The sequence below is a fragment of the Burkholderia stagnalis genome (assembly GCF_902830275.1).
Taxonomy (GTDB): domain Bacteria; phylum Pseudomonadota; class Gammaproteobacteria; order Burkholderiales; family Burkholderiaceae; genus Burkholderia; species Burkholderia stagnalis.
The window spans coordinates 1-56,167 of record NZ_CADESW010000002.1; the positions used below are offsets into that span (position 1 = coordinate 1).

At 65.8% G+C, this 56,167-nt stretch carries 59 protein-coding genes and 1 tRNA gene (1 of these 60 cut by a window edge); 23 read left to right on the forward strand and 37 right to left on the reverse strand.

The annotated features are described in order from the left end of the window. From HWY45_RS36580 to HWY45_RS03770, 5 genes are all read left to right on the forward strand, one after another. A partial coding sequence (locus HWY45_RS36580; RefSeq protein ID WP_208450109.1) for a hypothetical protein occupies positions 1–206 on the forward strand: 206 nt, incomplete at its 5' end. A 275-nt stretch (positions 207–481) separates the two neighbouring features. Further along, positions 482–1,699 carry a DUF2863 family protein gene (locus tag HWY45_RS03755; protein ID WP_059883887.1) on the forward strand — a complete coding sequence of 406 codons (1,218 nt, stop codon included), beginning with the start codon at positions 482–484 and terminating at the stop codon, positions 1,697–1,699. Positions 1,700–1,894: 195 nt separating this feature from the next. Continuing rightward, the gene (locus HWY45_RS03760; RefSeq protein ID WP_059883888.1) at positions 1,895–2,731 is read left to right on the forward strand and encodes a response regulator transcription factor; all 837 of its coding nucleotides are present in this window, start codon (positions 1,895–1,897) and stop codon (positions 2,729–2,731) included. Positions 2,732–2,806: 75 nt separating this feature from the next. After that, entirely contained in the window at positions 2,807–3,481 is a 675-nt protein-coding gene (locus tag HWY45_RS03765; protein WP_059802015.1) for an energy-coupling factor ABC transporter permease, read from the forward strand. 137 nt (positions 3,482–3,618) lie between these two features. Beyond that, on the forward strand, positions 3,619–4,278 hold the full coding sequence (locus tag HWY45_RS03770; protein ID WP_059883889.1) for a BspC domain-containing protein: 660 nt from the start codon (positions 3,619–3,621) through the stop codon (positions 4,276–4,278). Positions 4,279–4,360: 82 nt separating this feature from the next. Here the strand turns inward: HWY45_RS03770 and HWY45_RS03775 are convergent, their stop codons facing one another. Beyond that, on the reverse strand, positions 4,361–5,515 hold the full coding sequence (locus HWY45_RS03775; RefSeq protein WP_059883890.1) for a M14 family metallopeptidase: 1,155 nt from the start codon (positions 5,513–5,515) through the stop codon (positions 4,361–4,363). A 55-nt stretch (positions 5,516–5,570) separates the two neighbouring features. Next, positions 5,571–6,353, reverse strand: a complete 783-nt coding sequence (gene yaaA / locus HWY45_RS03780) for a peroxide stress protein YaaA (RefSeq protein ID WP_059566237.1) — start codon at positions 6,351–6,353, stop codon at positions 5,571–5,573. A 57-nt stretch (positions 6,354–6,410) separates the two neighbouring features. Here yaaA and HWY45_RS03785 point away from each other — a divergent pair, with 57 nt between their 5' ends. Both HWY45_RS03785 and HWY45_RS03790 read left to right on the forward strand, forming a co-directional pair. After that, a complete protein-coding gene (locus HWY45_RS03785) occupies positions 6,411–6,890 on the forward strand; it encodes a putative toxin-antitoxin system toxin component, PIN family (protein ID WP_059883891.1) in 480 nt (159 codons plus the stop codon). 36 nt (positions 6,891–6,926) lie between these two features. Next, a complete protein-coding gene (locus tag HWY45_RS03790) occupies positions 6,927–8,099 on the forward strand; it encodes a pyridoxal phosphate-dependent aminotransferase (RefSeq protein ID WP_059883892.1) in 1,173 nt (390 codons plus the stop codon). Between the two features lie 89 nt (positions 8,100–8,188). On the opposite strand, the gene HWY45_RS03795 is transcribed toward HWY45_RS03790, so the two are convergent. Continuing rightward, the gene (locus HWY45_RS03795; protein ID WP_059566240.1) at positions 8,189–8,845 is read right to left on the reverse strand and encodes a glutathione S-transferase family protein; all 657 of its coding nucleotides are present in this window, start codon (positions 8,843–8,845) and stop codon (positions 8,189–8,191) included. Between the two features lie 201 nt (positions 8,846–9,046). Between HWY45_RS03795 and HWY45_RS03800 the strand changes: the two genes are divergently transcribed. From HWY45_RS03800 to HWY45_RS03815, 4 genes are all read left to right on the forward strand, one after another. Next, positions 9,047–9,838, forward strand: coding sequence for an oxepin-CoA hydrolase, alternative type (locus HWY45_RS03800; protein ID WP_059566241.1), 792 nt, complete (start codon positions 9,047–9,049; stop codon positions 9,836–9,838). A gap of 7 nt (positions 9,839–9,845) precedes the next feature. Then, entirely contained in the window at positions 9,846–10,562 is a 717-nt protein-coding gene (locus HWY45_RS03805) for a histidine phosphatase family protein (RefSeq protein WP_059883893.1), read from the forward strand. 27 nt (positions 10,563–10,589) lie between these two features. Next, positions 10,590–11,699 (forward strand): phosphotransferase, encoded by a 1,110-nt coding sequence (locus HWY45_RS03810; RefSeq protein ID WP_059883894.1) that lies wholly within the window; start codon positions 10,590–10,592, stop codon positions 11,697–11,699. Positions 11,700–11,818: 119 nt separating this feature from the next. Further along, positions 11,819–12,511, forward strand: a complete 693-nt coding sequence (locus tag HWY45_RS03815; RefSeq protein ID WP_059884019.1) for a glutathione binding-like protein — start codon at positions 11,819–11,821, stop codon at positions 12,509–12,511. A 60-nt stretch (positions 12,512–12,571) separates the two neighbouring features. Here HWY45_RS03815 and HWY45_RS03820 read toward each other — a convergent pair whose 3' ends face one another. The 28 genes from HWY45_RS03820 to HWY45_RS03955 all read right to left on the reverse strand — a co-directional run bounded on the left by HWY45_RS03820 (position 12,572) and on the right by HWY45_RS03955 (position 39,363). Then, positions 12,572–13,048, reverse strand: a complete 477-nt coding sequence (locus HWY45_RS03820) for a MaoC family dehydratase (RefSeq protein WP_059883895.1) — start codon at positions 13,046–13,048, stop codon at positions 12,572–12,574. Continuing rightward, positions 13,045–13,506 (reverse strand): MaoC family dehydratase, encoded by a 462-nt coding sequence (locus HWY45_RS03825; RefSeq protein WP_059566245.1) that lies wholly within the window; start codon positions 13,504–13,506, stop codon positions 13,045–13,047. Before HWY45_RS03825 ends, HWY45_RS03820 begins: the two co-directional genes overlap by 4 nt. A gap of 41 nt (positions 13,507–13,547) precedes the next feature. Next, positions 13,548–14,681, reverse strand: a complete 1,134-nt coding sequence (locus HWY45_RS03830) for an acyl-CoA dehydrogenase family protein (RefSeq protein ID WP_059883896.1) — start codon at positions 14,679–14,681, stop codon at positions 13,548–13,550. Positions 14,682–14,726: 45 nt separating this feature from the next. Then, entirely contained in the window at positions 14,727–15,923 is a 1,197-nt protein-coding gene (locus HWY45_RS03835) for an acyl-CoA dehydrogenase family protein (protein WP_059883897.1), read from the reverse strand. Positions 15,924–16,029: 106 nt separating this feature from the next. After that, positions 16,030–16,452: a DUF1178 family protein gene (locus HWY45_RS03840; protein ID WP_059566248.1), complete on the reverse strand. Its 423-nt coding sequence runs from the start codon at positions 16,450–16,452 to the stop codon at positions 16,030–16,032. 136 nt (positions 16,453–16,588) lie between these two features. Further along, a complete protein-coding gene (locus HWY45_RS03845; protein ID WP_026044554.1) occupies positions 16,589–17,179 on the reverse strand; it encodes an NUDIX domain-containing protein in 591 nt (196 codons plus the stop codon). Positions 17,180–17,228: 49 nt separating this feature from the next. Then, positions 17,229–17,525: a DUF2818 family protein gene (locus tag HWY45_RS03850; RefSeq protein ID WP_017331612.1), complete on the reverse strand. Its 297-nt coding sequence runs from the start codon at positions 17,523–17,525 to the stop codon at positions 17,229–17,231. Then, entirely contained in the window at positions 17,525–18,979 is a 1,455-nt protein-coding gene (nuoN, locus tag HWY45_RS03855) for an NADH-quinone oxidoreductase subunit NuoN (RefSeq protein ID WP_059566249.1), read from the reverse strand. The genes HWY45_RS03850 and nuoN overlap by 1 nt, the downstream gene beginning before the upstream one ends. A 39-nt stretch (positions 18,980–19,018) precedes the next feature. Continuing rightward, a complete protein-coding gene (locus HWY45_RS03860) occupies positions 19,019–20,509 on the reverse strand; it encodes an NADH-quinone oxidoreductase subunit M (protein WP_059883898.1) in 1,491 nt (496 codons plus the stop codon). An 18-nt stretch (positions 20,510–20,527) separates the two neighbouring features. Next, positions 20,528–22,582 carry an NADH-quinone oxidoreductase subunit L gene (gene nuoL, locus HWY45_RS03865; RefSeq protein ID WP_059566251.1) on the reverse strand — a complete coding sequence of 685 codons (2,055 nt, stop codon included), beginning with the start codon at positions 22,580–22,582 and terminating at the stop codon, positions 20,528–20,530. A gap of 17 nt (positions 22,583–22,599) precedes the next feature. Then, positions 22,600–22,905 (reverse strand): NADH-quinone oxidoreductase subunit NuoK, encoded by a 306-nt coding sequence (gene nuoK / locus HWY45_RS03870; protein WP_026044555.1) that lies wholly within the window; start codon positions 22,903–22,905, stop codon positions 22,600–22,602. Positions 22,906–22,922: 17 nt separating this feature from the next. After that, a complete protein-coding gene (locus HWY45_RS03875) occupies positions 22,923–23,576 on the reverse strand; it encodes an NADH-quinone oxidoreductase subunit J (RefSeq protein WP_059566252.1) in 654 nt (217 codons plus the stop codon). Positions 23,577–23,690: 114 nt separating this feature from the next. Further along, positions 23,691–24,179, reverse strand: a complete 489-nt coding sequence (gene nuoI / locus HWY45_RS03880) for an NADH-quinone oxidoreductase subunit NuoI (RefSeq protein WP_010091199.1) — start codon at positions 24,177–24,179, stop codon at positions 23,691–23,693. Between the two features lie 15 nt (positions 24,180–24,194). Next, complete coding sequence (nuoH, locus tag HWY45_RS03885) at positions 24,195–25,259, reverse strand: NADH-quinone oxidoreductase subunit NuoH (RefSeq protein ID WP_059883899.1); 1,065 nt, start codon at positions 25,257–25,259, stop codon at positions 24,195–24,197. Next, complete coding sequence (nuoG, locus tag HWY45_RS03890; protein WP_059566254.1) at positions 25,260–27,590, reverse strand: NADH-quinone oxidoreductase subunit NuoG; 2,331 nt, start codon at positions 27,588–27,590, stop codon at positions 25,260–25,262. It lies immediately after the preceding gene. An 85-nt stretch (positions 27,591–27,675) separates the two neighbouring features. Further along, positions 27,676–28,986, reverse strand: a complete 1,311-nt coding sequence (gene nuoF / locus HWY45_RS03895) for an NADH-quinone oxidoreductase subunit NuoF (RefSeq protein ID WP_006478267.1) — start codon at positions 28,984–28,986, stop codon at positions 27,676–27,678. Then, on the reverse strand, positions 28,983–29,468 hold the full coding sequence (gene nuoE / locus HWY45_RS03900; RefSeq protein WP_006478266.1) for an NADH-quinone oxidoreductase subunit NuoE: 486 nt from the start codon (positions 29,466–29,468) through the stop codon (positions 28,983–28,985). The genes nuoF and nuoE overlap by 4 nt, the downstream gene beginning before the upstream one ends. Positions 29,469–29,636: 168 nt before the next feature. Further along, complete coding sequence (locus tag HWY45_RS03905) at positions 29,637–30,890, reverse strand: NADH-quinone oxidoreductase subunit D (RefSeq protein ID WP_059566256.1); 1,254 nt, start codon at positions 30,888–30,890, stop codon at positions 29,637–29,639. Positions 30,891–30,899: 9 nt separating this feature from the next. Next, positions 30,900–31,502: an NADH-quinone oxidoreductase subunit C gene (locus HWY45_RS03910; RefSeq protein WP_059883900.1), complete on the reverse strand. Its 603-nt coding sequence runs from the start codon at positions 31,500–31,502 to the stop codon at positions 30,900–30,902. Positions 31,503–31,523: 21 nt separating this feature from the next. Further along, a complete protein-coding gene (locus tag HWY45_RS03915; RefSeq protein WP_006398799.1) occupies positions 31,524–32,003 on the reverse strand; it encodes a NuoB/complex I 20 kDa subunit family protein in 480 nt (159 codons plus the stop codon). Positions 32,004–32,065: 62 nt separating this feature from the next. After that, entirely contained in the window at positions 32,066–32,425 is a 360-nt protein-coding gene (locus tag HWY45_RS03920) for an NADH-quinone oxidoreductase subunit A (protein ID WP_006398798.1), read from the reverse strand. A gap of 154 nt (positions 32,426–32,579) precedes the next feature. Further along, a tRNA-Leu gene (locus HWY45_RS03925) sits at positions 32,580–32,664 on the reverse strand. Between the two features lie 112 nt (positions 32,665–32,776). Beyond that, positions 32,777–33,154, reverse strand: a complete 378-nt coding sequence (secG, locus tag HWY45_RS03930; protein WP_059883901.1) for a preprotein translocase subunit SecG — start codon at positions 33,152–33,154, stop codon at positions 32,777–32,779. 75 nt (positions 33,155–33,229) lie between these two features. Beyond that, on the reverse strand, positions 33,230–33,985 hold the full coding sequence (gene tpiA / locus HWY45_RS03935; protein WP_059566259.1) for a triose-phosphate isomerase: 756 nt from the start codon (positions 33,983–33,985) through the stop codon (positions 33,230–33,232). Between the two features lie 130 nt (positions 33,986–34,115). Next, positions 34,116–35,135 carry an NAD(P)H-quinone oxidoreductase gene (locus HWY45_RS03940; RefSeq protein WP_059883902.1) on the reverse strand — a complete coding sequence of 340 codons (1,020 nt, stop codon included), beginning with the start codon at positions 35,133–35,135 and terminating at the stop codon, positions 34,116–34,118. 153 nt (positions 35,136–35,288) lie between these two features. Continuing rightward, positions 35,289–37,436 (reverse strand): polyribonucleotide nucleotidyltransferase, encoded by a 2,148-nt coding sequence (gene pnp / locus HWY45_RS03945; RefSeq protein ID WP_059566260.1) that lies wholly within the window; start codon positions 37,434–37,436, stop codon positions 35,289–35,291. Between the two features lie 291 nt (positions 37,437–37,727). Next, a complete protein-coding gene (gene rpsO, locus HWY45_RS03950; protein ID WP_006398792.1) occupies positions 37,728–37,997 on the reverse strand; it encodes a 30S ribosomal protein S15 in 270 nt (89 codons plus the stop codon). A 106-nt stretch (positions 37,998–38,103) separates the two neighbouring features. Next, positions 38,104–39,363 (reverse strand): branched-chain amino acid ABC transporter substrate-binding protein, encoded by a 1,260-nt coding sequence (locus HWY45_RS03955; protein ID WP_059883903.1) that lies wholly within the window; start codon positions 39,361–39,363, stop codon positions 38,104–38,106. A gap of 171 nt (positions 39,364–39,534) precedes the next feature. Here HWY45_RS03955 and HWY45_RS03960 point away from each other — a divergent pair, with 171 nt between their 5' ends. The 3 genes from HWY45_RS03960 (at position 39,535) to HWY45_RS03970 (ending at position 42,662) form a co-directional block, all read left to right on the forward strand. Continuing rightward, positions 39,535–40,035 (forward strand): hypothetical protein, encoded by a 501-nt coding sequence (locus tag HWY45_RS03960; RefSeq protein WP_059566262.1) that lies wholly within the window; start codon positions 39,535–39,537, stop codon positions 40,033–40,035. 381 nt (positions 40,036–40,416) lie between these two features. Continuing rightward, positions 40,417–41,067 (forward strand): carbonic anhydrase, encoded by a 651-nt coding sequence (locus HWY45_RS03965; protein ID WP_059883904.1) that lies wholly within the window; start codon positions 40,417–40,419, stop codon positions 41,065–41,067. A 44-nt stretch (positions 41,068–41,111) separates the two neighbouring features. Beyond that, positions 41,112–42,662 carry a SulP family inorganic anion transporter gene (locus tag HWY45_RS03970; protein WP_059883905.1) on the forward strand — a complete coding sequence of 517 codons (1,551 nt, stop codon included), beginning with the start codon at positions 41,112–41,114 and terminating at the stop codon, positions 42,660–42,662. Between the two features lie 66 nt (positions 42,663–42,728). Here HWY45_RS03970 and HWY45_RS03975 read toward each other — a convergent pair whose 3' ends face one another. The 6 genes from HWY45_RS03975 to HWY45_RS04000 form a co-directional block, all read right to left on the reverse strand. Then, positions 42,729–44,273 (reverse strand): 2-isopropylmalate synthase, encoded by a 1,545-nt coding sequence (locus tag HWY45_RS03975; RefSeq protein ID WP_059566265.1) that lies wholly within the window; start codon positions 44,271–44,273, stop codon positions 42,729–42,731. A 309-nt stretch (positions 44,274–44,582) separates the two neighbouring features. After that, positions 44,583–45,449: a CDP-diacylglycerol--serine O-phosphatidyltransferase gene (gene pssA / locus HWY45_RS03980; RefSeq protein WP_059801993.1), complete on the reverse strand. Its 867-nt coding sequence runs from the start codon at positions 45,447–45,449 to the stop codon at positions 44,583–44,585. A 15-nt stretch (positions 45,450–45,464) separates the two neighbouring features. Further along, a complete protein-coding gene (locus HWY45_RS03985; RefSeq protein ID WP_059566267.1) occupies positions 45,465–46,109 on the reverse strand; it encodes a phosphatidylserine decarboxylase in 645 nt (214 codons plus the stop codon). 127 nt (positions 46,110–46,236) lie between these two features. Next, entirely contained in the window at positions 46,237–47,253 is a 1,017-nt protein-coding gene (gene ilvC, locus HWY45_RS03990) for a ketol-acid reductoisomerase (protein ID WP_059566268.1), read from the reverse strand. Between the two features lie 95 nt (positions 47,254–47,348). Beyond that, entirely contained in the window at positions 47,349–47,840 is a 492-nt protein-coding gene (ilvN, locus tag HWY45_RS03995) for an acetolactate synthase small subunit (RefSeq protein WP_011352712.1), read from the reverse strand. 111 nt (positions 47,841–47,951) lie between these two features. Further along, positions 47,952–49,715, reverse strand: a complete 1,764-nt coding sequence (locus HWY45_RS04000; protein WP_026044560.1) for an acetolactate synthase 3 catalytic subunit — start codon at positions 49,713–49,715, stop codon at positions 47,952–47,954. 350 nt (positions 49,716–50,065) lie between these two features. On the opposite strand from HWY45_RS04000, the gene HWY45_RS04005 reads away from it, so the two are divergent. The 9 genes from HWY45_RS04005 to HWY45_RS04045 form a co-directional block, all read left to right on the forward strand. Beyond that, complete coding sequence (locus tag HWY45_RS04005; RefSeq protein ID WP_017331637.1) at positions 50,066–50,629, forward strand: RNA polymerase sigma factor; 564 nt, start codon at positions 50,066–50,068, stop codon at positions 50,627–50,629. Next, positions 50,626–51,054, forward strand: a complete 429-nt coding sequence (locus HWY45_RS04010) for a DUF3619 family protein (protein ID WP_059566269.1) — start codon at positions 50,626–50,628, stop codon at positions 51,052–51,054. Before HWY45_RS04005 ends, HWY45_RS04010 begins: the two co-directional genes overlap by 4 nt. Before the next feature lie 22 nt (positions 51,055–51,076). Then, on the forward strand, positions 51,077–51,835 hold the full coding sequence (locus HWY45_RS04015; protein WP_059883906.1) for a DUF3106 domain-containing protein: 759 nt from the start codon (positions 51,077–51,079) through the stop codon (positions 51,833–51,835). A 6-nt stretch (positions 51,836–51,841) separates the two neighbouring features. Further along, positions 51,842–52,342: an RDD family protein gene (locus HWY45_RS04020; protein WP_059883907.1), complete on the forward strand. Its 501-nt coding sequence runs from the start codon at positions 51,842–51,844 to the stop codon at positions 52,340–52,342. 188 nt (positions 52,343–52,530) lie between these two features. Continuing rightward, complete coding sequence (locus HWY45_RS04025) at positions 52,531–53,466, forward strand: UDP-2,3-diacylglucosamine diphosphatase (protein WP_059801985.1); 936 nt, start codon at positions 52,531–52,533, stop codon at positions 53,464–53,466. 43 nt (positions 53,467–53,509) lie between these two features. Beyond that, the gene (locus HWY45_RS04030; protein WP_059566273.1) at positions 53,510–54,544 is read left to right on the forward strand and encodes a glycosyltransferase family 4 protein; all 1,035 of its coding nucleotides are present in this window, start codon (positions 53,510–53,512) and stop codon (positions 54,542–54,544) included. Then, a complete protein-coding gene (locus HWY45_RS04035) occupies positions 54,541–55,086 on the forward strand; it encodes a diacylglycerol kinase (protein WP_059566274.1) in 546 nt (181 codons plus the stop codon). The genes HWY45_RS04030 and HWY45_RS04035 overlap by 4 nt, the downstream gene beginning before the upstream one ends. A gap of 195 nt (positions 55,087–55,281) precedes the next feature. After that, a complete protein-coding gene (locus tag HWY45_RS04040; protein WP_059801984.1) occupies positions 55,282–56,025 on the forward strand; it encodes a TetR/AcrR family transcriptional regulator in 744 nt (247 codons plus the stop codon). Beyond that, on the forward strand, positions 56,022–56,167 hold the start of the coding sequence (locus HWY45_RS04045) for an LOG family protein (RefSeq protein WP_059801982.1). 436 nt of this gene lie beyond the right edge of the window; the window shows 146 of its 582 coding nt (coding positions 1–146); it begins with the start codon at positions 56,022–56,024; its stop codon lies off the right edge, out of view. The genes HWY45_RS04040 and HWY45_RS04045 overlap by 4 nt, the downstream gene beginning before the upstream one ends.

The following is a 56,167-nucleotide window of genomic DNA, read 5'->3' on the forward strand; positions in this document are numbered from 1 at the left end:
TGACTTACTTTAGTGTGAGACTCTTGATACTTTTGCTATCCGATCCGAGGATCGGTTCGCTGCCATCAAGCGCCCACACTTATCGGCTGTTAATTTTTAAAGAACGTTTCTGCGAGAAATTCTTCTTTCTCAGCAGCGCTGCGTTGTCAGCAGCAGAGAAACGAGATTATGAACACTGTTTCGCAGTTCGTCAACAACTTTTTTAACTACTTCGTTGCGACTGCGGGGTTCATCTTCCTGCGCCGGCCGGGTGCCCGACAGGCATCCAACCAACTTCGCTTCCCCCTTCCGCGCCGCGTTGCCGTTAGCGCGAAAGAGGCGTGATTCTAGGCACCTCCCACGAGATGCGCAAGGGGTTTGATGCACTTTTTTTCCGGCCCATCGATTCCACCCTACAACCCTACCGCGCAGCGAGGCCGCTTATGGCGCAAAGAACGGACTAGAATGTGAGGTTCTTCGCCCCTTTCTATACGAATTTAATATGCGCCAGCGAATCGCCAAACGTCTCCCCCCTGATGCCGACAAACTGGTCGGCCTGTCGCTTGCGCTCTTCGCCTCCGGCAGCCGCATCGAGGATCGCTTCTGGGAAGCGAAGCTCGACGCGCTGCTCGCCAAGATCGTTCGCAATGGCAACCAGACCACGCTCGACGCGGCACTCGATCATCTTCAGCAAAACCATCCCGACGCGTACGGTGCGCTCGCCGACATGGCCGAGACCCACAGCGAGTCGATGGTGATCGAACACGACGGCAAGCCCTATGACGCGCTGCTGATCGCCGTGCCCGTGCTGGCCTGGACGCGCTACATGATCCCGTCGGGCCCGCTGAAGACCGACACCGCCGACGCGCTGCGCGCGCATCTGCAGGCGCACGTGCTCGCGAACGACACGCTCGTCGGGCTGGCGCCGTTCCTCTATAGCATCGACCAGTTGCCGCGGCATCACGTCGAAACCTATCGGCTCGCCCAGCAGCTCGCACACGCCGCGCTCGGCCAGCATGCCGCCAAACTCAGCTTCGGCGACCTGCCCGAGACTTCGCCGATCCTGGCCGATCCGCGCTTCCTGCTGGCCGTCGTGGCCGCACCGGCAGGCGCCCCGCTGTTCCGCTGGCAGGAAGAAGAACACGGCTCCCGGATCGAGCGCGGCCAGTGCCTCGAACAATGGACTGCGCAAGGCGGCCCGAACCTCGCCATCGCGCTGCCAGGCTGCGAATTCGAGTGCCTGCTTCCGGACGCGTACTATTCCGCATGCCGCGATGCCGACGAACGCATTCGCCCGCACACCGTCCGAACGGCCATCCGTTATCTATTCGACACACTTGGTGCAGCGCCGCAGGAACTGCGCGCCGTGGTCGCGGGCTTCGGCGAACGCCGCATCGACGAGTACCGCGTCGGCTTCACGCGGCGCGGCAACAACGACGTGATTTACGGCGTCGTCTGGCCGCTCTACGGCCGCGAAAACGGCGACGTGGCAATCGACAATGCCGCGCTCGAAGGCGACTTGCCGATCGAGGGGCCGCTCGAGGAAATCGTCAGTCTGCTCAAGGAATGCGGCGTGACGGACATCCGCCGGCATGCAGGCCGCTTCGAACCGGAATACTGCGACGACTGCGGTGTACCGCTGTATGCAGACCCGCTCGGCGAGATCGTCCACGCCGAAATGCCGGAGGATGCGTCGCCCTCACAACCGCACTTCCACTGACGAATATCGGCCGAATAACCGTTCGTCGAAAGCCGCTCCCGGTTGCCGCCGGGGCGGCTTTTTTTACGTCCCAAAAACTTTCTGACTTTTCCTAAGCCTTTCGGCCAAGCAGACATCGTGTAAGGTATTTGTCATGATCTGGCTCAAGGCATAACGCCGGTAGCTCATTGTGCAACCCCCTTACGGAGGAAGATTATGCGGTTCCTGGTGTTAAGTTCAGACGCGGAGCGGCGTGACGGGCTGAAGGCTTTGTTGCGACAGATCGATCGCCACGCCGGGTACAACGACGCGCCCGACAGCTTCCAGGCCCGCCAGTTGCTGCGCAGCGAGCATTTCGACCTGATCGCGATCGACTGGCAGGACGTCGGTCGGCTCAGCGAGCTCCAGGCGCTTTGCAGCGCCTGTGCGCCGTCACCGGCCGCGGTCCTGATCGACGAGGCCACGCCGGAGGTGGTCCGTCGGCTCTTCAATTACGGCGTCGCTGGCGTAATCCCCCGCGCCACGCGGCCACATTTGATCGTCCGCGCGCTCGAACTGGTGCTGCTCGGCGGGCACTACATCCCTCCGATCGCCCTCAACCTGCAGCCGGCGCCGGTCACGGCTCGGCAAGACGCTCACTTCCAGGCCCTAGCCGGCAAGATCCCCCGCCGCCCGGCAGCCCGGCTCCTGTCACCGCGACAGGCGCAGATCATGCGCTTCGTTCACATGGGCAGCACCAACAAGATGATCGCGCGCACGCTCGGCATCAGCGAAGGCACGGTGAAGATCCATCTCGCCAGCATCTTCCAGCAACTCGGGGCAGCCAATCGCGCCGCCGCGGTCGCGATCTACAACGGCTGGCTGTCGCCACACCTCGAAGTCCTGCTGGCGCCGCGCGACAGCGCGCGCAAGCCGGCGCTGGGCGAGCGCGGGCCGCTCCCGCTACGCACCGTTCGCGACGACCGCAAATACCCGCCGCCGGCCGCCAACGACGGCTTGCGCAACACACTGCACGCCGCCGAACCGCCTGCCCGCTACCGGCGTGATCGCTAGCCGGACAGTCTCGCAATCGCGACGATCGGCGCGTACGGATTCCCACCTTTGATGTTCAACGAGTAATATGAACGCATGGGTTTTCTCTTCACACCGCTTCCGCTATGGGTTGGCGTCGGTGGCTGGATCGCCGCCGCGATCCTGCTCGCGCTGGCGATCTGGAAGCGGCCGTTCGTCCGGCTTCAGGACGCGACACTCCAGCACGTCTGGCTCGCGCTCGTCACGGCGATCACGGTGCTGTGGGCATCGAACGCGTGGCTCGAAGACGGGCTCGTCATGCACCTGCTCGGCGCGACCTTGCTCGTCACATTATTCGACTGGACTCTCGCGCTGATCGCGATGGGCGCCGTGACGGTGGTGGCCGCGATCATCTTCGACGCGCCGTGGCACGGCATCGGCCTGACCTATCTGGTCTACGGCGCGTTGCCCGTCGCCGTGTCGTCGCTGCTGCAGCGCGCCGCGATCGCGTGGCTGCCGCACAATCTGTCGTCGTTCATCATCGGCCAGGGCTTCATTTCGCCGGCGATCGCGATCGTCACGGTCGCCGCGGCCGCGGCCGGCGTGCAGCTCGCGCTTGCGGACGGCATGCCCGTCGTCATCCCGTCCGGCTATCTGTGGAACACGGCCCTGCTCGCGCTCGGCGAAGCGTGGTTCACCGGCATGGCGACGGCGTTGATCGCCGTCTATCGCCCGGCCTGGGTCACGACCTTCGACGTCCGCCGTTACCGCCTCGGCGGCCCGCGCGCGTGAGTGCGCCGGTTGCACTGTCCCGCGCGTGCGTCGCCACTTCGCATCTGCGACGCAGGAGAGGGCACCGTCTACTGTCGCGCAACTTTTTTGCGCTAAGATTGAACTCCTGATCTTCATCGGGCATCTATACGTGCCCGATGTCTCATTCGCTCCTCACCAATAACCAGATGGACAGCTCACCCGCCTCGCTCCGGATTCTCAGAGCGTTCGGCAAGCTGGCAGCCTGTGTCACGGGTCTGTCGCTTGCGCTTCCGGCGCCGGTTCTCGCGGACCTCCTCGACCAGCGCTCCGAACTGATCAGCAAATTCGTCAACGACATGCACGCCGACCCGCTTGTCGCGGACTGCGCGGCGCACGGCAGTTTCATCGCCAGCACATCGAGCGCGTTCGATCGCGTCGACTTCCCGCCCAACGCGTTCGAAAGCGGCAATGCAGCGGTCACGCCGTGGAACGACGCGTTCGACCAGGGCAAGCAGCGCGTCAAGGTCGACAACATCGTCACCGTCGAAGGGCTCGGCATCCGCAACGGCGGCGGCGAACCGGCGCCGCTGAAATTCCGCTGCGGCTACGTCGGCCAGCAGATGCTCGCGTTCAGCTGGAACGATCCGGTCCCGCCGCTAAAGCCGCGTGTCGAGCGGCCCGCGCCGACGACGAAGAAATTCAAGGGCAAGACGTCCGCGAAAGGCAAGGCCAAGGCGAAATCTTCGAGCCGCACCGGCAAGAAAGCCGTCGCGACGAAGAAATCCACGACCCAGAAGAAGGCCGTGAAGAAGAAATCGACGGCGAAGAAGTCCTGACGCGCCACGCGACGGCGCGAGACGCAAAAAAGCCGGGGCATCCAGCGATGGCCCGGCTTTTTCTTTCCCCGCGGATCCGTGCTTACGCGAACGTCTCGACGTGCCGCAGGATCGCCGCCAGCATCGCCGCGCCGAGCGCAGCACTGCGTTCGCCGCTCCAGCCGACGCGCTCGTCGGGCAGGTTCGCGTTGTCCTTGAACGGCATCTCGAGCGTCAGCGACAGGCAGCCGAACCGATGCCCGATGTACTTGGACGCAAGCTTGAGCGCGTCCTCCTTGTACTTGCTCGCCGCGTAGCCGTGCTCGTCCTGGAAGTCGGGGCTCGCCACCTTGAACGCGTCGATGAACGCCGCCTGCTCCTTGCCCTGCTGCTCGGTGAAGCTCGGCAGCATTTCCGAGCCCGCGACGAATACGTACGGCAAATCCTCGTCGCCGTGGATGTCGAAGAACAGGTCGCAGCCGATCGCATGGATCGCGTCACGCACGACCAGCACCTCGGGGCTGCGCGCGGCATCCGGCTCCATCCATTCGCGATTCAGGTTCGCGCCGGCAGCATTGGTCCGAAGGTTGCCGTGCACGCTGCCGTCCGGATTCATGTTCGGCACGATGTAGAACGTTGCGTGGTCGTAGAGCTTGCGCGCGACCGGATCGCCGGCCCAGTCGCCCCATCCGGCAAGGCGCTTGACGAGCCCTTCGACGAACCACTCGGCCATCGTCTCGCCCGGATGCTGGCGCGCGATGATCCACACCTTCTTCTTCGGCGCATCGTCCGTGTCGGGCGCACCGAGCGTCAGCAGCGACATCGGCCGCCCTTCGACGGTCCGGCCGAGCTCGGTCACGCTCGCCTGCGGCAATTGCTGAACCGCACCAAGGAACGCCGCATGACGCTCCTCCGAATACGGCTCGAAATACGCGTAGTAGATGCTGTCGAACTCGGGCGTATGGTCGATCGTCATCGTCTTGCCGTCGAAAGTCGTCGGCACGCGGAACCAGTCGACCCGGTCGTAGCTCGCGACCGCATGGTAGTTGCGCCAGCCCGACGGGTATGCACACTCGGCCGCGTTCTCGAACGTCATCACGCACCGCTCGCCGCGCGCTCCCGTCACGCGGTAGTAGAACCACTGAGCGAATTCGGCCTGGTTGTCGCCGCGCACGCGCAGACGGATCGCGTCCGGCTGCTCGCACGACACGACGTCGATCGCGCCGGCGTCGAAATTACTGGTGATCGAAAGGGTCATCGTTTCTCCTGTCCCATGCAAAGCCACGCCGTCGGTCTCGTGAACCGCAGGCCGGTCACTCGCCGATTCGCCGGCGATATACGTAGGTCGAATCGTTCGACGCTGCTTCGTCGAACGCATAGCCTTCCACCGCAAACGCCTTCAGCGCCAGCGGCTCGGCGACGCGGTGCTCCACGATATAGCGCGCCATCAGGCCGCGTGCGCGCTTCGCGTGGAAGCTGATGATCTTGTAGCGGCCGCCCTTCCAGTCCTCGAACACCGGCGTGACGACCGGGGCAGCCAGTTGCTTCGGCCTGACCGACTTGAAATACTCGGTCGACGCGCAATTGATCAGCACGCGCGACGCGCCGCTGCGTGCTTCCAGCTGTTCGTTCAGCGCGCGGGTGATCCGGTCGCCCCAGAACGCATACAGATCCTTGCCGCGGGCGTTCGCGAAACGCGTGCCCATCTCGAGCCGGTACGGCTGCAGCAGGTCGAGCGGACGCAGCAGCCCGTACAGGCCCGACAGCACGCGCACATGCTGCTGCGCGTAATCGAGATCCGCCGCCGACAGCGACTTCGCGTCGAATCCCTCGTAGACGTCGCCGTTGAATGCGAGCACCGCCTGCTTCGCGTTCGCCGGCGAAAAGGTGCGCGACCAGTCGGCGTAACGCTGGAAGTTCAGGCGCGCGAGCGGATCGGAAATGTCCATCAGCGTCGCGATGTCCTGCGGCGACAACCTGCGCAGGCCGTCGATCAGTTCCGACGCATCGTCGACGAACGCCGGCTCGGTATAGGCCTGGACATGAGCGGGGGTGTCGTAGTCGAGGGATTTCGCGGGGGAGAGAACGATTATCATAGAGGCTCGCTGGCACGCCGTGCCGAGCGGTCAGACGAAAACCACCGATTGTAACGAATGCCCAGCTCCCTCGCCCCGCGTGCAGAATGCCGCGTCGTGCTCGATTCGAATGTCTGGATCGACATTCTCGTCTTCGACGATCCCGCCACACGCCCGATCCGCGCCGCACTGGAACGCGGCGCCCTCGTCGCGCTGATCGACGGGCGCTGCCTGACCGAGCTCGAACACGTGCTCGACTATCCGCAATTCCAGGCGCGCGCGGTCGACAAGGCCGCCGCACTCGAAATCGTCGCGCGCCTCGCGCAACGGGTCGAACCGCCGCCTGTCATGGCCGACGCGCCGCCGCTGCCGAAATGCAAGGATCGCGACGACCAGAAATTTCTCGAACTGGCGCGCGCCGCGCAGGCCGAATGGCTCGTGTCGAAGGACCGGGCGCTGCTGAAGCTCGCCAAACGCACCGCACGCGACTTCGGCTTCCGGATCGCCCAGCCCGCGCCGTTCACCGAAGCCTGCGCGCTCGACGCCACGCCGACCTGACGCGCGCCGCGCCCTTCACTCTCGACAGCCACACCGATGAACGCTCCCTTCGACATGCCTACGACTCCCGCTTTCCCCTCGCGTCTGCCGAACGTCGGCACGACGATCTTCACGGTCATGAGCGCGCTCGCCGCCGAGAAAGGCGCGGTCAACCTCGGCCAGGGCTTTCCGGATTTCGATTGCGATCCGCGCATCGTCGACGCGGTGGCCGCCGCGATGCGCGACGGCCACAACCAGTATCCACCGATGGCGGGCGTCGCGCCGCTGCGCGATGCGATCGCCGACAAGATCGCGCAGGTGTACGGGCGCCGCTACGATCCGGCGACCGAAATCACGGTGACGGCCGGCGCGACGCAGGCGCTGCTGACCGCGATCCTGTGCGCGGTGCACCCGGGCGACGAGGTGATCGTCGTCGAGCCGACCTACGACAGCTACCTGCCGTCGATCGAACTCGCCGGCGGCAAGCCGGTGTTCGTCACGCTGGAAGCGCCCGACTATGCAATCCCGTTCGATCGCCTCGCGGCCGCGATCACGCCGAAGACGCGCATGATCCTGATCAACACGCCGCACAACCCGACCGGTACCGTGTGGCGCGAGGCGGACATGCGCAAGCTCGAGGAGATCGTGCGCGGCACCAACCTGCTGATCCTGTCGGACGAGGTGTACGAGCACATGGTGTATGACGGCGCGCGCCACGAGAGCGTCGCCCGCTATCCGGAGCTGGCCGCGCGCAGCTTCATCGTGTCGAGCTTCGGCAAGACCTATCACGTGACGGGCTGGAAAGTCGGCTACGTCGCCGCGCCGGCCGCGCTCAGCGCCGAGTTCCGCAAGGTCCACCAGTTCAACGTGTTCACGGTGAACACGCCGATGCAGTTCGGGCTTGCCGACTACCTGCGCGACCCGGCGCCGTACCTGACGCTCGCGGGCTTCTACCAGCAGAAGCGCGACTTCTTCCGCGCCGGCCTCGAACGCACGCGCTTCAAGCTGCTGCCGTGCTCGGGCACGTATTTCCAGTGCGTCGACTATTCGGCGATCAGCGACCTGCCGGAGGCGGAATTCTCGAAGTGGCTGACGGCGGAAATCGGCGTCGCGGCGATTCCGGTATCGGCGTTCTATCACGAGCCGCACGAATCGGGCGTCGTGCGCTTCTGCTTTGCAAAGCAGGAAAGCACGCTCGCCACCGCGCTCGAACGGCTCGCAAAGCTGTAAAGGCCACAGCGGGCGGCGTGGCACATCAAGCACGCCGCCGCTCGCGCCCCGCGCACCGCGGGGCCGGCAATGCGCACGCGCGACGGCGCTTATGCTCGCTTGCCGTTCGCCGCGGCCATATATGCCTTGCAGTCCTCCGTGACGCGCTTCGCGGCCGGACGCTCCCCGACCAGCTGCGCATGCGCCTTCCAGTCGATGCCCGCGTCGAGCAGGAAATCGTGGCCGAAAATCCTCTTCGTTGCCGAGCCGATGATCGGCAGGTGGATCGATGCGGCGATGTCCGCGAGACCGAACGAATCGCCGAGCACGTACGGCGAGAAGCGCGTCATCCGCTTGAATGCGCCGATCGCGCGCGGCAGGCGCTTCTCGACGTGCGCCTTCATCCCGTCGCTGACTTTCCCGCCGAAGAACGCCTCGGTGTAGATCTCGCGCGCGGTCCATTCGAGATACAGCTCGAGCGTCTCGACGAGTTCGCGCACCTTCGCGGCCGCGAACGGGTCGGACGGGAAGATCGGTTTCTCGGGATAGCGCGCCGCCAGATATTCGATGATCACCTGCGACTCGAACAGCGCACCCTGCTCGGTCTTCAGAAACGGAATCTTGCCGAGCGGCGTATCGGCGAGCACGGCCGGATCGGTGACCGGCAGGTCGCACGTCGATTCCTCGAAAGGAATGCCGTGCTCGAGCAGGACGAACTTGACCTTGTTGTAATAGTTGGACAACGGAATACCGCACAGCTGTAGCATCGGAGTCTCCTTCCTCGCTTGGACGCGGCCGGAACTACGCCCGGCTCGCGGGGATGCGTCGCGCTGAAAAGCACGTTCGTGCTAGTCTAAAACAGTTTCGCGTCCGTCACGACATCCATGCATCCGCAATGACAGCATAGTCCGCCGTCGCTGCAACGGATGCGGGATCGCGGCCGCGCCATCCAATGGAGACACGCTCGCATGAGTGCCGAACTGCTGGCATCCCGCCCGTCCGAGAGCGAATCGACGCTCGTCCTCACGTTGTCCAATCCCGGCGCGCGCAACGCGCTGCACCCCGACATGTATGCGGCCGGCATCGAGGCGCTCGCCACCGCCGATCGCGACCCCGCGATTCGCGCCGTGGTGCTGGCCGGTGCGGACCGCTTCTTCTGCGCGGGCGGCAACCTGAACCGGCTGCTCGAGAACCGCGCGAAGGATCCGTCCTACCAGGCCGACAGCGTCGACCTGCTCGGCGCGTGGATCACCGCGATCCGCGCGTCGACAAAGCCGGTCATCGCGGCGGTCGAAGGCGCCGCGGCCGGCGCCGGCTTCTCGCTCGCGCTCGCATGCGACCTGATCGTCGCCGCGCACGACGCGAAGTTCGTGATGTCGTACGCGCGCGTCGGCCTGACGCCGGACGGCGGCGCATCGTGGTTCCTCGCCCGCGCGCTGCCGCGCGCGCTGGCCGCCGAGCTGCTGTTCGACGGCAAGCCCGTGACGGCCGAGCGCCTGCATGCGCTCGGCGTCGTCAACCGGCTCGCCGCGCCCGGCAGCGCGCTCGGCGATGCGCTCGCGTGGGCGGATGCGCTCGCCGGCATCTCGCCGAATGCGCTGACGCGCATCAAGTCGCTGCTCGACGACGCCGTCGCGCAACCGCTCGACGCGCATCTCGTCACCGAACGCAATCACTTCGTCGCCTCGCTGCATCATCCGGATGCGCTCGAAGGGATCACCGCGTTTCTCGAGAAGCGCCCGGCCCATTACAAACGCTAACCCCGCCATGTCACGTTTCGAACTGCCTCGACGCCGCCGCATCTACCTGATGCGGCACGGCGACGTCACCTATTTCGACGATTCGGGACGCGCGATCGATCCCGACCGCGTGCCGCTCAATGCCCGCGGCCGCGACCAGGCGAGCGCCGCCGGGCGCGTGTTCGCCGAGCAGCGCATCCGCTTCGACCGCGTGATCGCGAGCGGCCTGCCTCGCACGCTCGAGACCGCGCAACGCGTGCTCGCGGAAACCGGCCAGCGCATCGACATCGAAGTCGAACCCGCGTGGCGCGAAATCCGCGGCGGGCATCTGTCGGACATTCCGCCCGAGCAGCATCGCGACGCGTTCCTGCGCGTGCTCGACGGCATCGTGCCCGAAGACACGCGCTTTCTCGGCGGCGAGACGATCGGCGAACTGATCGACCGCGTGCTGCCGCCGCTCGACGCGCTGCGCGCCGACCGCTCGTGGGACACCGCGCTGCTCGTGCTGCACGGCGGCGTGAACTGCGCGCTGCTGTCGCATGCGACGGTGCCCGGCCAGCGAATCTTCATCGGCCATCTGTCGCAATCGACCGGCTGCATCAACGCGCTCGACGTCGGCGACGATCCGCACGACTGGGTGATCCGCCTGCTCAACTATTCGCCGCCCGAAGCGCTGCACCGGGACACGCGCAACACGACGATGGAAGTGCTGTACCAGCAATACCTGCAGTTCGCGCAACCCTGATCGCCGCAACGGCGCGGAGCAGACACGATGGCGCAACCGAACGATCCCGCGGCACCCCGCACCGACTACGCCGCGTTCGAAGGCACCGCGCCGGTCGGCGAGCGGCAGCGCTTCGATGTCGATGTGCTGTCGCGCTGGCTCGCGGCGCACGTCGACGGCTTCGCGGGCCCGCTCGCCGTCGAGCAGTTCAAGGGCGGCCAGTCGAATCCGACCTTCAAGCTCGTCACGCCGTCGCACAGCTACGTGATGCGCGCGAAGCCCGCGCCCGCCGCGAAGCTGCTGCCGTCCGCGCATGCGATCGAACGCGAATACCGCGCGATGGACGCGCTGGCCGGCACCGACGTCCCGGTCGCGCGAATGCATGCGCTGTGCGAGGACGAAAGCGTGATCGGCCGCGCGTTCTACGTGATGGCATTCGTCGACGGGCGCGTGCTGTGGGATCCGTCGCTGCCCGGCATGTCGCCCGACGCGCGCGCCGCGCACTACGACGAGATGAACCGCGTGATCGCGGCGCTGCACGCGCTCGATCCGGCGGCGATCGGCCTCGCGGACTACGGCAAGCCCGGCAATTACTTCGCACGGCAGATCGGCCGCTGGAGCAAGCAGTATCTCGCGTCGGAAACCGAGCCGATCGACGCGATGCATCGGCTGATCGACTGGCTTCCGCAGCACGTGCCGCCCGATAGCGCCGGCGACGGCCGTCCTGCATCGATCGTGCATGGCGACTTCCGCCTCGACAACCTGATCTTCCATCCGGACGAGCCGCGCGTGCTCGCGGTGCTCGACTGGGAACTGTCGACGCTCGGCGATCCGCTCGCGGACTTCGCGTACCACTGCATGACGTGGCACGTCGACCCGCGCCAGTTCCGCGGCATCGCCGGCCTCGACTGGCGCGCGCTCGGCATCCCCGACGAAACGCGCTACGTCGCGCGCTACTGCGAGCGCACGGGCCTGTCGATCCGCGCCGACTGGAATGTCTACCTGGCCTACAACATGTTCCGCATCGCGGCGATCCTGCAGGGCATCATGAAGCGCGTCGTCGACGGCACGGCCTCGAGCGCGCAGGCACTGGATGCGGGCCGGCGCGCCCGGCCGATGGCGGAGCTGGCCTGGCAGTATGCGCAGAAGGTGCGCTGACGCGCGCCCATGCCACCCGACGGCGGCCGCCGGCAGCCTGCGTCGATCCATGCTCTAATGACCGCCTGTCGCGGCGCCCCGGCGGCGCCGCTATCGCGGACGCATTGAAGGAGTTGACGATGATCGACGTCTACAGCTGGGCGACCCCGAACGGTCACAAGGTGCATATCCTGCTCGAGGAAACCGGCCTCGACTATCGCGTGCATCCGATCGATATCGGCGCGGGCGACCAGTTCCAGCCCGACATCCTGAAGATCAGCCCGAACAACAAGATCCCTGCGATCGTCGATCCGGACGGCCCCGGCGGCAAGCCGATCGCGCTGTTCGAATCGGGCGCGATCCTGATCTATCTCGCGGAGAAAGCCGGCCGGTTCCTGCCGGAAGATCCGGCCGCCCGCTATGCGACGCTGCAATGGCTGATGTTCCAGATGGGCGGCATCGGCCCGATGCTCGGGCAGGCGCATCACTTCCGCCTCTATGCGCCGGAGAAGATCGACTATGCGGTCAACCGCTACACGAACGAGGCGCATCGCCTGTACAACGTGATGGACAAGCGGCTTGGCGAAACCGCGTATCTGGCCGGCGACGAGTACACGATCGCGGACATTGCGACGTTCCCGTGGACGCGCTCGTGGCAGAACCAGGGGATCGTTCTCGACGAATTCCCGAACGTGAAACGCTGGCACGAGGCGATCGCCGCGCGACCGGCGGTGCAACGCGGCGTCGAGGTGCTGGCGTCGCTGCGCAAGGCGCTGCAGGACGACCGCGCGCGCGAGGTGCTGTTCGGCGCGACGCAGTACGCGAAACATTGAGCGCCCCGCGCGTGGGGCGCTACGTCACGTAACGCCCCGCGCGCCAGCCTGCAACAAACGTCAGAAGTAGTGTCGCGTAATGAATTCCGCTGCGCAGACCGGCAGCGGCTCGCCGGGACGTTCGACCTGCAGCGTCACCGACCACGTCGCCTGCACGCCGCCCTGCCCCGCCGCTGCGGTTTCCTTCACGGCGAACAGCGCGCGCACGCGCGCGCCGACCGGCACCGGCTTCAGGAAACGCACGCGGTTCAGCCCGTAATTCACCCCCATCTTCTGCTCGAAGCGCAACGCATCGCCCATCAGCACGGGAATCAGCGACAGCGTCAGGAAGCCGTGCGCGATCGGGCCGCCGAACGGCGATTCGCGGCGTGCGCGTTCCGGATCGACATGAATCCACTGGTCATCGCCGGTCGCGTCGGCGAACCTGTCGACGCGCGTCTGATCGACGTCGATCCACCCGCTCGCGAGCGGCGCGTCGCCGACGCGCGCCGTCAGCGCCTCGGCCGACGCGATCACCGGCAGTGTCGTCTCGCTCACGCGTTGCCTCCGGCCGGATCGCGCAACCCGAAGATCACCTTCGAACGCACCGTGATCACCGTCTCGCCGCCGCCGTTCACGCCGATCCACTCGGTCGTCACGATGCCGCGATCGGGCTTGCTCGCCGACACGCGCTTGTCGTGGATCTTCTGGTACATCGTGATCGTGTCGCCGACGCGCACCGGCTTCAGCCAGCGGATTTCGTCGATGCCCGGCGAGCCCATGCTGGTCGAACCCGGCAGCACGTTGCGCACCAGCATGCCCATGAACACCGAACAGGTATGCCAGCCGCTCGCGACGAGCCCGCCGAACGGCGACGCTTGCCCCGCCGCCTCGTCCAGATGGAACGGCTGCGGGTCGTAGCGCTCCGCAAACGTCTTGATGTCGTCCGCCTCGAACGTGTAGCGGCCGACTTCGGTGGTACTGCCGACTTCCAGATCCTCGTAACTGATGCCCACTCTGTCTCTCCTTGGTATGCGCGTGTGTGCGCGAGTCGCCGCTACGCCGCGTCGGCCTGCATGAAGTCAGGCAGCGCGGCGATGCGGGCGAGATGGTGATCGGTGTCGCCGAGCGTCGTCTCGATGATCGACAGGCGCTTGAACAGATGCGCGGCCGCGACCTCGTTGGTCACGCCCATGCCGCCGTGCAACTGTACCGCCTGCTGGCCGACGAAGCGCGCGGCCTGCCCGACGCGCGCCTTCGCCGCCGACACGGCCTTGCGCCGCGCGTCGGCATCGGGGCTCGCGTAACGCACCGCCGCGAGATAGGTGAGCGAACGCGCCTGCTCCGCGTGGATCAGCATGTCGACCATCCGGTGCTGCAGCGCCTGGAAGCGCGCAATCGGCACGCCGAACTGTTCGCGCGTCTTCGTGTATTCGACGGTCGCGCGGTTCAGTTCGTCGAGCGCGCCGACCGCTTCCGCGCACAGCAGCACGGTCGCGTAATCGGCGATCCGCTCGAGCGCCGCCGAATCGCGCTCGCCGCCCGTCAGCAGGCGCGCGGGCGTGTCGTCGAGCCGGATCGTCGCGGCGCGCTGCCCGTCGATCGTCCGGTAGTCGGCAACCGTCGCGCCCGCCGCGCCGCGTTCGACCGCGAACAGCCCCACCGCGCCGTCGTCGAGCCGCGCGGGCACGATCCACACCTGCGCCTGCGCGCCGTGCTGCACGATCGACTTGACGCCGCTCAGGCGATACGCGCCATCCCGCGCGACGGCGCGTGTGTCGAGCGCGAACAGGTCGTAGCGCGCGTGCGGCTCGTGGAACGCGACCGCCAGGCGCGTGCGCCCCTGCGCGACGCCTTCCAGCAGCGCCGCGTCGTCGCCCGTGCCGGAACCGGCCACGCGCAGCGCTTCGACACCGACTGCCGTCGCCCAGTACGGCTCGACGACGAGCGCGCGGCCGAGCGCCTGCAGCGCGACCAGCAGGTCGACCGCGCCTGCGCCGAAACCGCCCTGCGCTTCCGGCACCGGCAGCGCGGTCAGCCCGAGCTCCGTGAATGCCTGCCATTGCGCGTCCGACACGCCGGCATCGCTGCGCACGATCGCCTGGCGTGTTTCGAAGCCGTACTGCTCGCCGAGATAGCGACCCAGCGCGTCGGCGAACTGCTGCTGCTCATCGGTAAAGGTGAAATCCATCGTTGTCTCCTGTCCCATGCTTCGCGTTCGGATCCCGCGCCACGCTCACAGTCCGAGAATCATCTGCGCGATGATGTTCTTCTGGATCTCGTTCGAGCCGCCGTAGATCGACGTCTTGCGGAAGTTGAAGTAGTACGCGGCGAGCGGCGCGGCATCGTCGTCGCCGGCCACGCTGTGCTCGCGCGCACCTTCGAGGAACGGCACGTCGAACGGCGCCGCGAGCGGGCCGATCGCCTCGAACATCAGCTCGGTCAGCATCTGCTGCACCTCCGTCCCCTTGATCTTCAGCATCGACGCTTCCGGGCCCGGCCCCTTGCCGCTCGTCTCGCGGCTGACGACGCGCAGCACCGTCACCTCGAGCGCCATCAGCTCGACCTCGAGCGCCGCGACCTTCGCGGCGAACACCGGATCGGCGAGCAGCGGCTTGCCGTTCTTCCGCTGGTCGAGCGCGACGCGCTTCAGGAACGCGAGCTCGCGTTTCGAGTTGCCGACGCGCGCAATGCCCGTGCGTTCATGGCCGAGCAGGTATTTCGCGTAGGTCCAGCCGCGGTTCTCGTCGCCGACGAGGTTCTCGACCGGCACCTTCACATCCTCGAAGAACACCTCGTTGACTTCGTGATCCTCGTCGAGCGTGATGATCGGCCGCACGGTGATGCCGGGCGTCTTCATGTCGATCAGCAGGAACGAGATGCCCTCCTGCTTCTTCGCGGCGGGATCGGTGCGCACGAGGCAGAACATCATGTCGGCGTGCTGGCCGAGTGTGGTCCAGGTCTTCTGCCCGTTGACGACGTAGTGGTCGCCGTGGCGCTCGGCCCGCGTGCGCAGCGACGCGAGGTCGGAGCCCGAGCCCGGTTCCGAGTAGCCCTGGCACCACCAGTCGGAACCGTCGAGGATGCGGGGCAGGTAGCGGCGCTTTTGCGCGTCGCTGCCGTATTTCATCAGCACCGGCGCGACCATCGACACGCCGAACGGCAGCACGGTCGGTGCGCCGATCCGTGCGCATTCCTCGTCCCAGATGTGCCGCTGCGTTGCGTCCCAGCCCGGGCCGCCATATTCGACCGGCCAGGCAGGCGCGGACCACCCGCGCTGGCCGAGAATCCGGTGCCAGCTCGCGTAGTCTTCGCGATTCAGTCGTTTGTGATCGAGAACCTTGGCGCGCAGCGCGTGAGGCAGGTTGGCCTCGAGCCAGGCGCGAATGTCGGCGCGGAATGCGTCGTCGGCGGGGGAATAATCCAGATCCATGCGCAGTGTCTCCTGTCGACCAGAGTCAGTGCTTCAGCACTTATTTTTGGTCCCATGCAGGGCTCGCCGCGGCCGACCGGCCGGGCGAGGAACACGCTGCGCAAGGTTATTGCAGCGGTTCTTTCAGCGCGGCAGGAATCGGCAGCGGCATCACCTCGATGCCTTCTTCGACCAAGGCTTGCGCATCCTCCGGGGTCGTGACGCCCCGAATGCTGCGCGCCGGCGCTTCGTTGTAGTGGATGCGCCGCGCTTCCTCGGCGAAGCGCTCGCCCACGTTCTCGGTCTTCTCCAGCACCTCGCGCAACGCGCGCATCACCTGCGCCTGCAGCGCGCGCGGATCGGCCGGCTTCGCCTGCGTCGCACCCGACAGGTTCAGGCGTGGCGCGGACGGCATGCGGCTGATCTCGGTCGTCCCGCACACCGGGCATTCGACCAGCTTGCGGGACAACTGCGCTTCGAATTCATCGGCGGAAGCGAACCAGCCTTCGAACCGATGACCGTGCGGGCACTGTAAGTCGAGAACCTTCATGCTGAATCAGGGCGTTTGGCGAGTGTAGCGCAAAAAGCGATTTTGTGAACGGTCGTGCTAAAACGAACGCCGGCAGCGTCGCTGCCGTGTCATCGAATTGTAGCGCGGCGTTCCCGCTACCGCTGACGCCCTGCCCTCAGGGCGTCACGACCGGGCCGAGCGGCCACGCGCCGGACAGCGCCTTTTCGAGCCACATCGTGCCGATGATCGTCTTCACGTCGGTGATCTGGCCGGTGCGCACCCATTCGAGCACGTCGGGCAGCGTCGCTGTGAAGGTCTCGAGGAATTCGCCGTCGTCGAGCTTGCGCTCGCCGGCCGTCAGGCCGCGCGCGAGATACAGGTCGATGAATTCGGTCGAATAGGAAATGATCGGATGGATGCGCGTGAGGAACACGTATTCGCGCGCGGTATAGCCCGTTTCCTCGCGCAGTTCGCGCACCGCGCAAGCGAGTGCGCCCTCTTGCGGATCGAGCTTGCCGGCCGGGTATTCGGCCATCACCTTGCCGATCGGGTAGCGGAACTGGCTTTCCATCAGCACGCGGCCATCGTCGAACAGCGGGATCACCATCACCGCGCCCGGATGCTTCACGTATTCGCGCGTCGCGTGCTTGCCGTCGGGCAGACGCACGGTGTCGCGCTTGAGCTTGAGGAATGCGCCGTCGTAGATCGCCTCGCTTTCGAGGCAGGTTTCGGTCAGTGCGGCGTCGTGATTGGGCAATTCGGCCATCGGCGGCTCCCAGGTTGAGCGCGACGGCCACGGGGTCGGCCCCGAGCCGTCAGCGTCGTTTGACGAGATACTGGAACGTGAAGCCGGGAAACGCGAACACCACGAACAAACTGAACGTGATCGCGTAGAACTGCCAGCCCTGTTCGAAGCGGTTGCCGGCGCGCGATTCGAGCCAGAAACCGAGCGCGCCGACGATGAAGTACAGCACGATCAATTCGCCGATCCGCACCCAGCCGCTCTTCTTCGCCGCACCGAGCGGCACGACGGCGAAGAGCCGCTGGTTGAGGAACGGCAGGTTGGCGCCCGCGAGCGCCAACAGCACGATGAACCAGCCTGCTGCCGACATTACAACGGCAGCGTGTGACGAATTGCCTGCAGGCAGGCCGTCAGCAGCGGGCTCGGGATCAGGCCGAGCACGACCACCGCGACGCCGTTCAGCGCCAGGATCGTGCGCTTGCAGAAATCGCCGGTGATCGGGGTCGTGTCCTGCGGTGCGTCGAAGTACATCAGCTTGACGATGCGCAGGTAGTAGAACGCGCCGAACAGCGACGTGATCACGGCCAGCACGGCCAGCCACGTGAGGCCGGCGTTGACGGTCGCCTCGAGCACCGCGAGCTTCGCGTAGAAGCCGACGGTCGGCGGGATGCCGGCGAGCGAGAACATCATCACCATCATCACGAATGCGAACACCGGGCTGCGCTTGTTGAGGCCCTTGAAGTCGTCGATCGTTTCCGCTTCGAAATCGCGGCGCGCGAGCAGCATCACCACGCCGAACGAACCGAGCGTCGTGATCAGGTAGACGATCGCGTAGAACATCGCCGAGCTGTACGCGCTGGCCGGCGCCGTCGCGTCGCCCTTCACGATGCCCGCGAGCAGGCCGAGCAGCACGAAGCCCATGTTCGAGATCGCCGAATACGCGAGCATCCGCTTGATGTTGCGCTGGACGATACCGGTGATGTTGCCGACGATCAGCGACAGCGCGGCGAGGATCACGAGCGCCGTCTGCCAGTTCTGCGCGAGCGGCAGCAGGCCCATCACCAGGAAGCGCAGGCCCCAGCCGAATGCCGCCACCTTCGGGCCGCCGCCGACGAACAGCGTCATCGCGGTCGGTGCGCCCTGGTAGACGTCCGGCACCCACATGTGGAACGGCACGGCGCCGAGCTTGAATGCGATGCCGGCGACGATGAAGATCACGCCGAACATCAGCACGGCCGCGTCGGTGTTGCCGCCGACCGCCTTGTACACCTCGGCCAGCTCGAGCGAGCCGGTCGCGCCGTAGAGCATCGAGATGCCGTACAGCACGAAGCCCGACGCGAGCGCGCCCAGCACGTAGTACTTCATCGCGGCTTCGCTCGACTGCGACCCGTCGCGGCGCAGCGCGATGATCGCGTACAGCGACAGCGACATCAGCTCGAGGCCGAGGTACAGCGTCAGGAAGTTGTTGCCCGACACCATCACCAGCTGGCCGAGCAGCGAGAACATGCCGAGCAGGAACACGTCGCCGCGGAACAGGTCGCGATCCTCGAGGTACTTGCGCGAATAGACGAGCGAGACCGCGAAGCCGAACGACACGACCGCCTTCATCGTGCTTGCGAACGAATCGACGACGACCATCCGCGAGAAGAAGTAGTACTGCTGCGGGTCGAGCGCCTGCACCGAGAACCACACGCCGGCGATCACCGACGACACCACCGCGATCAGATAGGTCAGGCGGCGGCCGGCGGCGCCGGCGAAGGTGTCGTTCAGCCACGCGATGACGATGGCGGCCATCACCAGCGCATCAGGCAACAGGACATTCATAGGAGCGTTTTGCATGATCTTGATTTCCTCCGCTCGCGATTACTGGGCCAGCGGCAGCTTCGACTGCGCGACGTGGGAGAGGAGGTTTTCCACGGAAACGTGCATCACGTCGGTGAAGGGCTTCGGATACAGGCCCATCAGCATCGTGAACGCGGCCAGCACGGCCAGCATCACGAACTCGCGGCGGTTGATGTCCGAGAGTTTCGCGACGTGATCGTTCGCGACCGCGCCGAAGTACACGCGCTTGTACATCCACAGCGTGTAGGCCGCGCCGAGGATCAGCGTGAACGCCGCGCCGAACGCGATCCAGAAGTTGTACTGGACGGCCGCGAGAATCACCATGAACTCGCCGACGAAACCCGACGTACCCGGCAGGCCGCAGTTGGCCATCGAGAACAGCATCGCGAATGCCGCGAACTTCGGCATCACGTTCACGACGCCGCCGTAATCGGCGATCTCGCGCGAGTGCACGCGGTCGTACAGCACGCCGATGCACAGGAACATCGCGCCCGACACGAAGCCGTGCGAGATCATCTGGATGATCGCGCCTTCGACGCCGAGCTGGTTGAAGATGAAGAAACCGAGCGTGACGAAGCCCATGTGCGCGATCGACGAATACGCGACCAGCTTCTTCATGTCGGCCTGCACCATCGCGACCAGGCCGATGTAGATCACCGCGATCAGCGACAGCGTGATCACGACCGGCGCCAGGAAGTGGCTCGCATCAGGCGTGATCGGCAGCGAGAAGCGCAGGAAACCGTATGCGCCGAGCTTCAGCATGATTGCCGCCAGCACGACCGAGCCGCCCGTCGGCGCTTCCACGTGCGCGTCCGGCAGCCAGGTATGCACCGGCCACATCGGCACCTTCACGGCGAATGCGAGGAAGAAGGCGATGAACAGCAGTATCTGCGGCGTCATCGCGATCTTCGCGTTCTGCCACGTCGCGAGGTCGAACGAATGCGTTTCCGTGTACAGGTAGATCAGCGCGACCAGCATCAGCAGCGAGCCGGCGAGCGTGTACAGGAAGAACTTGAATGCCGCGTACACGCGGTTCGGGCCGCCCCACACGCCGATGATGATGTACATCGGGATCAGGGTCGCCTCGAAGAACACGTAGAACAGCAGGCCGTCGGCCGCCGAGAACACGCCGACCATGATCCCCGACAGGATCAGGAACGCCGCGAGGTACTGCGACACGTGCTCGGTGATCACTTCCCAGCCCGCGATCACGACGATCACGGTGATGAGCGCGGTCAGCACGACGAACCACATCGAGATGCCGTCGACGCCGAGGTGATACGAGATGTTGAAGCGCTCGATCCAGGTCGACTGTTCGACGAACTGCAGCGCGGCCGTGCTCGCGTCGAAGCCGGTGACGAGCGGAATCGTCACGGCCAGGCCGAGCAGCGAGCCGAACAGCGCGAGCCAGCGCGCCGGCCCCGGATTTTTGTCGTTACCGACCGCAAGCACGAGGAGGCCGAAAACGATCGGCAGCCAGATCGCGGTACTGAGAATCGGAAAAGCGTGCATTGTTCTTTGTCCCCCGCCTTATTTGCCGCCGAGCGTTACAAACAGGGTCAGGAGCCCCAGCATGCCGATGATCATGGCGAACGCGTAGTGATAGATGTAACCGGATTGGAGGAAGCGGATCACGCCGGCGAACCATGCGACGAACCGGGCGCTGCCGTTGACGAGGCCGTCGATCACCACGACATCGCCCTCTTTCCACAGGCCGCGGCCGATCGCCACCGAACCGCGGGCAAACACCACCTCGTTGATCTTGTCCATGTAGTACTTGTTGTCGAGCAGCGTGTAGATCGGGCCGAACGCGCGGCGGATCACGGCAGGCAGCTCAGGACGCTTCAGGTACAGGAACCACGCGGTTGCAACGCCGGCGATCGCGAGCCACAACGGCAGCGTCGTCAGCGAGTGCAGGCCCATCGCGGCCCAGCCATGGAATTCCTTGCCCAGCTCTTCGAGGCCCGGGTGGTTTTCGCCGATGAAGATCACCTTGTCGAATGCCACGCCATGTTCGAAGAAGCTGCCGTACAGCATCGGGCCGATCGCGATCGCACCGATGATGACCGACGGAATCGCGAGCAGCACGAGCGGCAGCCACACGACCCACGGGGTCTCGTGCGGTTCGTGCGCGTGGTCGTCGTGACCATGGCCGTGGCCGTGATCGTCGTGACCGTGCGCGGCCGCCATGCCCATCGGCGATTCAGGATGCTTCGGCTTGCGGAAACGCTCTTCCCCGTGGAACACGAGGAAGTACATGCGGAACGAGTACAGCGCCGTCACGAACACGCTCGCGACCACTGCGAAGTATGCGAAGCCCGAACCCGCGAGATGCGATTCCTTCACGGCCTCGATGATCGAATCCTTCGAGTAGAAGCCCGAGAAGAACGGCGTGCCGATCAGCGCGAGCGAGCCGAGCAGCGACGTGATCCACGTGATCGGCATGTACTTGCGCAGGCCGCCCATGTTGCGGATGTCCTGGTCGTGGTGCATGCCGATGATCACCGAGCCCGCGCCGAGGAACAGCAGCGCCTTGAAGAACGCGTGCGTCATCAGGTGGAACAGCGCGACCGGGTATGCGGACACGCCGAGCGCGACCGTCATGTAGCCGAGCTGCGACAGCGTCGAATACGCGACCACGCGCTTGATGTCGTTCTGGATGATGCCGAGGAAGCCCATGAACAGCGCCGTGATCGCGCCGATCACCGTGACGAACGACAGCGCGGTGTCCGACAGCTCGAACAGCGGCGACATGCGCGACACCATGAAGATGCCGGCCGTCACCATCGTCGCCGCGTGGATCAGCGCCGAGATCGGGGTCGGGCCTTCCATCGAGTCAGGCAGCCACACGTGCAGCGGGAACTGCGCCGACTTGCCCATCGCGCCGATGAACAGGCAGATGCAGGCCACCGTCAGCAGGCCCCAGTCGGTGCCCGGGAAGTGCAGGCTCGCGAGTTCCGCGCGCTTGGCGAACACTTCGCCGTAGTTCATCGAGCCGGCGAACGCGAGCAGCAGGCCGATGCCGAGCAGGAAGCCGAAGTCACCCACGCGGTTCACGAGGAACGCCTTCATGTTCGCGTAGATCGCGCTCTCACGCGTGAAGTAGAAGCCGATCAGCAGGTACGACACGAGACCCACCGCTTCCCAGCCGAAGAACAGCTGCAGGAAGTTGTTGCTCATCACGAGCATCAGCATCGAGAACGTGAACAGCGAGATGTACGAGAAGAAGCGCTGGTAGCCGTCTTCCTCCGACATGTAGCCGATCGTGTAGATGTGCACCATCAGCGACACGAAGGTCACGACGACCATCATCATCGCCGTCATCGAATCGACGAGGAAGCCGACTTCGAGCTTCAGCGAGCCGACCCGCATCCATTCGTAGATGGTCGCGTTGAAGCTCGCGCCACCCATCACGTCGACGAAGACTTTCGCGGACAGGAGGAACGCGATCATGACGCCGAGGATCGTGATCCGGTGTGCGCCCTTGCGCCCGACTGCGTTCCCGAACAGCCCCGCAATCAGCGAGCCGGCCAGCGGAGCGAGCGGAATCGCCAGCAGCAGGTTTTCATTGAGTGTCGTTGACATAACAGCGTTGCCTGAAATTAACCTTTGAGCTGATCGAGATCCTCGACATTGATCGTGTCGAGCTTACGGAACAGGGTCACCAGAATCGCGAGGCCGATCGCGGCTTCCGCTGCGGCGACCGTCAGCACGAAGAACACGAAGATCTGGCCGTGGATGTCGCCGAGGTAGTGCGAGAACGCGACGAAGTTGGTGTTCACCGCGAGCAGCATCAGTTCGATCGCCATCAGGATGATGATGATGTTGCGACGGTTCAGGAAAATCCCGACGATCGCGATCGCGAACAGGATCGCGCCGAGCACGAGGTAATGAGCAAGACTCAACATGGTTTCCTATCCTCCGCTTAGCCGTTGGCGCCCGTGCCGGATTCGGACTGGGCCGTTTCGGGCTGCGGCTTCTCCGCTTCCATCTTCACGAGGCGCACGCGGTCGTTGCGACGCACCTTGACCTGATCCGACACGCGCTGGCGCTTGCTGTCCTTGCCCTTGCGCTCGGTCAGCGCCACCGCGGCGATGATCGCGACGAGCAGCACGAGGCCCGCGATTTCGAATGCGAAGATGTAATCGGTGTAGATGACCTTGCCGATCAGGCGGGTGTTCGGCCAGGTCGCCATCGCGCCCTGCGCCATCGCGCGCACCGGCGATTCGGTCGCGCCGTAGCCGTGCCACAGCACCAGCGCCGTCTCGACCACGATGATCGCGCCGACGACGGTCGCCATCGGCACGAACTTCTTGAAGTCGCGTCGCAGGAAGTCGATGTTGATGTCCAGCATCATCACGACGAACAGGAACAGCACCATCACGGCGCCCACGTAGACCAGCACCAGCAGGATCGCGAGGAATTCCGCTTCCAGCAGCATCCAGATCGCGGCGGCGTTGAAGAACGCCAGCACAAGGAAAAGCGCAGACGCCACCGGGTTGCGCGAAGTGATCACCTTCAGCCCTGATACCACCAGGAGCAGCGCGAAGATGTAGAAGAGTACGGTCGTGAATTCCATGATTACCGGTTCATCGTTAGGCCATAGTCAGGCGCGGCTTGCGGAACGCTCTCGCGAGCCGCACCCGTCGCGGCGGCTCGGCCCGTTCCTGCCGGGCCGGCACTGCAAACACAATCAACGATACGGCGCGTCGGCAGCCTTCGCCGCGGCGATGTCCTTCTCGTAGCGATCGCCCACCGCGAGCAGCATTTCCTTCGTGAAATACAGGTCGCCGCGCTTTTCGCCGTGGTACTCGAGAATCTGCGTCTCGACGATCGAATCGACCGGGCAGCTCTCTTCGCAGAAACCGCAGAAGATGCACTTCGTCAGGTCGATGTCGTAGCGCGTCGTGCGGCGCGTGTTGTCCGCGCGCGTTTCCGATTCGATCGTGATCGCCATCGCCGGGCACACCGCTTCGCACAGCTTGCACGCGATGCAGCGCTCTTCGCCGTTCTCGTAGCGGCGCAGCGCGTGCAGCCCGCGGAAGCGCGGCGAGATCGGCGTCTTCTCTTCCGGGAACTGCACCGTGAACTTGCGGCGGAACGCGTAACGCCCGGTCAGCGCAAGCCCCTTCAGCAGCTCGGTCAGGAAGAAGGTCTTAAAGAAATGTTGGATTGCCGTCATGATTTCGTCCGACCTTTATTTCCAGATGTTGAGCGGCGACACGATCCAGAAACCGACGACGACCACCCAGATCACGGTCACCGGCAGGAACACCTTCCAGCCCAGACGCATGATCTGGTCGTAGCGGTAACGCGGGAACGTCGCGCGAACCCAGATGAACACCGACAGCAGCGCGAAGACTTTCAGCACGAGCCAGAAGATGCCCGGGATGAACGACAGGAATTCGAACGGTGCATCCCAGCCGCCGAGGAACAGCGTCGCGGCAAGTGCCGAGATCACGATCATGTTGATGTACTCGGCGAGGAAGAACAGCGCGAACGCCATGCCCGAGTAATCGATCATGTGGCCGGCAACGATTTCCGACTCCCCTTCCACCACGTCGAACGGGTGGCGGTTCGTTTCGGCGATGCCCGAGATGAAGTAGACGACGAACGCCGGCAAGAGCGGCAGCCAGTTCCACGACAGGAAGTTGACGCCGTGGCCCGCGAAGAAGCCGTGCTGCTGCGAGCCGACGATTTCCGACAGGTTCAGGCTGCCGGCCGTCATCAGCACGAGCACCAGCGCGAAGCCCATCGAGATTTCGTACGAGACCATCTGTGCCGCCGCGCGCATCGCGCCGAGGAACGCGTACTTCGAGTTCGACGCCCAGCCGGCGAGGATCACCGCGTACACGCCGATCGACGAGATCGCCATCGCGTACAGCAGGCCCGCGTTGACGTTCGCGAGCACCGCTTCAGCCTGGAACGGGATCACCGCCCACACCGCAAACGCCGGCACCACCGTCATGACCGGTGCGATCAGGTACATCCAGCGGCTTGCCGCGGTCGGCTGGATCACTTCCTTGAGCAGCAGCTTCAGCACGTCGGCGATCGGCTGCAGCAGGCCGGCGGGGCCGACGCGGTTCGGGCCGAGACGCACGTGGATCCAGCCGATCAGCTTGCGTTCCCACAGAATCAGGTACGCCACGCACAGCAGTATCACGACGGCGACGACGAGGATGCGCACGAGCGCCCACACCGTCGGCCATGCGATGCCGAGAAGCTGGGCTCCGCCCGAGTTGATCGTATCGAACAAGCTCATTTACGCCTTCTCCACCACCAGTTCACCGGACAGGCTGCCGAGCGCTGCGCCGGCAGGCGTCGCCGCCGACACGCGAACGACCGTCTCCGCAAGATTCTCGTCACGCACGGCCGGCAACTGCACCGCACGCTCGCCCTGGCGCACGCGCACCGCGTCGCCTTCCTTCAAGCCCAGCTTGTCGAACAGCGCGGCCGGCAGGCCGGCGGCGTTCGCCGCCTTCGCCGCGGCCGTCAGGTGCAGCGCACCCGCGCGGCGCACCAGCGCGTCGGCGTGATAGATCGGCACATCGGCGAGACGCTCGAAGCCGCCGTTCGCGGCCGGCGCCGCGCCGCGCACGGGCGCGACCGACGTCTTGTTCGACAGGCGGCCCGCCACGCCGGCTTCGCCGAGCGCCGCGATGCGCACTTCTTCCGCCGTCTCGTATTCGAAGTTCGGCAGGCCAAGCAGGCTGCCGAGCACGCGCAGCACCTTCCAGGCCGGGCGCGTGTCGCCGAGCGGACGCACGACGCCGTTGAAGCCCTGCACCGAGCCTTCCGCGTTGACGAACGTGCCTGACGTTTCCGTGAACGGCGCGATCGGCAGCAGCACGTCGGCGTAATCGAGGCCGTGCTTGAACGGCGACATCACGACGACCATCTCCGCCTGGTTCAGTGCGGCCAGCGCCTGCGCCGGCTCGGCGGTGTCGAATTCCGGCTCGACGTTCAGCAGCACGTAGCCCTTGCGCGGCTGCGCGAACGCTTCGCGTGCATTCAGGCCGCCCTCGCCCGGCAGCGCGTCGACGACGTGCGCGCCGACCGTGTTCGCCGCTTCGGTCAGGAAGCCGAACGTCGCGCCGGTGTTGTCGGCGATCCACTGCGCGAGCGCATGCAGCTTCGCGAATTCCGGATGACGGACCGCTGCGTTGCCGAGCAGCACCGCGCGGCGTTCGCCGTTCGCGAGCGACTGCGCAACCTGCTGGGCCGCCGGCGATGCGGTAGCGCCTGCCAGCGCGTCCGGCAGCGCGACGCCGCGCAGTTGCGCGACGGCCGCAGCCACGCCGGCCAGCGCGTCGAGCCATGCCGACGGTGCCGCCACGATGCGTTGCGCGGTCGGAATCAGCGCGTCGTCGCCGGTCGCGTGCAGGAAATGGAGCTTCGCGCCGGCCTTCGCGGCCTGGCGCAGGCGTGCGGCGAACAGCGGATGGTCGCGGCGCAGGAACGAGCCCACCACGAACGCGGCATTCACGTTCGACAGTTCGGCGATCGGCATGCCGAGCCACGGCGCGCCCTGGAGCGGCGCCGAGAAATCGAGCTGGCGCAGGCGGAAGTCGACGTTCGGCGTCTTCAGCTCCTTCGCGAGCTGCTTCACAAGGAACAGCTCTTCAGCGGTGCTGTGCGCGCTCGCGAGCATCGCCAGCGCGTTCGCGCCGTGATCCGCGCTGATGCCCTTCAGGCCCTTCGCGACGTATTCGAGCGCGGTCTGCCAGTCGGTTTCGATCCACTGGCCGCCCTGCTTCAGCATCGGCTTGGTCAGGCGCTCGTCGCTGTTGAGGCCTTCGTACGAGAAGCGGTCCTTGTCCGAGATCCAGCATTCGTTGATCGCTTCGTTCTCGAACGGCAGCACGCGCATCACGCGGTTGTTCTTGACCTGCACCACGAGGTTCGCGCCGACGGAATCATGCGGGCTCACCGACTTGCGGCGCGACAGTTCCCACGTGCGGGCGCTGTAGCGGAACGGCTTGCTGGTCAGCGCGCCGACCGGGCACAGGTCGATCATGTTGCCCGACAGCTCGGAATCGACCGTCTTGCCGACGAACGTCGTGATTTCCGAGTGCTCGCCGCGGCCCAGCATGCCGAACTCCATCACGCCGGCGATTTCCTGGCCGAAGCGGACGCAGCGCGTGCAGTGGATGCAGCGCGACATTTCTTCCATCGAGATCAGCGGGCCCACGTTCTTGTGGAACACCACGCGCTTCTCTTCGGAATAGCGCGACGACGACTTGCCGTAGCCGACCGCGAGATCCTGCAGCTGGCATTCGCCGCCCTGGTCGCAGATCGGGCAGTCGAGCGGGTGGTTGATGAGGAGGAATTCCATCACCGACTGCTGCGCCTTCACCGCCTTGTCGGACTGGGTGTGGACGATCATGCCGGCCGACACGGGCGTCGCGCAGGCAGGCACGGCCTTCGGCATCTTCTCGACTTCCACGAGACACATCCGGCAGTTGGCCGCAACCGACAGTTTCTTGTGATAGCAGAAGTGAGGAATGTACGTATCCGCCTTGTGCGCAGCCTGGATCACCATGCTGCCTTCGGGCACCTCGACCTTCTTGCCGTCTATTTCAAGTTCAACCATGATGGTGAATGGTCCTTAACCTATTTCCGCTCGTTCGCGCATTCGCCCGACCGTGCGCTCAAATTCCGCAACCGGGTGCTTCGCGTCAGGCCGCCGCCGCGTGCGCGTGGCCGCCGACCATGCAGTGCTTGTGCTCGACGTGGTACGCGAATTCGTCCCAGTAGTGCTTGAGCATCCCCCGCACCGGCATCGCCGCCGCATCGCCGAGCGCGCAGATCGTGCGGCCCATGATGTTCTCGGCAACCGAGTTCAGCAGGTCCAGGTCTTCCTGGCGGCCTTCGCCGTGCTCGATGCGATTCACGACGCGATACAGCCAGCCGGTGCCTTCGCGGCACGGCGTGCACTGGCCGCACGATTCCTCGTAATAGAAGTACGACAGGCGCAGCAGCGAGCGCACCATGCAGCGCGTCTCGTCCATCACGATCACCGCGCCGGAGCCGAGCATCGAGCCCGCCTTCGCGATCGAGTCGTAATCGAGATCGGTCTGCATCATGATGTCGCCCGGGATCACCGGCGCCGACGACCCGCCCGGAATCACGGCCTTGATCTTCTTGCCGCCGCGCATCCCGCCGGCGAGCTCCATCAGCGTCGCGAACGGCGTGCCGAGCGGCACTTCATAGTTGCCCGGACGCTCGACGTCGCCCGACACCGAGAAGATCTTCGTGCCGCCGTTGTTGGGCTTGCCGATCTCGAGGTAGTTCTGCGGCCCGATGGACAGCAGGAACGGCACCGCGGCGAACGTCTCGGTGTTGTTGATCGTGGTCGGCTTGCCGTACACGCCGAAGCTCGCCGGGAACGGCGGCTTGAAGCGCGGCTGGCCCTTCTTGCCTTCGAGCGACTCGAGCAGCGCCGTTTCCTCGCCGCAGATGTACGCGCCGTAACCGTGGTGCGCGTGCAGCTGGAACGAGAATTCCGAGCCCATGATGTTGTCGCCGAGGAAACCGGCCGCGCGCGCTTCATCCAGCGCTGCCTCGAAGCGTCGATACACTTCGAAGATCTCGCCGTGGATGTAGTTGTAGCCGACGGTGATGCCCATCGCGTAGGCGCCGATGGCCATGCCTTCGATCAGCGCGTGCGGATTCCAGCGCAGGATGTCGCGATCCTTGAACGTGCCCGGCTCGCCTTCGTCCGAGTTGCAGACGAGGTACTTCTGCCCCGGGAACTGGCGCGGCATGAAGCTCCACTTCAGGCCGGTCGGGAAGCCCGCACCGCCGCGGCCGCGCAGGCCCGACGCCTTCACGTCGGCGATCACCTGCTCGGGCGGGATCTTTTCTTCGAGAATGCGGCGCAGCTGCTTGTAGCCGCCGCGCGCAACGTAGTCTTCGAGATGCCAGTTCTCGCCGTTCAGACCAGCGAGGATCAGCGGTTTGATGTGACGGTCGTGGAGGGACGTCATTTCGAGAGCTCCTCAAGCAGCTGGTCGATCTTCTCGCGGCTCATGAAGCTGCACATTCTGTGATTGTTCACCAGCAGCACCGGCGCATCGCCGCACGAGCCCATGCATTCGCCTTCCTTCAGCGTGAACTTGCCGTCGGGCGTGGTCTCGCCGAAGCCGATGCCGAGCTTCTGTTTCAGGTAGTCGGCGGTCGCTTCCGCGCCGCCGTGCGGGCCAAGCTGGCACGGCAGGTTCGTGCAGAGCGTGATCTTGTGCTTGCCGACGGGCTTGAGCTCATACATCGTGTAGAACGTCGCGACTTCCTGCACGGCGACGGCCGGCATGCCGAGATAGTCCGCGACGAACTGCATCAGTTCGGGCGACAGCCAGCCGTGCTCTTCCTGAGCGACGGCCAACGCCGACATCACGGCGGACTGTTTCTGATCGGCGGGATACTTCGTCAACGCTCGATCGATTTCCTTCAGGCCTTCAGCTGAGATCATTTTCAGACACGACTCTTTCAATTCCTACCGAACGAACAACCTGCCGCACTGGGGTGCATGACGGCAGACCTGGCGCTCACTGTTGACAGCTTGCGAAGCCGCGCCGGTTCGGCGCGCATCGCGTGTGACTTACGGCTCGCCGCCCGAAGCAAACGGGCGGCGCAACCATCAGCGATCGATTTCGCCGAACACGATGTCCTGCGTACCGATGATCGTGACGGCGTCGGCAATCATGTGGCCGCGCGCCATCTCGTCGAGCGACGCCAGATGCGCGAAGCCCGGTGCGCGGATCTTCAGGCGGTACGGCTTGTTCGCGCCGTCCGACACGAGATAGATGCCGAACTCGCCCTTCGGATGTTCGACGGCCGCGTACGCCTCGCCTTCCGGCACGTGAAAACCTTCGGTGAAGAGCTTGAAATGGTGGATCAAGTCCTCCATGTTGGTCTTCATGCCGACGCGCGAAGGAGGCGCAACCTTGTGATTGTCCGTCATCACGGGGCCCGGATTCTTCCGGAGCCACTCAATACATTGTTTCGCGATACGCACGGACTGACGCATTTCCTCGACGCGCACCAGGTAGCGGTCGTAGCAGTCGCCGTTCACGCCGACCGGCACGTCGAAGTCCATGCGGTCGTACACTTCGTACGGCTGCTTCTTGCGCAAGTCCCACGCGATGCCCGAGCCGCGCAGCATCGGGCCCGTCAGGCCCATCTGCAGCGCACGTTCCGGGCTGACGACGCCGATCCCGACGAGACGCTGCTTCCAGATCCGGTTGTCGGTCAGCAGCGTTTCGTATTCGTCGACGCACTTCGGGAAGCGCGTGAAGAAATCGTCGATGAAGTCGAGCACCGAGCCGCTGCGCGCTTCGTTCATCCTCGCGAGCGCCTTCTCGTTGCGAATCTTCGACGCCTTGTATTGCGGCATTGCGTCAGGCAGGTCGCGATAGACGCCGCCCGGACGGTAGTACGCCGCGTGCATCCGGGCGCCGGACACCGCTTCGTACACGTCCATCAGGTCTTCGCGCTCGCGGAACGCGTACAGGAACACCGCCATCGCGCCGACGTCGAGCGCGTGCGCGCCGATCCACATCAGGTGGTTCAGCACGCGCGTGATTTCGTCGAACAGCACGCGGATGTACTGCGCGCGCTCCGGCACGTCGATGCCGAGCAGCTTCTCGATCGCGAGCACGTAGCCGTGCTCGTTGACCATCATCGACACGTAGTCGAGACGGTCCATGTACGGCACGGACTGGATGAAGGTCTTGGATTCCGCGAGCTTTTCGGTCGCGCGGTGCAGCAGGCCGATGTGCGGATCGGCGCGCTGGATGACTTCGCCGTCGAGCTCGAGCACGAGGCGCAGCACGCCGTGCGCTGCCGGGTGCTGCGGGCCGAAGTTGAGCGTGTAGTTCTTGATGTCTGCCATGACGCCCTCTTAATGTTTCAGACCGCCATAGCGATCCTCGCGGATCACGCGCGGCGTGATTTCGCGCGGCTCGATGGTCACCGGCTGGTAGACGACCCGCTTTTCTTCCGGGTCGTAACGCATTTCGACGTAGCCCGACACCGGGAAGTCCTTGCGGAACGGATGGCCGATGAAGCCGTAGTCGGTCAGGAGGCGGCGCAAGTCCGGGTGACCTTCGAAGACGATGCCGTAAAGGTCGAACGCTTCGCGCTCGTACCAGTTCACGGAGGTCCAGATATCGACGAGCGACGGCACGATCGGCAGATCGTCGTCCGGCGCGAACACGCGCACGCGCAGGCGCCAGTTGTTCGTCACCGACAGCAGGTGCGACACGGCCGCGAAGCGCGGGCCGTCGTACGCACCGTCGCCGTACGTCTGGTAGTCGATGCCGCACAGGTCGATCAGCTGCTCGAAGCCGAGCGTGCGATCGTCGCGCAGCGTCTTCGCGACTTCGAGGTAATCGCTCGCCTTCACGACGAGCGTCAGTTCACCGATTGCTTCGGTGAGGCTCACCACGCGCGCGCCGAGCGCGGCTTCGAGGTTCGCCTTGAGGGTCTCGATTTTGCTTGCCATATTGAGGGGACGCTCGGGGCTTTATTGACGGGCGATGGTGTTGGTGCGGCGAATCTTCGCCTGCAGCTGGATCACGCCGTAGACCAGCGCCTCGGCTGTCGGCGGACAGCCCGGCACGTAGACGTCGACCGGCACGATCCGGTCGCAACCGCGGACCACCGAATACGAGTAGTGGTAGTAACCGCCGCCGTTCGCGCACGACCCCATCGAGATCACCCAGCGCGGCTCGGCCATCTGGTCGTAGACGCGGCGCAGCGCGGGCGCCATCTTGTTGCACAGCGTGCCGGCGACGATCATCACGTCCGACTGGCGCGGGCTAGGACGGAACACGACCCCGAACCGGTCCAGATCGTAGCGGGCAGCGCCCGCATGCATCATCTCGACGGCGCAACACGCGAGCCCGAACGTCATCGGCCACAGGGAGCCGGTGCGCGTCCAGTTGATCAGCTTGTCAGCCGTGGTGGTGACAAACCCTTCCTTCAAGACCCCTTCGATACTCATTTGCTTTCCACTCCAGACAGGCGGCGAAGCGTGGCCGCCTATGCAAACCGGCGATTAACCCATCACTCCCAGTCGAGGCCGCCTTTCTTCCAGATGTAGGCGAAGCCCAGCAGGAATTCGAGCAGAAAAATCATCATTGCGATGAAACCGGGCCAGCCGATGTCGCGCAGGGCGACGCCCCACGGGAACAGGAACGCGGTCTCGAGATCGAAGATGATGAACAGGATGGCGACGAGGTAGTAGCGCACGTCGAACTTCATCCGCGCATCTTCGAAGGCTTCGAAGCCGCACTCGTACGGCGCGTTCTTTTCGACGTCAGGCTTGTTGGGACCGAGAAGCTTGCCGATGCTGACCAGCGCTATACCTAAACCAGTGCCCACGAGGAGGAACAACAAGACGGGGTAATAGGCTGCGAGGTTCAAGGCTATCCTCTATCGGTTGGTTCTGAGCGTCCGGAGAATAACACCATCCGGCGGAAGAGATCATTTCGGACTACCGGCGATCGCAAGACAACCGCAAGCGTACCCCTGAAATGAAAAATGCCAGCCACGTGAAGCGGCTGGCATTGAGTAACTTTGGTGCCGACGGCGAGACTCGAACTCGCACAGCTTTCGCCACTACCCCCTCAAGATAGCGTGTCTACCAATTTCACCACGTCGGCACTGCATGCAACCGGGGTTGTAACTGCTTGTTTCCCGCGAATCGCTTCAAGAATTAAATTCTAACCCGGCCGCAAGATTTGTTCAACGCACAATCGCAAATTTTTTAACTTTTTATTTCGGCACGTCCTGGCCCGGGGCGCTCGCCGCCGAGCCCGCAACCGCGGAGGCCGCAACGGCCGGCGCGGACGCAGCCGGCGCCGACGCCGGGGCAGTCGCCGCGGCGCCGAGCACGCCGGCGGACGGCTGCGACTTGTACGAACCGAGGTACGTCAGCGCGAGCGTCGCGACGAAGAAGATCGTCGCCAGTATGCCGGTCGTACGCGACAGGAAGTTCGCCGAGCCGGTCGCACCAAACAGGCTGCCCGACGCGCCGCTGCCGAATGCCGCGCCCATGTCGGCGCCCTTGCCGTGCTGCAGCAGCACCAGACCAATCACACCGAGCGCAGACAGCACCTGCACCACAATAATCAGCGTTTTCAAATACAGCATCACACTCACCCGAGCTTGTATCGGGCGACCGGCTTGCGCCGGCCGCCGTCATGGTTCAATTCGATCCCGGCCCGCTCAGCGCGCGGCCCGGCAGATCGCCAGAAAGTCTTCTGCCTTCAACGACGCGCCGCCGATCAGGCCGCCGTCGATGTCCGGCTGCGCGAACAGTTCTTCCGCGTTGTCCGGCTTCACGCTGCCGCCGTACAGCACCGACACGTCCGCCGCACCCTTCGCCGCCAGGCGCGCACGCAGGAACGCATGCACGTCCTGCGCCTGCGCCGACGTCGCGCTCCTGCCGGTGCCGATCGCCCAGACGGGCTCGTACGCCACGACGATGCGCGCGGCCTCGTCGGCCGACAGCACGGCCAGCACGGCGTCGAGCTGCGCGCCGACGACCTGCTCGGTCGCACCCGCCTCACGCTCGTCGAGCGTCTCGCCGACACACACGACCGGCGTCAGGCCGGCAGCCAGCGCACGCTGCGCCTTCGCGGCGACCGTCTCGCTGCTCTCGCCGTGATACGCGCGACGCTCCGAATGGCCGACGAGCGCATAGCGCGCGCCGAACTCGGCCACCATCGCCGCCGCCACTTCGCCGGTGAACGCGCCCTGTTCGTGCGCGGACACATCCTGCGCGCCCCACGCGACCCGGCCGCCGTCGAGCTGACCCTGAACCTGCGCGAGATACGGGAACGGCACGCACACGCCGATCGCCGTTTCCGCCGGCACCGCGCTTGCACCCTGCACCACTTCGTTCAGCAACGCCTGGTTGCCGGCCAGCCGGCCATGCATCTTCCAGTTGCCGATCACCCGCTTTGTTCTCTGTTTCGACATCGTGTCTGTCTCGTCATCGACGGGCCGAAAACCGGCCGTCAGGTTGGATCTGGCGAAGCAAACCCGCGATTTTACTGCGCACCGCTTGAACCGGTCAAACCGCGCATGTCAAGCACGACCGCATGGCCTCTCACGCGTTTGCGCCCCAATCGAGCACGATCTTGCCGATATGCTCGCCACTTTCCATCAGCGCATGCGCCTGCGCGGCCTCGGCGGCCGGCAGCACGCGGTAGATCACCGGCTTGATGCGCCCGTCGCCGAGCAGCGGCCACACGCGCGCCTTCAGTTGCGCGGCGATGCGCGCCTTGAACTCGACCGGGCGCGGCCGCAGCGTCGAGCCCGTGACGGTCAGCCGGCGGCGCAGGATCTCGTTCAGGTTGATCTCGGCCTTCGCGCCGCCGAGCAGCGCGATCAGCACGAGGCGGCCGCCGTCGGCGAGCGCGGACAGCTCGCGCGGCACGTACGAACCCGCGACCATGTCGAGGATCACGTCGACGCCGCGATCGTGCGTCAGCGACTTCACGACCTCGACGAAATCCTCCGTCTTGTAGTTGATGGCGCGTTCGGCGCCCAGCGCCTCGCACGCGCGGCACTTGTCGGCATTGCCCGCGGTCGCGAACACGCGATAGCCGAGCGCATGCGCGATCTGGATCGCCGTCACGCCGATGCCGCTCGAACCGCCCTGCACGAGCAGCGTCTCCTGCTCGCCGCCCTCGCCCGCGCCGAGCTGCGCGCGGTCGAACACGTTGCTCCACACCGTGAAGAACGTCTCCGGCAGCGACGCGGCCTCGATGTCGGTCAGGCCCGCCGGCACCGGCAGGCATTGCGGCAGCGGCGCCACCGCATATTCGGCATAGCCGCCGCCCGCGAGCAGCGCACACACGCGATCGCCGAGCTTCAGGCCGAACGGATTGAGCGCGGGATCCGACAGGTCGCCGCCGACGATCTCGCCCGCGACCTCGAGGCCCGGCAGATCCGATGCGCCCGGCGGCGGCGCATACGCGCCCTTGCGCTGGAACACGTCGGGGCGATTGACGCCCGATGCCGCCACCTTGATCAGCACTTCGCCGCGCTGCGGCTCGGGGCGCGGGCGTTCCGCGAGCTTCAGCACGTCGGGGGCGCCGAATTCGGTGATTTCGATGGCTTTCATGAGCGTCACTCCAGGATCGGGATGGGATTGCGCGCCCCAGCCCGGTGCATGGGGCGCAGCGCGGGCAGCGCGCGCCCGCTGGTGCGCAACGATCCTACAGAAAAAACGGCCGGCGTGCTGTTCGCAACGCCGGCCGTTCGTACGCCCGTCCGCTTATTGCTGCGGCGGCGTATCCGTGTGCGACGCTGCCGCCGCTTCATTCAGGAGCGCCTTGGCCGACAGGCGCACGCGACCCTTCTCGTCCGTCTGGATCACCTTGACCTTGACCTGCTGGCCTTCCTTCAGGTAGTCGTTGATGTCCTTCACACGCTCGTTGACGATTTCCGAGATGTGCAGCAGGCCGTCCTTGCCCGGCAGCAGGTTCACGATCGCGCCGAAATCGAGCAGCTTCAGCACCGTGCCTTCGTACACCTGGCCGACTTCGATCTCGGCCGTGATGTTCTCGATGCGCTTCTTCGCCTCGGCCATGCCTTCGCTGTTCGTGCTCGCGATCGTCACGACGCCGTCATCCGAGATGTCGATGGTCGTGCCGGTTTCTTCCGTCAGCGCGCGGATCACCGAACCGCCCTTGCCGATCACGTCGCGGATCTTTTCCGGGTTGATCTTGATCGTGATCATGCGCGGCGCGAATTCGGACAGCTGCGTGTTCGCACCCGCGACCGCCGACGTCATCTTGCCGAGGATGTGCATGCGGCCTTCCTTCGCCTGCGCGAGCGCGACCTGCATGATTTCCTTCGTGATGCCCTGGATCTTGATGTCCATCTGCAGCGCGGTCACGCCCTGCTCGGTGCCCGCGACCTTGAAGTCCATGTCGCCGAGGTGATCTTCGTCGCCGAGGATGTCGGTCAGCACCGCGAACTTGTTGCCTTCGAGGATCAGGCCCATCGCGATGCCCGCGACGTGCGCCTTCATCGGCACGCCGGCGTCCATCAGCGCGAGGCAGCCGCCGCACACCGATGCCATCGACGACGAACCGTTCGACTCGGTGATTTCCGACACGACGCGGATCGAGTAGCCGAATTCGTCGGCGCTCGGCAGGCACTTGACCAGCGCGCGCTTCGCAAGGCGGCCGTGACCGATTTCGCGGCGCTTCGGCGAGCCGACGCGGCCCGTTTCGCCGGTCGCGAACGGGGGCATGTTGTAGTGGAGCATGAAGCGCTCGCGGTATTCGCCTTCGAGCGCGTCGATGATCTGCTCGTCACCCTTGGTGCCGAGCGTCGCGACGACGAGCGCCTGCGTCTCGCCGCGCGTGAACAGCGCCGAGCCGTGGGTGCGCGGCAGCACGCCGGTGCGGATCTCGATCGGGCGCACGGTGCGCGTGTCGCGGCCGTCGATGCGCGGCTCGCCGTTCAGGATCTGCGAACGGACGATCTTCGCCTCGATGTCGAACAGGACGTTGCCGACGGTGGCCTTGTCGGCTGCGACCGTGCCGGCCGCCTGCGCGTCTTCCTCGAGCTTCGCCGAGGTCGCCGCGTAGACTTCCTTCAGCTTCGTCGAGCGAGCCTGCTTGTCGCGGAGCTGGTAAGCGGCGAGCAGTTCGTTCTGCGCCAGCTCGGTCACGCGCGCGATCAGCGCCTCGTTCTTCGGCGCCGGCTGCCAGTCCCACTCGGGCTTGCCGCCTTCGCGCACCAGTTCGTGGATCGCGTCGATCGCGACCTGCATCTGCTCGTGGCCGAACACGACCGCGCCGAGCATCACTTCTTCCGACAGCTGGTCCGCTTCCGACTCGACCATCAGCACCGCGCGCTCCGTACCCGCGACGACGAGGTCGAGGCTCGATGCCTTGATCTGGTCACGCGTCGGGTTCAGCACGTAGGCGTTGTCGATGTAGGCCACGCGCGCGGCACCGACCGGGCCGTTGAACGGCAGGCCCGACACGGCGAGCGCAGCCGACGCGCCGATCAGCGCCGGGATGTCCGCCGGGACTTCCGGGTTCACGGACAGCACGTGGATCACGACCTGCACTTCGTTGTAGAAGCCTTCCGGGAACAGCGGGCGCAGCGGACGGTCGATCAGGCGCGAGGTCAGCGTCTCGTGCTCCGACGGACGGCCTTCGCGGCGGAAGAAGCCGCCCGGGATCTTGCCGGCCGAGTAGGTCTTCTCGATGTAGTCGACGGTCAGCGGGAAGAAGTCCTGGCCCGGCTTCGCCGACTTCGCGCCGACGACGGTCGCGAGCACGACGGTGTCCTCGACGTCGACGATCACGGCGCCGCTGGCCTGGCGCGCGATTTCACCGGTTTCGAGGCGCACCTTGTGCTGGCCCCACTGGAATTCCTTCACGACCTTGTTGAACATGGACATGGTTGCTCCTTTCGATTCGTTCATAACATTCGCCGCGCCGGCAAACCGTTGCGGCGGCGTCCCGGCCGAATCACCCGGAGCAAGGTGTGTTTTTTATGCCATTCCAGCGTGGCGCTTGCACAGCACCGCGCTGGAATGACACAAATCCCGACTCCGGTATCGACCGTTCGGGCAGCCCGGCGCCAGATGGCCGGCCTGCCCGCGGTGCGCGTGACGCTACGCACCGCGCAAAAACAAAATGCCTGTATCAGCGCACTGACACAGGCATCTTGCTGACGGCAATCGCGCCGCTTACTTACGCAGACCCAGCTTCTCGATCAGCGCGCGGTAACGGTCGGCATCCTTGCCCTTGAGGTAGTCGAGCAGCTTGCGGCGGCGGCTCACCATGCGCAGCAGGCCGCGGCGGCTGTGGTGATCCTTCGCGTGGGTCTTGAAGTGACCCGTCAGTTCCACGATGCGTGCGGTCAGCAGTGCGACCTGCACTTCGGGCGAGCCCGTGTCATTGGTGCCACGTGCGAACTGAGCAACGACTTCCGACTTCTTGATATCTGCGACAGACATGTGATTTCCTTTCTAACTGAACAGGCGGACACGGAAGAATGGCCGTGCCGTGATTTACAACCGGGCCGCATTCTAGCACAACTCGGCGCCGATCCGAACCGCTTTGTCACGGACGCGTCATCGAGCACGTGGACGGCGCGTCCGCCTGTTGCGGCGCGACCGCCAGCACGGTGCGAAAGCCGTAGCCGGACCCTTCGTTGTCGAAGCGCACGCCCGGCGTGCCGGCCTTGTCCATCTCCATCACGTAAAGGGGCTGGATCAGCTGATGATCCTGCGCGCGCATCCGCGACGCGTGGAACCCGTTGTCGAACGACAGCCCCTCGAGCGCACGCGCAACCGCCACCGGGTCCGCCGTGCCGGCACGGTTCATCGCCGCCGCGAGCATCTCGATCATCAGGCTCATCCGCAACACCGGATAGTCATCCTGCGCGGCCGGGAAACGGGTCCGGAACGCGCGGTAGAACGCATCCGATTTTTCGCCGCCCGCGTTCGGATGCCAGTCAGCGACCGCCACGACCCGCCCGACGCCCGCGTCGCCCAGCGCCGCCGGCGCGCCGAGGCTGTTGCCGTAGAACGTGTAAAACTTCGCGTTCAACCCCTGCTCGCGCGCGGCCTTCACGAGCAGCGTCAGGTCGTTGCCCCAGTTGCCCGTGACCACCGCGTCCGCGCCGCTCGCGCGGATCTTGGCGACATACGGCGCGAAATCCTTGATGCGCCCGATCGGATGGAATTCGTCGCCGGCCACCGTGACATCCGGCCGGCGGACGGCCAGCGCCTGCCGCGCGAGCGCGCTGACATCGTGGCCGAAGCTGTAGTCCTGGTTCAGCAGGTAGACCTTGTGCAGCGCGCGATCGCGCGCCATCACGTCGGCGAGCGCGGCCATCCGCATCCCCGCGTGCGCGTCGAAGCGGAAGTGCCAGAAGCTGCAGCGCGCGCCCGTCAGCGCCGGGTCGTCGGCCGAGTAATTGAGGAACAGCATCCGGCTGTCCGGGTTGCGGGCGTTCTGCTTGTCGAGCGCCGCGACCAGCGCGGCCGCGACCGCCGAGCTGTTGCCCTGCGCGACGAAGCCGACGTGCCCGTCCGCCGCCGCGCGCAGCTGCACCAGCGCCTCTTCCGGGCTGCCCTTGCTGTCCAGCACGACGAGTTCGAGCGGATGTGCGCCGTCGCGCAGCTTCACGCCGCCGGCGGCGTTGACCCGTTCGACACCGAACCGCAAGTTGCGCTCGACCGCGGCGCCCGCGTTCGCGAACGGGCCCGACATACCCTCGATCAGTGCGATCCGCACCGGCTCGCCGCCCGCGAACGCCGACGAAGCCAGCATCCACCCTGCGCTCCATGCGAGCGCGCAACGCTTCCAGACCTGCATCGGCCCTGCCCCCGAATCTGCGTGAGAAATCTGCTGAGAAGCGCGGATCATAGGCCCGCCCGCGTCGCGCGGGCAAGCGCCCGCGATCCCGCACCGAATTTTTCAGGATGGCGCGCCGGGACGTGCGGACCGTGATAAAACACGCGTATCCCCCGTGATTTGGAGAAACACATGCGTATTCGTCTCCCGGTGCTGCTCGCCTGCACGGCGGCGCTGTTCGCCGGTTGCGCGCAGCCGTGGCAGCAATATCAGGCCGGCCAGGACCAGTCGGCGATCGTCGCGCGCATGGGGCCGCCGCGCGAAATCTACGACCTGCCCGGCGGCGGCAAGCGCCTGATGTGGCCGACCCAGCCGATGGGCGAGGTCACGGTGGCCGCCGATGTCGACGGTTCGGGCAAGATCGTCAACGTCCGCCAGGTGCTGCAGCCGAACGAGTTCTACCGCGCCGAAATCGGCAAGTGGACCAAGACCGACGTGCTCGTCAATTTCGGCCGCCCGGTCGAGACGTCCTACTTCCCGCTGATGAAGCGCGAGGCGTGGACCTATCGCTACCTCGAGGACAACGTCTGGTACATGATGTACAGCTTCTATTTCGACAGCCAGGGCATCCTGCGGCTCACGCAGAAAACGCCCGACCCGCTGCACGACCCCGACCGCCGCAATCTCTTCTGATCGCGCACTGCGATTCGCTCGCATTTTCGCAATGGCCATTCACCAATTGTTGCGTGAATGGCCATTATTCTTTACCGCCTCGATATTTAGCATCAAAATAACGCGGAAATCTTTTCCGGGTCATCCGCTTTCAATATAGAAAATCCGGAATCCCCCGCCACACCTGCCTCCGCATGAAATTGCATTAGTTGCGCACCAAAATGCTTCACGCTGGTGCAAATCGTGCACTATCTCGATTTAATTTGAAACAATTTGTTTCGATATGACTTTGACCTAGGGCATACCCCTAATATCACTCAAAATTGAACCTTTCAACTTAGAAAGCATCCTAACCCACCCGTTTCGATGACTTTCATTTGCCATTATCAAAAAGGAGTCCTCATGAATCGCCCCAAGAGCATGCTGGTCGCCAACATCGCCTGGGCCCGCGAAACGCGCGAACGCACGCCCGGCTTCTTCGACGCGCTCGCGCGCGGCCAGAATCCGCGCGTACTGTGGATCGGCTGCTCGGACAGCCGCGTGCCGGCCGAGACCATCACGCATTGCGCGCCCGGCGACCTGTTCGTCCACCGCAACATTGCGAACCTGTTCCAGCCTGACGACGACAACAGCGCCAGCGTGCTCGAGTACGCGGTGCGCGTGCTCGAGGTCGATCACGTGATCGTCTGCGGGCACTACGGCTGCGGCGGCGTACGCGCGTCGCTGCTGCCGCCGCCCGCCGACCTGCCGCACGTCGCGCGCCGCATCGCGCCGCTGTGCGCGCTCGCGCATCGTCATCGCGACACACTCGCCGGGCTCGACGACACGGCTGCCGCCGACCGCCTGGCCGAGCTGAACGTGCTCGAGCAAGTCCGCCAGTTGCGCGCATCGCCCATCGTGCGCGACCGCGAACGGCCGCCGCTCGTGCACGGCTGGATCTTTTCGCTCGCCGACGGCCGTCTCAAGGAGCTCGATTCCGGCTATGCGAAGCCGCCGGCCGACGCGCCCGCCAGGCCTGCCGAGGCCACCGCCCTTGCACCGGCGCTCGGCTGATCGCGCCGCGCCCCCGACACGCCCCAACGGAACCTCACCCCATCATGAACCTGAAAGAGCGCCTGTCCTCCCTGCCGCGCGACATCGTCGCCGGCGTCGTCGTCTTCCTCGTCGCGCTGCCGCTGTGTCTCGGCATCGCCAATGCGTCCGGCGTCGAGCCGTTCGCCGGGCTCGTCTCCGGCATCGTCGGCGGCCTCGTGGTCGCGCTCCTGAGCGGCTCGTCGCTGTCCGTCAGCGGCCCCGCCGCCGGCCTCGTCGTGATCGTCGTCGAAGGCATCGCGCAGCTCGGCAGCTTCTCGGCGTTTCTGCTCGCCGTACTGCTGTCCGGCGTCCTGCAGTTCGGCTTCGGGATGCTGCGTGCCGGCCGCTTCGCCGCCTACGTGCCGTCGCCCGTCATCAAGGGCATGCTCGCGGCGATCGGGCTGCTGCTGATCGTCAAGCAGGTGCCGTTCGCGCTCGGCATCGGCGGCAGCGCCGCGCAGCCGCTCTCCGCGCTGCCCGGCCTGAGCGCCGCGTGGATCGCGGCCGCGATCGCGCTCGCATCGCTCGCGCTGCTGGTCGCGTGGGAGTCGCCCGCGCTGCGCCGCTTTGCGCTGGTGCGCGCGGTGCCGGCGCCGCTCGCGGTCGTCGTGCTCGGCATCGGCGCGACGCTCGCGCTCGACCTGCTGGCGCCTGCGTTCGCACCGGGCGCCGCGCACCGGGTCGCGCTGCCCGAACTCGCGTCGTTTGCCGCCTTCGCCGCGTCGCTGAAGCACGCGGAACTCGGCCCCAATTTCGCGCAACTGCTGAATCCGGAGGTCTGGCAGGTCGCGATCACGCTCGCCATCGTCGCCAGCCTCGAAACGCTGCTGAGCCTCGAAGCAGTCGAGCAGATCGACCCGAAGCGCCGGCCGGCCCAGCCGGATCGCGAACTGAAGGCGCAGGGCGTCGGCAACCTCGTCGCGGGCGCAGTCGGCGGGCTGCCGATCACGTCGGTGATCGTGCGCAGCTCGGTCAACGTCAATGCGGGCGCGCAAAGCCGGATGTCGGCGATCGTGCATGGCGTGCTGCTGCTCGTCAGCGTGTTCGCGCTCACCGGCCTCATCAACCTGATCCCGCTCGCGAGCCTCGCGGCGATCCTGATCCACACCGGCTTCAAGCTCGCCAAGCCGGCGCTGTTCCGCTCGGTCGCAAAACAGGGCCCGGCCGCGTTCGCGCCGTTCATCGCGACGATCGCCGGCGTGCTCGCCGTCGACCTGCTGTTCGGCATCGCGCTCGGCATCGCGTGCAGCATCCTCACGGTCGCCGTCGCGAACCTGAGGAGCCCGGTCACGCTCGCGCAGCATGACGACCACTTCCTGCTGTCGTTTCGCAAGGACGTGTCGTTTCTCGGCAAGGTGCAGGTCAAGCATCACCTGCGGCACATTCCCGACCGCGCGGTGGTGATCATCGACGCGACGCGCGCCGACTACATCGACCACGACGTGCTCGAGCTGCTCGACGCGTTCATCGCCGATGCGCCGCGGCGCGGGATCGCGGTCGAATTCCGCCGGCCGTGCCCGCCGCCCCGCCCGGCCGCGCGGCGCTGGCAGTTCCGCGCGCCTGCCGCGGAATGAGCGCGGCATAAAAAACGCCCCGGCGGCCAGGAGCCGCACGGGGCGTTTCAGTGCTGCGCGACGCGCTTACGAGCGCTGCGGATTGAGCTTGTCGTCCTTCGCGTGCAGCTTGTTCAGCGCCGAAATGTACGCTTTGGCGGACGCCGCGACGATGTCCGGATCGGTGCCGACGCCGTTGACGATCCGGCCGCTCTTCGACAGGCGCACCGTCACCTCGCCCTGCGCCTGCGTGCCGGTCGTGATGGCGTTGACCGAATACAGCAGCAGTTCCGAGCCGCTGCCGACTTCGCTTTCGATCGCGTTGAACGTCGCATCGACCGGGCCGTTGCCGCGCGCTTCGCCGGTCGCTTCCTTGCCGTCGACCGAGAACACGACCTTTGCCTCCGGCTGCTCGCCGGTTTCCGAGTGCTGGGCCAGCGACAGGAACTTGTAGTGCTCCTGCTCATGCGCCTGCGCGGCTTCCTCGGAGACGATCGCGATGATGTCTTCGTCGAAGATCTCCGACTTGCGGTCGGCCAGATCCTTGAAGCGCATGAACGCGGCATTCAGGTCGGCTTCGCTGTCGAGCGCGATGCCGAGCTCCTGCAGGCGCTGCTTGAACGCGTTGCGGCCCGACAGCTTGCCGAGCACGATCTTGTTCGCGGTCCAGCCCACATCTTCCGCACGCATGATCTCGTACGTGTCGCGCGCCTTCAGCACGCCGTCCTGGTGGATGCCCGACGCGTGCGCGAACGCGTTCGCGCCGACCACGGCCTTGTTCGGCTGCACGACGAAGCCGGTGATCTGCGACACGAGCTTCGAGGTCGGCACGATCTGCGTCGTGTCGATGCCGACGTCGAGGCCGAAGTAGTCCTTGCGGGTCTTCACTGCCATCACGATTTCCTCGAGCGACGTGTTGCCCGCGCGCTCGCCGAGACCGTTGATCGTGCACTCGACCTGGCGCGCGCCGCCGATCTTCACGCCGGCGAGCGAGTTCGCGACCGCCATCCCGAGGTCGTTGTGGCAGTGCACCGAGAACACCGCCTTGTCGGAATTCGGAATGCGCTCGCGCAGCGTCTTCACGAGGTTGCCGTACAGTTCCGGCACGCCATAGCCGACCGTGTCGGCGATGTTGATCGTCGTCGCGCCTTCGGCGATCACGGCTTCCAGCACGCGGCACAGGAAATCCATGTCCGAACGGCTGCCGTCCTCCGGCGAGAATTCGACGTTGTCGGTGAACTTGCGCGCGAACCGCACCGCGAGACGCGCCTGCTCGAACACCTGGTCCGGCGTCATCCGCAGCTTCTTCTCCATGTGCAGCGGCGACGTCGCGATGAACGTGTGGATCCGGAAGCTGTTCGCGGGCTTCAGCGCGTCGGCCGCGCGCTGGATGTCCTTGTCGTTCGCGCGCGCCAGCGAGCAGATCGTGCTGTCCTTCACGAGCCCCGCGATCGTGTGGATCGCATCGAAGTCGCCGTTCGAACTGGCGGCGAAGCCGGCCTCGATCACGTCGACCTTCATCCGCTCGAGGTGCTTCGCGATCCGGATCTTCTCTTCCTTCGTCATCGACGCGCCGGGCGACTGCTCGCCGTCACGCAACGTCGTATCGAAAATGATCAGCTTGTCTGTCATGGGGTGCTCCAAGGCTCTTTGTACGGGGGGTCAAACGAAACGAGGTCGCGCCACCGTTGGCGACGCTCAACAACAGACGAGGCTTGACGGAGGGCGAGAACGGTCAGCGCGGCAGGCGCGCTAGCGCTAGCGCTAGCGCGCGTAGCGGCGCACCGGCTAGAAGGAGGGAGAGGCGGGAAAACGCAGTCATGCCGACGACTATAGCGGCATTCCGCAAGCCGCGCAATCGGCGTGCCCCCGGAGCCGCGGCGGAAAAGGGGCAAATAAAAACGGCGGCCCGCGGGCCGCCGTTTCGGATCGTGTCGCGCGTCAGTGCTCGCGCTGCGACGAGCGCGCCGGGTTCGGGCGCCCGCGCACCGCCATATAGGCCCAGAACGCGTATCCGGACAGCCCGTACAGCACGAACAGGCAGAACAGCATCAGCGGCGGGTCGGACGACACCAGCACGAACGCGACGACGACCAGCAGCGTCGCCGCGAACGGCACGCGGTGGCGCACGTCGAGCGCCTTGCCGCTGTAGAACGGCGCGTTCGACACCATCGTGACGCCTGCATAGATGGTCAGCACGAACGCGACCCACGGCAGCCAGCCGAGCTTCATCGGCACGCGGTTGTCGGTGGCGAGCCACACGAAACCGGCGATCAGCGCAGCCGCCGCCGGGCTCGGCAGCCCCTGGAAGAAGCGCTTGTCGACGACGCCGATGTTCGCGTTGAAGCGCGCGAGGCGCAGCGCGGCGCCCGAGCAATAGACGAACGCGGCGAGCCAGCCCCAGCGGCCGAGATCCTTCAGCACCCACTCGTACATCACGAGCGCCGGCGCGACGCCGAACGACACCATGTCCGACAGGCTGTCGAACTGCTCGCCGAACGCGCTTTGCGTGTGCGTCATGCGCGCGACCCGCCCGTCCATCCCGTCGAGCACCATCGCGGCGAAGATCGCGATCGCGGCGATCTCGAACCGCACGTTCATCGCCTGCACCACCGCGAAGAACCCGCAGAACAGCGCGGCCGTTGTGAACGCGTTCGGCAGCAGGTAGATGCCGCGCGTCCTCAGGAACTGCCGGCGCTTGACGCGGCGGCTCTCGACGATCGGCGCCGGATCCGGCGCGACCGATTTGTTGCGGCGGAACGGCCGCGCGGCGCCGTTGCGCGGCCTGCGCGGTTTGAATGCGGCCATCGTGCGCCCCGTCGCTTATTGTTCCAGTTCGGCGAGGATCGTCGACGACGCGTAGACCTTCTCGCCGATCGACACCTTCGCGCGGCTGCCGAGCGGCAGGTACACGTCGACGCGCGAACCGAAGCGGATGAAGCCGTAGCGCTGGCCGCGCGACAGCGGCTCGCCGGCGCGCACGTAGCACAGGATGCGGCGTGCGACGAGGCCCGCGATCTGCACCGCGGTGACCGTCTTGCCGCTCGCCGTCTGGATCACGACCGCGTTGCGCTCGTTCTCGGTCGACGCCTTGTCGATCGCCGCGTTCAGGAACGCGCCCGGGAAATACTCGACCTTGGTCACGGCGCCGTCTACCGGCGAACGCTGCGAGTGGACGTTGAAGACGTTCATGAACACGCTGATCTTCAGCGCTTCGCGGTTCGCGTAAGGATCCTGCGCGGTCTCGACCGCGACGATGCGGCCGTCGGCCGGGCACAGCACCGCGTTCGGCTGCGCCGGGATCGGGCGCTGCGGATCGCGGAAGAACTGGACGACGAAAACGACCAGCAGCCAGAACGGCCACGCGAAGCCGAAGCCCCCGACGGCATGGATCAACAGCGCGATGACGGCTGCAATCGCGATGAACGGCCAGCCTTCGCGCGCGATGATCGGATGAGGATAGTTCATGGATTCGTTCTGTGTTCGGTGAATTGCAAAGCCCGTAGGATAGCAAAAGCCGCCCGGGGCACTGCTGCCTTCGGGCGGCTTTTTGATGCCGACCCTCCACTCGAAGGGCCGGAACAGCACACGGTGCTTAGTTCTTCGTCTGGTCGACGAGCTTGTTCTTCGCGATCCACGGCATCATCGCGCGCAGCTTCGCGCCGACCTGCTCGATCTGGTGCTCGGCCGTCAGGCGGCGGCGCGACTGCAGCGTCGGGGCGCCGGCCTTGTTCTCGAGAATGAAGCTCTTTGCGTACTCGCCCGTCTGGATGTCGGTCAGGCACTGCTTCATCGCCTTCTTCGTCTCTTCCGTCACGACGCGCGGGCCCGTCACGTACTCGCCGTATTCGGCGTTGTTCGAGATCGAGTAGTTCATGTTCGCGATGCCGCCTTCGTAGATCAGGTCGACGATCAGCTTCAGCTCGTGCAGGCACTCGAAGTACGCCATTTCCGGCGCGTAGCCTGCCTCGACCAGCGTCTCGAAGCCGGCCTTGATCAGCTCGACGGTACCGCCGCACAGCACGGCCTGCTCGCCGAACAGGTCGGTTTCCGTCTCTTCACGGAAGTTGGTCTCGATGATGCCCGCACGGCCGCCGCCGTTCGCTGCCGCGTACGACAGCGCGATATCGCGCGCCGCGCCCGACTTGTTTTGCGCAACCGCGATCAGGTGCGGCACGCCGCCACCCTGCGAGTACGTGCCGCGCACCGTGTGGCCCGGCGCCTTCGGCGCGATCATGATCACGTCGAGGTCGGCGCGCGGGATCACCGCGCCGTAGTGGACGTTGAAGCCGTGCGCGAATGCCAGCGCCGCGCCCTGCTTGATGTTCTCGTGCACTTCCTTCGCGTACACGTCGGCGATCTGCTCGTCCGGCAGCAGCATCATCACGACGTCGGCGCCCTTCACGGCTTCCGCGACTTCCTTGACCGCGAGGCCGGCGTTCTCGGCCTTGCTCCACGACGCGCCGCCCTTGCGCAGGCCGACCGTCACGTTCACGCCGCTGTCCTTCAGGTTCAGCGCGTGGGCGTGGCCTTGCGAGCCGTAGCCGATGATCGTGACTTGCTTGCCCTTGATGAGGGAGAGGTCGGCGTCTTTGTCGTAGAAAACGTTCATGATGGGTTCCTTCGCTAATTCAAAAATTCAACAATTCGTTCGGATTGGGTACTGCGGGCCGGGACATGACGGCGCACCCGGCGTGCCTTTCGGCATCACACCTTCAGGATGCGCTCGCCGCGTCCGATGCCGGAGCTGCCGGTGCGCACGGTCTCGAGGATCGCGCCCGCGTCCAGCCCCTGGATGAATGCGTCGAGCTTGTCGCTCGCGCCCGTCAATTCGATCGTGTAGGTCTTTTCGGTCACGTCGATGATGCGGCCGCGGAAAATGTCCGCCATCCGCTTCATCTCTTCGCGCTCCTTGCCCACTGCACGGACCTTGATCAGCATCAGCTCGCGTTCGATGTGTGCACCGTCGGTCAGGTCCACCACTTTCACCACCTCGATCAGGCGGTTCAGATGCTTCGTGATCTGTTCGATCACGTCGTCGGAGCCAATGGAAACGATGGTGAGCCGCGACAGCGATTGGTCTTCGGTCGGCGCCACCGTCAAGGTTTCGATGTTGTAGCCGCGTGCGGAAAACAGACCGACCACGCGCGACAGCGCGCCCGGTTCGTTTTCCAGCAGGACGGAAATGATGTGTCTCATGTTCGCTTCTTCCAGAATGTGTCCGTGTCGATTCACTCGCGCCGCGCGCCGCCGCGTGCCGCGCCGCCCTTCGTGAAGGCGGCCGCCTGCGGCCGGGCGCGCGTCGCGCCGTTACAGATCTTCCGATCCGAGCAGCATCTCGGTGATGCCCTTGCCGGCCTGGACCATCGGCCAGACGTTTTCGGTCGGATCGGTCTGGAAGTCGAGAAACACGGTGCGGTCCTTCAGGCGCAACGCTTCCTTCAGCGCCGGCTCCACATCCGAGGTTTTTTCGATCCGCATGCCGACATGGCCGTACGCTTCGGCGAGCTTCACGAAATCGGGCAGCGCATCCATGTACGAATGCGAATAGCGCTTGCTGTATTCGATCTGCTGCCACTGGCGGACCATGCCGAGGTAGCGGTTGTTCAGCGAAATGATCTTGACGGGCGTGTCGTACTGCAGGCAGGTCGACAGCTCCTGGATACACATCTGGATCGAGCCTTCGCCCGTGATGCACAGCACGTCGTCGTCGGGGTGCGCCATCTTGACGCCCATCGCCGCCGGCAGGCCGAAGCCCATCGTGCCGAGGCCGCCCGAGTTGATCCAGCGGCGCGGCTTGTTGAAGCGGTAGAACTGCGCGGCCCACATCTGGTGCTGGCCGACGTCGGAACACACGAACGCATTGCCGTCCGTCAGCTCCCACGCCTTCTCGACCACGTACTGCGGCTTGATGATCTCGCTTTCGCGGTCGTATTTCAGGCAATCCTTCGCGCGCCAGCTTTCGATGTCCTTCCACCATTGCGCGAGCGCCTCGGTGTCCGGGCCGTGCTCGGCTGTCTGCAGCTGCTCGATCAGCTCCTTCAGCACTTCCTTCACGTCGCCGACGATCGGGATGTCGACCTTCACGCGCTTCGAGATCGACGACGGGTCGATGTCGATGTGGATGATCTTGCGCGGCCGCGACGCGAAGTGCGCCGGATCGCCGATCACGCGGTCGTCGAAGCGGGCACCGATCGCGATCAGCACGTCGCAGTGCTGCATCGCCATGTTCGCTTCGTAGGTGCCGTGCATGCCGAGCATGCCGAGGAATTTCTTGTCCGACGCGCGATAGCCGCCGAGGCCCATCAGCGTGTTGGTGACCGGGTAGCCGAGCAGGTCCGCGAACTGGTTCAGCTCGCGCGACGCGTCGGCGAGGATGATGCCGCCGCCGGTGTAGATGTACGGGCGCTTCGCGGTCAGCAGCAGCGACACCGCCTTGCGGATCTGGCCCGAATGGCCTTTCGTGACCGGGTTGTACGAACGCAGCGACACGCTCTTGACGGGCTCGTACTGGCACGGCGTCTTCGAGATGTCCTTCGGGATGTCGATCAGCACCGGGCCCGGGCGGCCGGTGCGGGCGATGTAGAACGCCTTCTTGACGGTTTCCGCGAGCTCGCGCACATCCTTCACGAGGAAGTTGTGCTTCACGCACGGACGCGTGATGCCGACCGTATCGCATTCCTGGAACGCGTCCTGGCCGATCGCGGCAGTCGGCACCTGGCCGCTGATCACGACCATCGGGATCGAATCCATGTAGGCCGTCGCGATGCCGGTCACCGCGTTGGTGACGCCGGGGCCGGACGTCACGAGACAGACGCCGACGTTGCCGGTGGAGCGCGCATACGCGTCGGCTGCGTGCACGGCCGCCTGTTCATGGCGCACCAGCACGTGCTGGATCTTGTCCTGCTTGTAAAGCTCGTCGTAGATATAGAGTACCGAGCCGCCGGGGTAGCCCCAGATGAATTCGACTTTCTCGTCGGCCAGTGCCTTCATGAGCACGGTGGCGCCAATCGAGTCGCTATCGGGAGGGGAAAGGGGTTCCGACGTGGAGAATTCCGCGCTGGGCATGTTCATTTTGACCTTTCGAATTTTCGGCAAAAAATTGATCGGGTGCTCTCTGCCGGGCTTGTGGCTCGGGTTCAAGCGGCGCGTCCAGTTGAAGGGCGGGCTTCTTGGGCCAGCCTCAATTGAGACCATCACTTATGTTGCGAACGGACGACGATAGCCGGTCGGGCGAGCGCCGTCAAGCAAAATGTCCCGCAGTGCATCATCGCCGCCCGCGGGCGGCCCCGCGCCGCGGTTCGCGCGCAACGCGCCAGCCCCAACCCGGTGCCAAGCTGCGCGAAAATTTGTTAGCATCCGCGGGTTTTACGACATTTTTCGACCCTCTTCACGCCGCAGTCCGCAGCGCATACCTTCACGGAATGGCATCAGACAAGGAACTCGCCGACTTTCTGGCGGGCGTCGAAAGGCGCGCGTTCAAGCAGGCTGCGTACGCAGTGCGGGACGATGACGCGTCGCTCGACATCGTGCAGGACGCGATGATCAAGCTGGCGGAGAAATACGGCGACCGCCCGGCCGCGGAACTGCCGCTGCTGTTCCAGCGGATCCTGCAGAACGCGATCCACGACTGGTTCCGCCGGCAGAAGGTCCGCAACACCTGGGTCACGCTGTTTTCGTCGCTGAACAATACGGACGACGAAGACTTCGACCCCCTCGAGACGCTCGAATCGGCCGACCAATCGCCGGGCGTCGAGAGCAGCGAGCACCGCCTCGAGCGGGAACAGGTTCTGGCCCTGATCGACGAAGAAATCCAGAAACTTCCGGCGCGTCAACGGGAAGCGTTCCTGATGCGTTATTGGGAAGATATGGATGTCGCCGAGACTGCCGCCGCAATGGGGTGCTCCGAAGGCAGCGTCAAGACGCACTGCTCGCGAGCCACCCACACCCTGGCGCAAGCGCTCAAGGCCAAAGGAATCACGCTATGAGCTCCGCTCCCTCAAATCGAGAACACGAATTCGCGCTGAAGGTGCGCCGCGCGCTGGACGAGCGCGCTGCCGCGCTGCCGGCCGCGACCACCGACCGGCTGGCGGCCGCCCGCCAGGCCGCGCTCGCGCGCAAGAAGCCCGAGCCGGTGGCGGCGCCGGTGCTCGTGCCCGCATTTGCCGGCGCGGCCGGCGGCTATGCCCCGCCGCGCATGTCCCCGCACCCGCCGGCCTCGTTCGCGCGCCGCCTGCTGCGCGCATGGCCGCTCGCGCTGCTGCTCGCCGGCCTGGTCGGCATCGCGTACTGGGAAGACATGCAGCGCACCGCCGAGCTCGCCGACATCGACGCGGCGATGCTCAGCGACGACCTGCCGCTCAACGCGTATCTCGATCACGGGTTCAACGCGTATCTTTCGCACGCCCATTAAACAACACGAGGGGATCGCACGGGTGAGTCAGAAACGCGGCCTGGCCGTATTCTTCGGATGCGTGATCGCGATCGCCGTCGCCTATGTCGCCACCTATTCGCGCTTTCACCCGCAGCCTGAAGCCGTCGCCGTCGCGACCAGCGCACCCGCGCTCGCGTCGGCCGCGATCGCGCTGACCGCCGATCTCGCGCCCCTGCCGGCTACCGCCGGCCCGCTCGCATGGGCGCGCCTGACGCCCGCGCAGCACGTCGCGCTCGCGCCGTTCGCCGGCCAGTGGGATTCGTTCAGCGACGCCCGCAAGCGCAAATGGCTGAAGATCGCCGCCCGTTACCCGAAGATGACGCCCGACGTGCAGAAGCGCCTGCAGGAGCGCATGACCGAATGGGTCGGGATGACGCCCGAGCAGCGCCGCGTCGCGCGCGAGAACTACCAGACCGCGAAGGACCTGTCCGCGCAGGCCCGCGAGCGCGCGTGGAAGGCCTACCAGCAGTTGCCCGAGGAACAGAAGGAACGCCTCGCGGCCGCCGAGCGCCGCCGCCGGCCGACCGTCGTCAGCGCGCCGCCGACCGGCAAGGCCGATCGCGACGTGCGCCGCCTCGTCAACGCGCACGACCATTCGGCCAGCGCGCCCGGCACCGCGCTCGTGCAGCAGCAGCCCGCGTCGAGCGGCGCCGCCGCGCCGCCGGCCGTCGCGTCGGCCACCGCGGGCGCAGCCCCGGCACCGGCCGCACCGACGCCCGTGTCGCCCGCCGACGCGCCGTCGCTGTTCAAGGGCTCCTGAGCGGCCGTGCCGCACGCGAGCGCGCCCCTGCCCACCCCGCCGTCCGTCCGGCGGCGTCTCGCCGCGCTGCTCTACGAAGGCGTGCTGCTGTTCGGCGTCGTGTTCTTCGCCGGCCTCGCATTCAGCCTCGCGCTGCAGCAGCGCAACGGCCTTGCCCATCACAACCTGCTCGCCGCGTGGATCGCGCTCGTGGTCGGCGCGTATTTCGTCTGGTTCTGGACCCACGGCGGCCAGACGCTGCCGATGAAGACGTGGCGCCTGCGGATCGAGTCGGCCAGCGGCCGGCCGCTGCGCGCGGGCCATGCGCTCGTCCGCTATGCGCTCGGCTGGCTGTGGTTCCTGCCGCCGCTCGCGCTGCATCCGCTCGCCGGCCTGTCCGTGCCCGTCACGCTGGCGCTCACCGGCGCGTGGATCGCCGCCTGGGCCGCCGCGGCGCGGCTGCATCCGGCCCGCCAGTTCCCGCACGACCGCCTCGCGCGCACCCGCGTCGTCGCGCTGCCGCGCTGAGGGCCGAGCGCCGCGCAGATGCCGCGTCCGGGCCACCCTGAGCCGCCCTGAGCCGGTCGCCCGATCGCGCCGGAAAATTCATCCGTGAACGCACCCGGCACGCCGTAATAAGAACATCTTGTGACTGTCACTGCACAGTCACGCCCGCATGGCGGAATGCCGGTAATGTCAACCGGCGCGAGTCATGCATGGGCCAGAAAACGTCCGCGACCTCCCTGTTCCGTCACCCGCTCGGCGCACGCGCCGCCACCGCTTTCCTGTCCGGTTCGGCCACGGCCGACGCCCTTGCCGCGCAAGAGCCGCCCGGCGCGTCCGCCAGGCAGCGCGACGACCACGAACCGTCCGCCCATCGCTACCGCACCATCTGGCTGTCCGACATCCATCTCGGCTCGAGCGGCTGCCAGGCCAGCTACCTGCTCGACTTCCTGCGCCACCACGAATCGGAATACCTGTACCTCGTCGGCGACATCATCGACGGCTGGCAGCTGAAGAAAGGCTGGTACTGGCCGCAGGCGCACAACGACGTCGTGCAGAAGATCCTGCGCAAGGCACGCAAGGGCACGCAGGTCGTCTACATCCCCGGCAACCACGACGAAGGCGCGCGACAGTTCTGCGACCTCGCGTTCGGCGACATCCAGGTGCGCGGCGAGGCGTTCCATACGACGCTCGCAGGCAAACGTTTGTGGATCGTGCACGGCGATCTGTTCGACGGCGTGATCCAGCACGCGAAATGGCTCGCGTATCTCGGCGACACGCTCTACACGCTGATCCTCGTGCTGAACCGCTGGTTCAACCGGATCCGCAGCCGCCTCGGCTTCCAGTACTGGTCGCTGTCGCAATACCTGAAGCACCAGGTGAAGAACGCGGTCAACTTCATCTCGCAGTTCGAGACCGTGATGACCGACGAGGCGCGCCGCCGCGGCTGCGACGGCGTCGTGTGCGGCCACATCCACAAGGCGGAGATTCGCGACATCGACGGCGTGCTGTACTGCAACGACGGCGACTGGGTCGAAAGCCTGTCCGCACTCGTCGAAACGATGGAAGGCGAACTGAAAGTCGTCTACTGGACGGTGATGCGCACGCCGCCCGAAACCGCCTCGCGCAAGACCAAGGCCACCGCCTGACCCCCGCCACTGCTTGGCACTCTCTTACAGGACACATGCCGCGATGAAGATCATGATCGTCACCGACGCGTGGGAACCGCAGGTCAACGGCGTCGTGCGCACGCTGAAGAGCACGTCCCGCGAACTCACCGCGCTCGGCCACCGCGTCGAGCTGCTGACGCCGCTCGAGTTCCGCACGGTGCCCTGCCCGACCTACCCGGAAATCCGCCTGTCGATCCTGCCGTACCGCAAGCTGCGCGCAAGGATCGACGCGTTCGCGCCCGACGCGCTGCACATCGCGACCGAAGGCCCGCTCGGCCTCGCCGCGCGCCGCTATGCGCGCGCGCGCAAGCTGCCGTTCACGACCGCGTATCACACGCGCTTCCCCGAATACGTGCAGGCGCGCTTCGGCATTCCGCTCACCGCGACCTATCGCTTCCTGCGCTGGTTCCACGGCCCGTCGCGCGCGGTGATGGCGCCCACGCCGGTCGTGCGGGACGACCTCGAGAAATTCGGCTTCACGAACGTCGTGCTGTGGACACGCGGCGTGGATCTCGATATCTTCCGGCCCATGGAATCCAAGGTCCTCAACACCGTCCGGCCGATCTTCCTGTACGTCGGGCGGGTCGCGATCGAGAAGAACGTCGAGGCGTTCCTGCGGCTCGACCTGCCCGGCTCGAAGTGGGTCGCGGGCGAAGGCCCGGCACTCGCGGAGCTGAAGTCGCGCTACCCGGAAGCGAATTATCTCGGCGTGCTGTCGCAGGCCGAGCTCGCGAAGGTGTACGCGGCCGCCGACGTGTTCGTGTTCCCGAGCCGCACCGACACCTTCGGGCTCGTGCTGCTCGAGGCGCTCGCGTGCGGCACGCCGGTCGCCGCGTATCCGGTCACCGGCCCGATCGACGTGCTCGGCGACGGCAGCGCAGGCGCGATGCACGAGGACCTTCAGGAAGCCTGCCTCGAAGCGCTGAAGATCGAGCGCGCGACCGCCCGCGAATGGGCGGAGCGCTTCTCGTGGCGCGCCGCGTCCGAGCAGTTCGCGTCGCATCTGCAGCCGCTACCGAGGGACGCCTACACGACCGCCGAAGGTGCCGCCGTTTGAAAAGAGACCCGCACGACCACGCTCCCCCACCCTCCGCCCGAGCCCATCGGCACCGGCCGTTCGACGAGGACGAGCCGGCGGGCGCCGACACGCCCGCCGATGCGCAGGCGCACGAACCGCTCGGCACCGACGATCCGCTCGCGCCGCTGCCGCCGAACCCGTACAAGGGCAACCGCGGCCTCACGCGCGCGTGGTACGCGCTCAAGCATTCGCTGAACGGCTTCCGGGTCGCGATCCGCGAGGAGAGCGCGTTCCGCCAGGAACTGACGCTCGCCGCGCTGTTGCTGCCGATCGGCGCGTTTGCGCCGGTGCCGGCCGCATCGCGCGCGCTGCTGATCGCGTCGGTGCTGCTGGTGCTGATCGTCGAGCTGCTGAACTCGAGCCTCGAGGCCGCGATCGACCGCATCTCGCTCGAGCGCCACGAGCTGTCGAAACGCGCGAAGGATCTCGGCAGCGCGGCCGTCACGGTCGCGCTGTTCGCGTGCGTGACGACCTGGGGCTTCGTGCTCGGCCCGGTCGTCGCGGGCTGGCTCGGCTTCTAGCCACACGGCGCGTCGCGATGCCGCGTGCCGCGGCGCAACATCGCGGGGCAGACCCTCCGGATCACGAAATGCACCGGGCCGGCGTCACCGCGGTTTATAATCGTCCGCCAGACTTATAACAGCAACCCGCGCCGGACGAATCACGCAGCATCGATTGCAGCGCCTGCCAGTCCGGCACACACAGGGCCGGACGACATGGAAGCGAAACCTCCCCGCCGCACCCGAGAACGGATTCTCGAGCTGTCGTTGAAACTCTTCAACGAGATCGGCGAACCGAACGTCACCACCACGACGATCGCCGAGGAAATGGAAATCAGCCCAGGCAACCTGTACTACCATTTCCGCAATAAAGACGACATCATCAACAGCATCTTCGCGCAGTTCGAGCAGGCGATCGAAAAGCGCCTGCGCTTTCCCGAAGATCACCGTCCGACGATCGACGAAACATGGTCGTACCTGCAGTACATGGCCGACTTCATGTGGACGTACCGCTTCCTCTATCGCGACCTGAACGACCTGCTCGCGCGCAACCGTACGCTCGAGACGCACTTCAAGCAGATCATCAGCCACAAGGTGCGCTTCGCGCGCGAGATGTGCGAACTGCTCGTATCCGATGCCGAGATGGTCGCGACGCCCGCCGAGATCGCGGTCATCGCCACCAACATGGCCGTGATCTCGACCTACTGGCTGTCGTACCAGTACGTGATGCACCCGCGCAAGTACAACGACCAGGACGCGATCCGCGAGGAGCTGCACCAGGTCAGCATGCACGTGATCTCCGTGATGGCGCCGTACCTGCGCGGCCGCTCGCGGCAACTGTTCGACGATCTCGTGTCCGGCAAGCTGCCCAAGCGCGAATTCGCCGACTACCTGCCGCCGCGCGACGGATCGACGCGTGCCGCCGCTGCGCTGGCCGCCGCAAAGGACGCGAAGCAATGAAGGCAGTCTGCGTTTATTGCGGGTCGTCGCCCGGCGTACGGCCGGTGTATGCCGACGCCGCGCGCGCCTTTGGCCGCGCGCTCGTCGAGGCGGGCCTCACGCTCGTCTACGGCGGCGGCCGCGTCGGGCTGATGGGCACGAT

Coding starts and splice junctions, on each gene's coding strand:
- HWY45_RS04030 (WP_059566273.1), top strand. CDS start 53,510: ATGAAGATCATGATCGTCACCGACGCGTGGGAACCGCAGGTCAACGGC.
- HWY45_RS03755 (WP_059883887.1), top strand. CDS start 482: ATGCGCCAGCGAATCGCCAAACGTCTCCCCCCTGATGCCGACAAACTG.
- HWY45_RS04005 (WP_017331637.1), top strand. CDS start 50,066: ATGGCATCAGACAAGGAACTCGCCGACTTTCTGGCGGGCGTCGAAAGG.
- HWY45_RS03850 (WP_017331612.1), bottom strand. CDS start 17,525: ATGTCGGCAGCAGGCTGGTTCATCGTGCTGTTGGCGCTCGCGGGCGCC.
- nuoE (WP_006478266.1), bottom strand. CDS start 29,468: ATGATCTCAGCTGAAGGCCTGAAGGAAATCGATCGAGCGTTGACGAAG.
- HWY45_RS03965 (WP_059883904.1), top strand. CDS start 40,417: ATGAATCGCCCCAAGAGCATGCTGGTCGCCAACATCGCCTGGGCCCGC.
- tpiA (WP_059566259.1), bottom strand. CDS start 33,985: ATGTCGAAACAGAGAACAAAGCGGGTGATCGGCAACTGGAAGATGCAT.
- HWY45_RS03775 (WP_059883890.1), bottom strand. CDS start 5,515: ATGACCCTTTCGATCACCAGTAATTTCGACGCCGGCGCGATCGACGTC.
- HWY45_RS03785 (WP_059883891.1), top strand. CDS start 6,411: ATGCCCAGCTCCCTCGCCCCGCGTGCAGAATGCCGCGTCGTGCTCGAT.
- HWY45_RS03830 (WP_059883896.1), bottom strand. CDS start 14,681: ATGGATTTCACCTTTACCGATGAGCAGCAGCAGTTCGCCGACGCGCTG.
- HWY45_RS03915 (WP_006398799.1), bottom strand. CDS start 32,003: ATGAGTATCGAAGGGGTCTTGAAGGAAGGGTTTGTCACCACCACGGCT.
- ilvN (WP_011352712.1), bottom strand. CDS start 47,840: ATGAGACACATCATTTCCGTCCTGCTGGAAAACGAACCGGGCGCGCTG.
- pnp (WP_059566260.1), bottom strand. CDS start 37,436: ATGTCCATGTTCAACAAGGTCGTGAAGGAATTCCAGTGGGGCCAGCAC.
- HWY45_RS04025 (WP_059801985.1), top strand. CDS start 52,531: ATGGGCCAGAAAACGTCCGCGACCTCCCTGTTCCGTCACCCGCTCGGC.
- HWY45_RS03910 (WP_059883900.1), bottom strand. CDS start 31,502: ATGGCAAGCAAAATCGAGACCCTCAAGGCGAACCTCGAAGCCGCGCTC.
- nuoF (WP_006478267.1), bottom strand. CDS start 28,986: ATGACGTCCCTCCACGACCGTCACATCAAACCGCTGATCCTCGCTGGT.
- pssA (WP_059801993.1), bottom strand. CDS start 45,449: ATGGCCGCATTCAAACCGCGCAGGCCGCGCAACGGCGCCGCGCGGCCG.
- HWY45_RS03835 (WP_059883897.1), bottom strand. CDS start 15,923: ATGGATCTGGATTATTCCCCCGCCGACGACGCATTCCGCGCCGACATT.
- HWY45_RS04010 (WP_059566269.1), top strand. CDS start 50,626: ATGAGCTCCGCTCCCTCAAATCGAGAACACGAATTCGCGCTGAAGGTG.
- nuoK (WP_026044555.1), bottom strand. CDS start 22,905: ATGTTGAGTCTTGCTCATTACCTCGTGCTCGGCGCGATCCTGTTCGCG.
- HWY45_RS03860 (WP_059883898.1), bottom strand. CDS start 20,509: ATGCACGCTTTTCCGATTCTCAGTACCGCGATCTGGCTGCCGATCGTT.
- HWY45_RS03840 (WP_059566248.1), bottom strand. CDS start 16,452: ATGAAGGTTCTCGACTTACAGTGCCCGCACGGTCATCGGTTCGAAGGC.
- HWY45_RS03970 (WP_059883905.1), top strand. CDS start 41,112: ATGAACCTGAAAGAGCGCCTGTCCTCCCTGCCGCGCGACATCGTCGCC.
- HWY45_RS03805 (WP_059883893.1), top strand. CDS start 9,846: ATGTCACGTTTCGAACTGCCTCGACGCCGCCGCATCTACCTGATGCGG.
- HWY45_RS03815 (WP_059884019.1), top strand. CDS start 11,819: ATGATCGACGTCTACAGCTGGGCGACCCCGAACGGTCACAAGGTGCAT.
- HWY45_RS03975 (WP_059566265.1), bottom strand. CDS start 44,273: ATGACAGACAAGCTGATCATTTTCGATACGACGTTGCGTGACGGCGAG.
- HWY45_RS03790 (WP_059883892.1), top strand. CDS start 6,927: ATGAACGCTCCCTTCGACATGCCTACGACTCCCGCTTTCCCCTCGCGT.
- nuoL (WP_059566251.1), bottom strand. CDS start 22,582: ATGTCAACGACACTCAATGAAAACCTGCTGCTGGCGATTCCGCTCGCT.
- yaaA (WP_059566237.1), bottom strand. CDS start 6,353: ATGATAATCGTTCTCTCCCCCGCGAAATCCCTCGACTACGACACCCCC.
- HWY45_RS03875 (WP_059566252.1), bottom strand. CDS start 23,576: ATGGAATTCACGACCGTACTCTTCTACATCTTCGCGCTGCTCCTGGTG.
- nuoG (WP_059566254.1), bottom strand. CDS start 27,590: ATGGTTGAACTTGAAATAGACGGCAAGAAGGTCGAGGTGCCCGAAGGC.
- rpsO (WP_006398792.1), bottom strand. CDS start 37,997: ATGTCTGTCGCAGATATCAAGAAGTCGGAAGTCGTTGCTCAGTTCGCA.
- HWY45_RS03960 (WP_059566262.1), top strand. CDS start 39,535: ATGCGTATTCGTCTCCCGGTGCTGCTCGCCTGCACGGCGGCGCTGTTC.
- nuoH (WP_059883899.1), bottom strand. CDS start 25,259: ATGAGCTTGTTCGATACGATCAACTCGGGCGGAGCCCAGCTTCTCGGC.
- HWY45_RS03795 (WP_059566240.1), bottom strand. CDS start 8,845: ATGCTACAGCTGTGCGGTATTCCGTTGTCCAACTATTACAACAAGGTC.
- HWY45_RS03765 (WP_059802015.1), top strand. CDS start 2,807: ATGGGTTTTCTCTTCACACCGCTTCCGCTATGGGTTGGCGTCGGTGGC.
- HWY45_RS03940 (WP_059883902.1), bottom strand. CDS start 35,135: ATGAAAGCCATCGAAATCACCGAATTCGGCGCCCCCGACGTGCTGAAG.
- HWY45_RS03770 (WP_059883889.1), top strand. CDS start 3,619: ATGTCTCATTCGCTCCTCACCAATAACCAGATGGACAGCTCACCCGCC.
- HWY45_RS03760 (WP_059883888.1), top strand. CDS start 1,895: ATGCGGTTCCTGGTGTTAAGTTCAGACGCGGAGCGGCGTGACGGGCTG.
- HWY45_RS03810 (WP_059883894.1), top strand. CDS start 10,590: ATGGCGCAACCGAACGATCCCGCGGCACCCCGCACCGACTACGCCGCG.
- HWY45_RS03955 (WP_059883903.1), bottom strand. CDS start 39,363: ATGCAGGTCTGGAAGCGTTGCGCGCTCGCATGGAGCGCAGGGTGGATG.
- HWY45_RS04040 (WP_059801984.1), top strand. CDS start 55,282: ATGGAAGCGAAACCTCCCCGCCGCACCCGAGAACGGATTCTCGAGCTG.
- HWY45_RS03905 (WP_059566256.1), bottom strand. CDS start 30,890: ATGGCAGACATCAAGAACTACACGCTCAACTTCGGCCCGCAGCACCCG.
- ilvC (WP_059566268.1), bottom strand. CDS start 47,253: ATGAACGTTTTCTACGACAAAGACGCCGACCTCTCCCTCATCAAGGGC.
- HWY45_RS03800 (WP_059566241.1), top strand. CDS start 9,047: ATGAGTGCCGAACTGCTGGCATCCCGCCCGTCCGAGAGCGAATCGACG.
- HWY45_RS04000 (WP_026044560.1), bottom strand. CDS start 49,715: ATGAACATGCCCAGCGCGGAATTCTCCACGTCGGAACCCCTTTCCCCT.
- HWY45_RS03845 (WP_026044554.1), bottom strand. CDS start 17,179: ATGGCCGAATTGCCCAATCACGACGCCGCACTGACCGAAACCTGCCTC.
- HWY45_RS03985 (WP_059566267.1), bottom strand. CDS start 46,109: ATGAACTATCCTCATCCGATCATCGCGCGCGAAGGCTGGCCGTTCATC.
- nuoN (WP_059566249.1), bottom strand. CDS start 18,979: ATGAATGTCCTGTTGCCTGATGCGCTGGTGATGGCCGCCATCGTCATC.
- nuoI (WP_010091199.1), bottom strand. CDS start 24,179: ATGACGGCAATCCAACATTTCTTTAAGACCTTCTTCCTGACCGAGCTG.
- secG (WP_059883901.1), bottom strand. CDS start 33,154: ATGCTGTATTTGAAAACGCTGATTATTGTGGTGCAGGTGCTGTCTGCG.